This window comes from Parachryseolinea silvisoli (assembly GCF_021190955.1).
Classification (GTDB): Bacteria; Bacteroidota; Bacteroidia; order Cytophagales; family Cyclobacteriaceae; genus Ohtaekwangia; species Ohtaekwangia silvisoli.
Genome location: NZ_JAIOAO010000009.1, coordinates 1 through 57,479 on the forward strand (window position 1 = coordinate 1; position 57,479 = coordinate 57,479).

Here is a 57,479-nt window from a genome sequence, read left to right on the forward strand (position 1 = left end):
CCATCTCCCTAAATAAGACGAAAAGTAAGACTATGTGCTTGCTCAAATCTGCTACTATACTGAAAATATTACCTACTCTTTTGCCAATATTGTCAACGATATTAACCAACGACGATCAGAAGGATCGGAGTTGAAGACCTTAAGGTGACTATGGCGGTGGGGATCACCTCTTCCCATTCCGAACAGAGCAGTTAAGCCCACCAGCGCTGATGGTACTGGGATAACACCCGGGAGAGTAAGTCGTTGCCTTTCTTTTACAAGAGAAGCCTTGATAGAAATATCAGGGCTTTTTTGTTTTATGGGCGTTCGAAGATGGGCACCCTTCGACTTAGGCTTCGGCAGTCTAAGACTGCCTGCAGGCGTGGGCACAAGTTCCGCACCTACGCTAACGCTTGGTGCTAAAACTTGCGCCAGCAAAGCAAATGATTATATATCTACAAAGAGGTTAATAGGACCACGTAGAAACCAACGCGTGGAGATTGCTGGCGCAAAGATTAACGCGCAGCGCTTGTGATTGGAACAGCAGTCAGATGAAAAGCCAAGCTGTTAAAGAATGGTATAGATCAGCTCAGCGGAAACCGAATAACAAACTCACTGCCTTTTCCAGGTTCAGAGTTTAGTATAATCTCTCCCTTCAACCGGTCCACCAACGTCTTTACAATTGCCAATCCAAGCCCATTCGAAGTTTCTCCTGCTGTAGGCCGTGCCGTCAGCTTTCGGAACTTTTGAAACATCTGTTGCTTGTCTTCCCCCGAAAATCCCGGTCCCTCGTCCCGTACAGAAAACCAGAAATGATCCGCGGTCTTCCCCGCGGCTACTTCAACGGTCCCGTTAGGTGGTGAAAACTTCAGTGCATTGGACAATAAGTTATCCGCAATGCGACTAAGATAATCCGCATCCAATCGCACCTGCTCGCTCTCCACACGCGTGATGTGCAAGTGAATTTGCTTGGCAGACGCGATCGGTGTAAACGCATCGACCTTCTCCAGCATAAATGCACTGATGTCGAACGTTGTATAGTGTGGCGTAACGTTCTCTTCCAGCATATGCACATCCAAAAGATCCTTGATCAGATCAAGGCCTGCCTGTGTGGCATTTTTGGTCATGTCCATATACTCATGCTGATCGGTGGTGAGCCCACCCTCCAGTTCCATGATATCGGCAATGCCCTTGATGCGGTTGAGCGGTGCTTTCAAATCGTGCGCCACGATGCTCATGAGTGTGTCTTTCTCATGGTTGATGTCCGAGAGCTGTCGGTTGTGTTTGGATAATGTTTGATTCTGATCGACAATTTCCTCCCGTTGGCTCCGAATGAATTGATTCTGTCGCTCAAGCATATCGTTCACCTCGCGACGCTTTTTGCTGCTACGCCATTGTACCAGGCCGAGAATGCTGATAAAAGCAATAATGACAATGAGGATGATGTTCTGAAGACGCTGCTGAAGAATGACGGCTTCATTTTTTGCGTGGTTGACCTTGAGCAGCTCGTTCTCTTGTTCCTTGCGTTCGATGTCCATTTCAAACTGCAGGCGCTCTACCTGGCGCGCTACATTGAGATCATTCAGCGAGTCTTTCAGAATGAGATACTGGTTTTGGTTTTCCAGCGCGCCTACGCGGTTGTTCTCTTTTAGGGAGAGCTTCCATAGCCAGTAGAATACCTCCATCTTCGTGTTAAGCTCATTCGCGCGGGTAGCGACGTCCATAGAAAGCGTAAAATACTTGCGGGCCTGTGCCAGCTCGTTCTTCGCGAACTTGATCTGTCCCATGGTCATATATGCCTGCGGCATCATGCGGGTAGTATTCATACGCACGATCACCGCCAGCCCTGCCGTGCACATGCTGTCCGCGGCGTCGAGCATGCCTTTGTTGAGCAGGGTCTCGGACATGTAGGTCTTAATGTCGGCGAGGTTGATCTCGTCGTTAATGACATGTCCGATGGAATCGGCTCGGTGCAGGTAATGAAGGGCTTTGTCCAGCTGGCCGGTTTCCTGGTACAGGCGCCCGATCATGACGAGCGCCGACATGATGTCGCGCGAGCGTCCGCCGTGCATGCGGATGCGATAAGCCTTGAGGTAATTAGACTCGGCCTTGGCATTGTCCTGCTGCAGCTTATAGAGGTTGGCAAGGCTCTGGTAGGTATAGGCCAGGCCCGAAGAGTCGTTGATGTTTTCGAAGAGTGCCTGGGCGCGCAGGAAATAGTCGTACGAGCGTGACAGCAGGCCTTGTTCAAAGAAGAGCCGGCCCAGGTTGTTGTTGGAGTAAGCAATCTGGACCGAATCGTTTTGCTGTGTCGCTGTGTGCAACGCTTTATCGTAGGCGTCAAACGCTTCCAGGCGCTTGCCCTGGTAGTTGCGTGCTACGCCAATGAAATTCAGGGGTTTGGCCAGGCCGGTTGCCAGCTTAAGCTCCTGACCTAATGCGTAAGCCTTCTGTGCGTAAAAGATTGTGCTGTCGGGAGCTGCCCAGCGGTATTCCCACGCCAGGTCGTTGAGAATCTCAAAGCGTTCGGCTTCCGGCGTTGTCTTGAGCTTGTGACGCAGGGATCGGATCAAATCCAGGTTTTGCGCTTGCAGGGACAGGCCGTGAAGGACGAAGAAAAAACAGATAAAAAGAAAGAAGGGCTTCTTCACGGCGGAATGGTCTAAGCTGTAGTAAGTTAGGATAAAACAACAGATTCACCAACGGAGAAGCCCCTCTTCCAGGTTACGTTTCTTCTTCAAAATTCAAGTCACGCCCAAACGTTTCGTCGATGGGCAGCAGTGCGATGCAGGCAATCACAATCGTCATAGATCCCACGATCAATGCGCCGTAGATCATGCCCTTACTGTAAGCAGCGCTTTCGCCGAGTGCAGGCAGATAGTGCCCCTTAATGGAATCGCGCAAGAGCTTGAACAGCCAGATCAATGGTACTACTGTGCCGCGGATAAAGTTTGGTGTCGTGGTAGCGACAGTGGAGCGCAGGTTGGTGCCAAATTGTTCGGCGGCGATTGTCACAAACAAGGCCCAGTATCCGATACTAACACCCAGCGCAAAACAAGTGATATAAAAGAACGTTGCCGTGCGGATCGGCATAAACAAGTAGAGTATGAAAAGACACGCCGTCATGAGAATGAAGGTCAATGCAACTTTCTTTCGCGAGCGAACGAGCTGGCTGATAATGCCACTGCCGAGATCGCCCACGCACAGACCGATATAGCTATACATTACAGCATCGCCCGTAGTAATGGTGCCTGTTATCGACAGGGCTTTTGCAAACTCAGGGGAGAATGAGATCAGAATGCCGATGGTAAACCATATTGGCAAACCAATGAAGATGCATCCCAGAAACTTGACAAGTCGCTTGCGGCTGGTAAAGAGCTGAAAGAAGTTACCACGCGAAACCTCTTCTTTCTCGCGGACTTTCAGAAATACACCCGATTCCATTACGCTCACACGCGCGATCAAGAGCAACAGTCCCATGCCACCGCCAACAAAGTAGGATACCTGCCAGCTGTCGAAAGACTTTGACACAAAGTTACCCGCCACAGCACCCAGCACGCCCACACCCGCGACAATGGCAGTGCCATAACCGCGCAAGTGTTTGGGTAGGATCTCGGAGACCAGTGTGATACCGGCACCAAGCTCTCCTGCCAGCCCCACGCCGGCAATGAAACGCAGTACGGCGTATTGGTCTACAGTGGTGACAAAACCATTGGCTATGTTGGCAAGCGAGTATAGCAGGATCGATCCAAACAACACCGAAAGCCGGCCGCGCTTGTCTCCCATAATACCCCAGATGATGCCGCCCACGAGCATCCCGAACATTTGCGTCTGCAGCAGGTATTCACCCTTCTCGAACAGCTCAGCCTCGGGTACTCCCAGGGAGATGAGGCTGGACTTCCGTACGATGCTGAACAACAGCAGGTCATAGATGTCTACAAAGTAGCCCAGGGCCGCAACAATCACAGGCGGGCTGTACAGCAGTTTATAAGATGAGCGATCTTGCAGCATAGGTCAGCGCTTTTTCTCTAAGAGATAATACAAGATTGGGCCCACCAGCGGCAGGAATACCACCACAAGTACCCATAAGATCTTGCGTTCATTGGACATGTGGCTGCGTACGATATCGACGATAACAAGAACGTCGACAACGAGTATAAGGAGGGAGATTAATCTGTACATAAATATCGTGCGGTTAGTTATTCTCCAGGATTCTGAAAAGCTCGTCGAGGTTGGGTGTAATGATGATCTCTGTGCGCCGGTTCTTTTGTTTATTGGCAGGGGTATCGTTCACCGCCAGGGGTGAAAATTCACCACGGCCGGCAGCGGTGATCTGGCGTGGCTGTACGCCGCCCTTCATCAGGATGCGACTGATGGAAGTAGCGCGCATCACACTCAGGTCCCAGTTGTCATTCATATACTGCGACTTCTTCGAGATCGGTACATTGTCGGTATGGCCTTCTACCATGATGTTGATATCCTTCTGGTCTTTGATGGCTTTCGCCAGTTGTTGTAAGGCCGTAACGCCTTTGGCATCCACCTCGATGCTGCCGGAACCGAACAGCAGCTGCTCGGCCAGCGATACATATACCTGCCCGTTCTTTACTTTCACGGTGATGTCGTTTTCTTTAAAGTTCAGCAGGGCATTGCTGATCTTGGTGCGCAGTTGTTGCACCATGTTATCCTTGTTGGCAAGTACTTGCTCCAGCTCCTGTACCTTCTTTTCACGTTCCGCCAGGCCTCTGCTCAGGGAGTCGTTTTGTGCGCGGGTCTTCTCCAGGTTTTGTTGGATGGCCAGCAGTTGCTCTTGTTGTTGCGCCAGGTCGCGGGTCTGTTTGCCGCTGCTGTTCATCAGGTTTTTGTAATATGTGTTAAGCTGGGCGTGCTCTTTTTCGAGCTCGGCTAGTTTCCGGGCGGTGCTCCGCTTCTGGCCGCGGATCTGCAGCGTGTCATCTTTCAGTTTTTTAAGCTGGGCGGATAGACTGTCAAGGGTGCTGTTGGCTTTCTCCAACTGGCCCGACCGGTCGGCCAGATCGGCCTCGGTCAGGATCTTCTGGGCCAGCAGCGCGTCGTACTTCTTTTTAGAAACTACACAGGATGAAACGATCGTGATCAGTAAAAACGATAAAAAAATAGTCCTCATAGGTGTTTAAGTGTTCAAAAAATGCGGTCTAAGGTAATAAAAAAAGAACACCCGAGGAATTTTCTCAAACGCCTGGTTACCTGGAGGGTTACGCCATTTAACCGGCAAAATAGTGGGCTTGTCTGCCGGGATGTCTGCGTGACGGGGACCCGCAGCGCAGCGCCTGCATATTATACCACCTAAGAAGTATAGATGATCGTACGTCGTTGTTTAATGAGATAGAACAAATGTTATATGTCACTGCATGAATATGTAGGCAACCTCCGTTCCAACGTTCCGTTACATGTCTGTGTCTATAGCACAGAAGAAATTTAAAACCATTCACTTTCACCTCTTACAAAGAACACAATCCAAAACACATATGATCAACAAACAAAAACTCCTCTCCGTATTTGCATTAGTGGGTATACTTGGCCTCGCATCGTGTGGCAGCGATGACGATGGCGGCTCGGGTAGCCAGGTTTCAAAAGATGAAGCCAAGAACAAAATCGCATCGTTCAACTCCACGGCAACGGCTGACCTGCAAGACTTGCAGGATATTGAAGGCCTGAAGGCCACACAGGATTTCTTCGACCTGGCCAATGCCGACGATCCGTTTGGTCGTGTAGCGGCAGACCACAAAAAGCTGCGTTCTTTCTTCCGCGAAAAAGGTAAAGACTTTAGACGTGTATTTACGAAAGGTAGTGCCGCCGGCCGCACGGCTGCAGACGAGCCGTTCAACTACGGAGCCAACTTAGGTAAGTATGCGTGGAATAGCGACCTCCAGCAATTCGAAATGATCGAAGAGGCTTCTATTATCTCGATCGAGTTTCCCACGGAAGGTTCTACTACCAACAACGCCCGCCTCGAGCTGACGGCGTATAGCGAAGTGGCGCTGTATGACGAAGAATGGGATGAAACATATTATGAGCCGGAAGTACTTACGGCCGCACTGTACGTAGACAACACCAAGGCTCTGTCGATACACCTGGAAGTAGAGTGGGATGAACAAGGCTTCCCCCTGACGGCTGACATCGAGTTGACGGTAACGCCTTTCAAACTGTCGGTTGCATTCGACACCAAGGGCAATACCTCTAACTCGTTAAACGTATCCCTGCTGCGTAATCAAGAAACGGTTGTGGCAACCAGCATCACCGTAAACTATAAAGATGCTTCCAAGTCTGAAGAAAGCGTAAAAAGCATTGACGGATATGTGCAGTTGCGCAACTTGAAACTGCAGGGTACCATCAATGCCGAGGGTGCTAATAACAGCCAGGGTGAAGTTGACCTGAACGACTTTGTAAAACTTGCCCTCTATCACGGCGATCAAAAATTGGCGGATGTAGTATTTGAAGATGAAAACGGTGCTGCAGTGGCGTATCTCAAGTATGCTGACGGCTCGAAGGAGAAGGTTGAAACCGCCCTGCAACCCGTTATTGACGAGATCGATGCCATCACGAGGGACTTCGACGACGTAAACTAAGCCGAATAGAATCTTATCGTATAAAAAAGGGACGCACGCGCGGCCCTTTTTTATTATTCATAAACTTCCTTACTTTCAATCGTCTAAAAACAATGATCATATGCAAGGAATGTTAGCACCCGGCAGCCTGAAAGATAAAACCATCATTATCACCGGCGGCGGTACAGGTCTGGGCAAGGCCATGGGCAAATATTTTCTGACACTGGGTGCAAACCTCGTGATCACCAGCCGCAAAAAAGAAGTACTCGATAAAACAGCCGAGGAGCTCATGCAAGAGACCGGCGGCAAGGTACTGGCGGTAGGGTGCGACGTGCGCAAGTATGAAGAGATCGAGCAGATGCTCAAAACAACGGTCGATACCTTTGGTAAAGTAGATGGCGTATTAAACAATGCGGCCGGTAATTTTATCAGCCCCACGGAGCGCCTTTCACACCGTGCGTTTGACATTGTTGTCGATATTGTTTTAAAAGGCACCTATTATACTACCCTGGCCGCCGGCAAACATTGGATTGCCAATAAACAGCCGGGTGTATTTCTGAATATTGTTACCACCTATGCTTGGACCGGGTCGGGCTACGTCGTACCCTCTGCCTGTGGTAAAGCGGGTGTATTGGCACTGACGCGCTCGCTGGCAGTAGAGTGGGCGAAGTATAAAATCCGCAGCAACGCCATTGCGCCCGGGCCTTTCCCGACCGAGGGAGCCTGGAGCCGTCTGTTGCCCGGCGAGCTGGTCAAGAAATTCGACCCCGCCCAACGCGTGCCGTTGAAACGTGTAGGTGAGCATCAGGAGCTGGCCAACCTGGCAGCGTATCTCATGTCCGACTATTCGGCTTATGTCAACGGCGAAGTCATTACCATCGACGGCGGCGAATGGCTGCGCAACGGCGGTGAGTTCAGCCACCTGGAAATGATACCCGAAGAGATGTGGGACATGATGGAAAAGACGCGAGGCAAACAGTCTTAATTCACAATGAAGGATTTTGACGCCGTATTGCGTAACCGCCTGGCCGCACGCGAAGAAGCAGGATTACTGCGTGCCCTGCGACAGGCAGTTGCGCCCATCGATTTTACATCCAACGACTATATAGGCCTGGCACGATCGCCCGAGCTTTTTGCCGCGATCGAAGAGAAACTGGAACAGATCACCGCGCCGCTAAACGGCGCCACAGGCTCGCGGTTGCTGTCGGGGAATGCGATCTATACAGAACAGGTGGAAGGGACACTGGCCCGGATCTTTTTAGGTGATGCCGCACTGATCTTTCAATCCGGCTATGCAGCCAACCTGTCGGTACTATCGGCTATGCCGCAACGGGGTGACACCATCCTGTGTGACGAGCTGGTGCACGCCAGCATTAAAGACGGCATGCGCTTAAGCCTGGCAAAACATCACAACTTTCGTCACAACGACCTGCAAGATTTGGAGGACAGGTTGCAACGTGCGACCGGCAACGTGTTTATTGTTGTCGAGTCTATCTACTCGATGGATGGTGACGCCTGTCCCCTGGCGCCACTGGTTGCTTTGGCAGAACGTTATGGCGCTTTTATTATACTCGACGAAGCGCACAGTACCGGCGTGATGGGCGCGGGGGGAAGCGGCCTGGCCGTGGCCCTGGGCCTGCACGATAAGATTGCCGTACGCATCTATACCTTCGGCAAGGCGATGGGCATCCATGGCGCGTGTGTGGTGGGTACCCGCAGCGTTGTAGAATACCTGGTGAACTTTGCGCGACCGTTTATTTATACCACGGCGTTGCCGCCGCACAGCATCGCGGCCATCGACTGTGCCTTTGCGTATATACAAGAACATGGCGCCCTGCTTCAACAGGCGCTGCGCGATACGATTGGATACTTTGTGCAACAAGTGCAAGACCTACCGCATGTCAGCCGGAACGACAGTGCTATTCAAACGGCATTGTATCCTGGAAATGCACACGTGCGACAAGTGGCAGCGCAGTGGCAAGCGGCGGGACTTGATGTACGTCCTATTTTGTCGCCTACTGTGCCCGCGGGTGCAGAGCGCATGCGTATATGCCTGCATACATTTAACACGCACGAAGAGATCGACCTCCTGGCCAGCTGTTTACGTGCGCGCGCGATCGCGGCCTCTTGATCCTTTGCAATTATGGCGTAGTTTTGCGACATGAATTACTTCGTTACGGCGATTGATACCGACAGTGGCAAAACGTTGGTTTCGACCATCCTGTGTGAGGCCTTGCAGGCCGATTACTGGAAGCCCGTACAGGCAGGGCATCCTCGTGATACCGAGGTTGTCGCGAAGTTGCTGGATCCTCAGCATCACGTATTCTTTCCCGAAGGCTACCTGTTACAGACACCGGCCTCGCCCCATGCTGCGGCGCGCATCGACGGCATCACCATCGATCTGCAAACTTTAACACCTCCTGCTACGAAGCGTGACCTTGTCATCGAAGGTGCAGGTGGTTGCCTCGTGCCACTGAACGATCACGACTTTGTGATTGATCTCGTCGCGCAGTTTCATGCGCAAGTCGTGCTGGTGGCAGACCTCTACCTTGGCAGCATCAATCACACATTGCTGACCGTAGAAGCACTTCGTAAACGCAACCTGCCCATCAAAGGTATTATCTTCAACGGTCCTTCCAACGCCGAGAGTGAACGGATCATCGAGCTTCACACCGGGCTGCCGGTGTTGCTGCGCCTGCCGCGGCAAGAGCAGGTGACCCGTCAGACGATTATAGACTATGCAAAAGAACTACAACAACACTGGCACGCCTGACGAGCTGCTTGCCTGGGACAAAGAAGTTATCTGGCATCCCTATACACCACTTACCGGCGCCGCGGAGCCCATCCTGATCACCGGTGGCGAGGGGGTATATTTACACACCGCCGACGGTCGCAAGATTATCGATGCGGTGTCGTCGTGGTGGGTCAACCTTCACGGGCACAGTAACCCGTACATTGCCCGTGCGCTGGCCGAGCAAGCGACTACGCTCGAACACGTCATCTTCGCGGGCTTCACACATGCACCGGCCATTCGGCTGGCCAAGAACCTCCTCACGATATTGCCTCCCGGACAGTCGCGGATATTCTATTCCGACAACGGCAGCACGGCAGTCGAGGTGGGCATCAAAATGGCTATTCAATACTGGCATAACCGCGGCATCACACAGAAGAAGAAAGTGATTGCTATACACGGAGCATACCACGGCGACACCTTTGGCTCTATGTCGGTCAGTGACCGAAGCATTTTTACGGATCCTTTTAAACCCTATTTATTTGAGACGGTATTCATTGATTTCCCTACGGCCGCCAATGAAACCGAAGTGATCAACCAATTCCGGGAATACGTGGCTCAGGGAGACGTTGCTGCATTTATATACGAGCCCCTCGTACAAGGAGCTGCCGGCATGCGCATGTATACACCTGCCGTGTTGAATGCCTTACTCGGAGAAGCTCAGGCACACGACGTGTTGTGTATTGCTGACGAAGTCTTTACCGGCTTTGGCCGCACCGGCAAACTGTTTGCATCCGAGTATTGTGTGTTTCAACCCGACATTGTGATCGTCTCCAAAGGCATTACGGGTGGAACGATAGCACTTGGCGTTACCAGCTGTACGGACAAGATTGCACAAGCTTTCCAAACAGAAGATTTCCGAAAGACCTTATTTCACGGTCATTCCTATACCGCTAATCCCATCACATGCGCTGCCGCGAATGCCAGCTTTGATTTGTTGACGGATCCGGATTGCCAGCGACGCATAGACCGCATCAGCCGGCAGCAGGAAGCGTTTGCAGCACAGCTGGATAACCATCCGGTCGTGTTGGAGGCCCGATCGTTGGGTACCATTCTGCGGATAGAGCTACGGACCGAAGAGGGGACGGGATATGAGCATAGTTTGCGCAAGAAAATATTCCCCTATTTTATCGAGCGGAACATTTTGCTCCGTCCCTTGGGGAATATCTTGTATGTGCTTCCTCCGTACGTGATGACGGAAGAAGCACTACAAACAGTATATACTGCGATAGAAGAATTTATTCAGACGCTGCCTACAAAGGCATGAGCGTGAGGCCTTGTCCCAGTGAGTAGTAGGCCTTGGGTTTGTCTCCCGACGCCGGGCGCAACACCAGGGTGCTGCTTTCCAGGGGCAGGGAGGTAATCAGGTTGCCTTGCAGGTCGTACACAAACGACAGGTCTTGCGACAGGTCGGTCAGGGTAACGTAGCTCCGGCCACCGCCGAAATTATAGAAGCGTACCTCTGCCGGATTATTACCAACGAAGTCGCTGCCGACAATTTCTTTCAGGGTTTCGTCAAACACGGTCAGTTGACGAGCCTCCTGGCGCACCACGAGGTAAGACTTTTCACTCAGGTCGCGCACCAGGCTGAAGCGGGCGTCCACCGCCGTTTTGATCAACGACTCACGGCTCTGCACCTTACCGCTCATGTCAAACTTGATGCGGAAGCCGTCGCGTGATACAATAACAAAATAGGTTGTTGCCAAGCTATTGCCTACTTCCAGCGCGTAGTCGCCTACCGGGCGCGCATCGAGGTCGACTGGGAAGCCGGGTAGGTTTTCGCCCCGACGGTTCATCAGGTATGCGATACCATCCTTCCGGATTGCGACAATATAATCTTTACCGCGTATGCGATGGTGCTGCGGCGCGGTAGACAGGCTGCTCTCTACATTCTTGGGCTTCCATCCATCGAGGTTGCTGCCGTCTTTATCGTACATCCACAACTTGCCAGATTTGCCGGCCACCAGGAAACGGTATTTCTTACTGTGGTCATAGTCAATCACGGATGTGAACTCAATATCCTTTTCGCCGATGGCCACCGGGAAAGGCTTCACATAATTGCCCAGCCGGTCAACAACGTGCAGTTGCCCCGGCGTGGCAAAAAAGAATTGCAGCTTATTGTTCTTATAAAAATCCACCTGCGTTACATCGCCGGCAATGAACTGGTCTAGGTCGATCTTCCAAAGCGCCTTTCCGTCGGCTGACACGAGGCTCAGTGCACGCGAAGAATCCTGCACAAGTACTTCTTCCTCTTTGGTATTGTGATTCCGTACGACAAAGATTTTGTGAATGCCTTGCTGGAACGATGTGATGGTTTTGTCCGTGCGATCAGCTTTGGCGGCAGCCGAAGTTTTCGGTTTACCGTATGTCCACGTAATGTTGGTATAATAGCTGTTATTCAGGTGGCTCATTTGTACGGCACCCATACCGATGCTTTCCAGCGAGGCCTGGTTCTCTTGTACAAACTTTTGCCAGCGCGGGTGCAGTACATCGGACAGGATGTTCCACACCAGAGGAGTGTTGACATACAGGTTTACGTTGGACTCCAGCAGTGTCCCTTCCAGGAATTTGTTCTGTGCCACGGACTTGCCCCACGTTTCCTCCTTGTCGATGTCGTCCAGGAATTGTTTGAGGTCGTCTACGTTCTCGCTCAGGATAATGGTATTGCCCACAGCGGTATAGAAGCTGGTCTTCAATCCGGTCACGAGTGGCCAGAAAAGTTTCTCGGGAAAGGACGGCACAGGCATCTCGCGAATCTCGTAATCCGAGAAGCGCTCGAAGAAGATCGTATCCATGCTGGTCTTCTGGGCAATGGTGTTAAAGGCCGAGATCCAGGGCTTGGGGTCTTTGGTTTCGATCAGGACGATCTTCGACAGGCTGCGGTCTTTCGATTCGAGAAAACACACGCCTACCTCTTTGCCCAGGTGCTGGTATAGTTGGCCGAGCGAAAGCCCTGCCGCGGTATTCACCTGTTTGATGGAATCCTGCAGTCCCGGGTTCTTGCTCTGGGCGTACATCTTCAACGCTTCGCCCATGCGCACGCCGTCGCTGATGCCAAAGCTGGAGACCATCACCGAACGGTTAGAAACAAAGTTCTTGAGGTTGAACGGCACGGGCACCTGGTTGTTGAACACCGACAGAATATAGCCCTGGCTGGCGCTGTCGAGGCTGAAGCCGTTCAGGGTAAAGCTTTGCTCGTCGGTCTTGATGTCGAGCAGCGAGGCCTGGCCGATTTGATTGACGATCGAGGGACTGCCCGCAGCGAACGAGTTGAGCCATACGCCAAAGTTCCGGATGTTGATGAAGAGATTGCCCGCGTCGTTCTTCGAACGGGGCATCTGGTAAAGAGAGGCGATCTTGCTGCGAAGGGTGGTGTTGCCGGCGGTATAGGCGCGGATCACATCTTCCAGGAGGAATGGCGTAAAGCTGCCGATCCAGACGTCGTCAATTTGCGTCCACGAGAAGGTCTGCTGCCTGGAGGTGATCTCGTGTATCTGTATCCCGTTGAACTCGCGGTGCTCTTTGGTGAGCTTGTCCCATGCGTCGAGCATGGCATTCTTACTCTTCAGCTGATTGAGTGGTACATAAAAAACAAAGTCGAAGTCGTCCTTGCGGGTTTGGTGGGCGGAGATCAACTGGCCGCGGGGCTGGGTTTCGATAAAGTCAAACAGTGTGCGCAGCGAGTCTGTGGGCTTGCCATAGAAAGCCGCTTCGCGAAAGACCGACCACAACGATGTCTCCTGCATTTTGCGTACGCAGTCGGGACAGTCGTTGGTCTCATACACAAAGATGGTAGCCTCGGGCACGAGCGCCCACGGTGTTATTGTTCGTTTGACAAGAAACCTGTCGTATAGGTAGTACCCTCCGACAAGAACCACCACAAGGCCGATGGTGATAAGCAAAGGAAGTCTCTTCACGCGTAGCGGACTTAGTTTATAATATGGGCAAGATAGTAAAAAATACGGCCCTTATACTTGCGCCAGTGCCTGGTCGAGGTCGGCGATCAGGTCTTCGACATCTTCCACACCAATGCTCAGACGGATCAACGAGTCCACCAGGCCGCTCTTGAGGCGTTCGGCCGGGGGAATGCTGGCGTGTGTCATCGACGCCGGGTGGTTGATCAGCGACTCAACACCCCCAAGTGACTCGGCCAGTGAAAAGAGCTGGACGCTTTCCATCAGCTTGATGGCCTTGTCCAGGCTGTCGTCTTTCAGGGTAAACGAGAGCATGCCGCCAAAGTCACGCATTTGTTTTTTGGCAATGGCATGATTGGGGTGGTCGGTAAATCCCGGCCAGTATATCTTTCCAATCTTGGGGTGGGCCTTCAGGTATTCGGCAATCTTACGGCCATTCAGACAGTGGCGCTCCATGCGCAGGTGCAGGGTCTTGATACCGCGCAGCACGAGGAACGAGTCTTGCGGGCCGGGCACCGCGCCGCAGGAGTTCATGAGGAAGAATAGCTCCTGGTAAAGTTTTTCGTCGTTCATTACCAGGGCGCCCATGACCACGTCGGAGTGGCCGCTGAGGTATTTGGTCACCGAGTGCATGACGATGTCAGCGCCCAGGTCAAGCGGATTCTGCAGGTAAGGAGAAGCAAAGGTGTTGTCGACGGCAACGATCAGCTTATGCTCCCGCGCGATGGCGACACATGCTGCGATGTCGACGATGTTCATCAGCGGGTTGGTCGGGGTCTCTACCCAAAGCAGCCGCGTACGGTCGTTGATTACCGACCGGATGTTGTCGGCCTGGGTCAGGTCGATGAAATGGAACTTGATGCCGTACTTTTCAAAGACCCGTTTGAACATGCGGTACGAACCGCCATACAGGTCGTTGCTGGTAATCACTTCGTCACCGGGATTCAGCAATTTGATCACGGCGTCGGTAGCGCCCATGCCCGAAGAAAAGCAGATGCCATACTTACCGTTCTCCAACGCGGCGATGCTTTCCTGCAGCGCGTTGCGTGTAGGGTTGGTGCCACGCGCATAGGCAAAGCCTTTGTGTTTGGCAGGCGACTCCTGTACGTATGTGGATGTCTGGTAAATGGGGGTCATGATCGCCCCGGTAGATGGGTCCGGCGTCACACCGGCGTGTACAGCTTTCGTTCCGAATTTCATAGGGTAATATTCAGACTTTTAGCCGACAAATGAAATACCCCGCGCCCACATCCTGTGCAGGCGGGGTATGCTGATGCGGTAGGATTATTTATTGCGCCAGTAGGTGCGGATCGTTTCCTTCCACTGGTCACCGCCCTTGAGGTAGAGCACGGTGTTGATGAGCATCTTGTCTTCGGGCAGTGTCTCGCCGGCGGTTTCTGCCGCGCGCAGAATGATGTCGTAGAGCTTCCGGCGGAAGGCCGGGCCGCCTTCCCGACGGTAAAGTGTTTGCAACGCCTGGTCAATACCGTCCGTTGTGACCTCCTGAACCACAGACTGGGCCTGGGGGGCGGCGGCTACGGGGACTGGTGGAGCAATGGGAGCTTCGGCAACAACCGGTGCGGGGGGCACGGGCGCCGGCGCCTCGGCGGGGAGCTGACCACTCAGGGGGCTCGGAGTCACCAGAGTGGCGGCTTGTTGCTTCAGGAATTCGTCAAGATCTTTGAGTGTATTCTTCTTCTTGCTCATGCGAGATAATTAAGAATGGCTTGCGCCACAGGCTGATACTCTTTCTCCGCGTCGACCGTACTGAAATTTACGAAAAGATTTTTCTGCGGTACGACCACGGGCAGGATGATGGCATCCAGTTTTTTGAGGTTATCCCGTACGGTAAAAATATTGGTCGAGCTGTGAATACGGTTGGGCAGGATAATGATCTTCAGCCCGCTGTTCAACTCGCGGGCGGGGGCCAGGTCGGTGACGGTTTGATACGTTACCAGCAGGTCGTTTTGCGTCAGGCTGGTGGGCACGACCACGGCGTTGCTGACAAGACAAAGTTTCTTGATACCTTCATCGGTGGTTTTACCGGCGCTGTCTACAATGATATAGTCGAACTTCTTGCTGTCTTTCAGCTTTTCCAGCTCTTCGGCCACCTGGTGATCTTCCGACCCCAGGATCTCGAACATTGTTTTACCTTCCTTGGCCCGGAACATTTCCATTTTGCGCAGGGTGTTCAGGGTATAGTTGGTATCGGTTTCCACCAGCAGCACCTTTTTGCCAAGTTGGTGAAGGGTGGTGGCCAGGTGAATGGCATTGGTAGTCTTGCCCGTACCGCCCTTCCGGCTGATGAATGAGATAATTTTGGACATGCCTAAAAGTAAGAAACCCGGGTGATTTCAAAAACCTCCCGGGTCTAATTAAGCTATCCGTGTATTAAATACTGCGGTTTATGTCAAATTTCTCGAGGTAGTCGGCTACCCGGCGTACCATCATACCACCGAGGGCGCCATCGACTACACGGTGGTCGTATGAGTGGGAGAGGAACATCTTGTGACGAATCGCAATCACGTCACCTGATGGCAGCTCCAGCACGGCAGGTTTCTTTACGATTGCGCCCAGGGCAATGATACCGACCTGCGGTTGCACGAGGATGGGTGTGCCCATGACATTTCCAAAGGAGCCAACGTTGGAGATAGTAAAGGTACCACCCGACAGTTCATCGGGTTTGAGTTTACCGTCGCGTGCGCGGCGTGCCAGGTCGTTTACGATCTTGGTCAGGCCACCCAGGCTGAACTGGTCAGCGTTTTTGATAACGGGTACGATCAGGTTGCCGCTGGGCAGGGCCACGGCCATTCCGATGTTGATATCTTTCTTCTTGATGATGCGGTCGCCGTCTACCTGTATGTTGATCATGGGGTAGTCTTTGATTGCCAGCACTACCGCTTCAATAAAGATCGGCGTGAATGTCAATACGTCGCCTTCGCGCTTCTGGAAATCGCTCTTCACTTTGCCGCGCCATTGTACCACGTTGGTTACGTCGGCTTCGACGAAGGAGGTTACGTGCGGCGCAATGCGTTTGGAGTCCACCATACGCTCGGCAATCATCTTGCGCATGCGGTCCATCTCGATGATCTCGTCGCCGGCGCTGATAGAGGCCTGTACTTTCGGGGTGGGTGTGCTGCTGGTCGGCACGGCATGTTTTACTGGCTGTACTGCAGTACCACCTACTTTGCGGGTTTGTACATATTCCAGCACATCTTTTTTGGTCACGCGTCCTTCGTTGCCGCTGCCGGAGATTGTTTCGAGCTCGGCCACGGTGATGTTCTCTTCGCGGGCGATGTTTTTCACCAGCGGTGAGTAGAAGCGTGTGCTGTCTTTAAAGCTCAACGCTTGCGGTGCCCCGTTGCTATGTGCCACAGCGGCTTCCTGCAGGGAATGCTCGGTTGCACCGTTCGATTTAGCCGGTGCGCTGGTGGCCGGTTGCGGTGCAGCAGCACCCGCCGCTACGTCGGTGGTTATGATAGCAATGGGAACGCCGACCTTTACGATCTCGCCTTCCTTCGCCAGAATTTCCGTTAATATACCGGCGTGGGTAGAAGGTACTTCGGTGTCGACCTTGTCGGTCGCAACTTCGAGCACCGCTTCGTCTTGCTCGATCTTGTCGCCTGGCTTCTTGATCCAGTTCAGGATCGTCGCCTCGAATATACTTTCACCCATCTTGGGCATGATAAGTTGAACCTGCGCCATGTTTCAATCGATTTTGGAAGGGCAAGTTACTATTTTTTCGTCTGGATAAACCTGTTTTTATATTTCAAACGTTTCTTTGGCGACGGTATCTTTTTGACGAATAATACCTTGTGGCTCCCGCCCAAATAAAAAAAATGTACCTGTAGACCAGTCGCCCCATGGAAATTAGTAACATTGAAGTATGAAAAGAGGTCTTGTCTTTTTAGTCTGGGCGTATGCAGCCGCATGTTTGTTCGCCTGCTCGTCCGATGATGAAGAGCCCAATGACCCCGATGCACTCACACCACACGAACAAGAGGTTGTCCGCTATTTTACCGAGGTGGCCCTCGGCGGTGAGTTTGATAATGAGCCTCCTGTAACACGCAAGTGGTTGCGGGAAATGAAGGTCTACGTCGGCGGTACACCGGATCTGGTGTTGCGAAGCGAGCTCGACGATGTGATTAGCGAGATCAACGACCTGGTGCACGATGGCTTTCAGATTACCACCACGACCGACTCCGCAAGCTCCAATGCCTATATATTCTTTGGCGCGCCCGATGTCTTCGAGGCCTGGTATCCGCCCGCGGCACAGTATATCGATGACAACTGGGGATTGTTCTTTAGTTTTCCCGACAACAGCACAAACGAGCTATACCGTGCCGTGATGTTTGTAGACATGGTGCGCAACGCTGATAAGAAAGCACAGCGCCATATACTGCGCGAAGAGCTGACGCAATCACTGGGGTTGGCGCGCGACGCTGACCGATACGACGATAGTATCTTTCAACAGGCGTGGACGACCGTTACGGAATATGCCCCCATTGACCGCGAGCTGATCTGGTTGTTATACGATCCCGCCATCGCACCGGGTCTCGACTCGGCTACGGTCACTCCGTTGCTGCAGCAACTGCTCAAAGAAAAAGTGTAATACTGGTAGTGTTGCCGTTACTTCGGCAAGCTCTGACGAATCAGGTTCAATGATGCGATCGACGCCAGGCGGATGTTCAGGTCGCGTTCTGTTGAGAGCTGTAGCTTACGCGTTACAGTCTGGTATTTGTCGGAATAGGCGATCCACACCGTGCCGACCGGCTTCTCGGGCGTAGCCCCACCAGGACCCGCAATGCCACTGGTAGCCACACCGATGTCTGTATTAAATTTTGCCCGCACGAGGTTGGCCATCTCGCGTATCGTTTCTTCGCTTACGGCGCCATAGCGTTCCAATGTTTCGGGGCGCACGCCCAGCTGCCGCATTTTGATATCGTAGGCGTAAGGTATGATGCTGCCCAGGAAATAGGCAGAGCTGCCGGCCACGCTCGTGATGAGGTGCGACAGGTAGCCGCCCGTGCAGCTTTCGGCTACGGCCAGGGTAAGGTTACTGGCTTGTAATGTCCGGCCCAGTACCACTTCCAAGGGCGATTCGCCATAGCCATAAATAAACTGGCCGACGCGTGTTTTTAAGACTTCTACTAATTGATCTGTTTCGGCCTGGAGCGACTCCCGCGAGCTGCCGATGCCCGTGAGCCGCAGCTTCACCTCGCCCAGGCTGGGCAGGTAGGCCAGTTTGATATGTGGTGGCAGGGAGCGCTCCCAGTCGGCAATCTTTTCCGCCAGAAACGACTCGCCAATGCCTACTGTGCGGATCACATGGTGGTGAATGGTCGGAGTAGGGAAGGTGGCTTTTAATTTGGGGACGACCAGGTCGGTCATCATGCGTTTCATTTCGTGGGGCACACCCGGCATGGAGACAAATACTTTGCCCTGCCGGGAAAACCACATGCCGGGTGCGGTACCCACGGCGTTGGTGATCTTTTCGCAGCACACCGGTAGAGAAGCCTGTTGGCGGTTGACTTCGGTCAGCTCGCGGCCGCGGCTTTTAAAGAATTCCGTTACTTCAGCCAGTGCCTCGGGGTGGATCGCGAGCTCGCACCCGAAATATTTTGCCAGGCAGGGCTTGGTCATGTCATCGCTTGTGGGACCTAAGCCGCCGGTGATCAATACGATGTCGGCCCGTCTTTCGGCTTCTGCAAATGCCGTCAGGATTTCGTCTTCCTGGTCCCCTACCGTAGTCTTGCGGATTACTTTGATGCCGGCTTGCGATAGCGCGGTTGCCATCCACTGGGCGTTGGTATCAACGATCTGGCCATACAAGATTTCGTCACCGATCGTTAATAATTCCGCTAAAACAGTTTTCATATAAAGAATCTAAAATATTTTTAACCACGGTCCAACGTTCCACAAAGGAAGCCAGTCTTACCCATAAAACAAACTGCTGCTTATGAATAACCCCTTCAACGTGAAACGCCTGTGGCCACTTTCACTAACGCTTTTGCTCGCGGCATCGTTCAGTGCCTGCGACGTGCTGGAAGATGACGACCCGATCGGTGGTGGCAAGGGCGTTGTCATCGACGATTCCGATGTTAAGATGCTGTCCCAGGGCACTGCCTTCATCGACCTTTACGCTCGCGTAAAAACAGAACGCCCCATCCGCCTCGACATTACCGCCGACCCGGCACGTGGTACCCTGCGCGAGCTGCGCACCGGCCTCCTGCAATACCAGGCCAATGTCGATTTTACTCAAGGTCGCGACTTCTTCCGGGTTTCGGTATATGCCGAAGACAACACCCTGTTGTTGGAAGACACTGTGGGGATCGTGATTGAAGACGACACCACCAACCTGCCTTGCGGCGTTTATACGCGCAGCGACTCGGCACAGGTATGGGGCGATACTACAGTATACATCTATCCCCTGGATAATGATGTATTGTGTGGCGACACGGCGCGTTACCGCATCGAGATCTATCAGCCCAACGGCACCCTGCCGCCGCGCTACGGTACCGCCATGCTAAACACTCCCTATAATTCTATCTCTTACGCGCCCACCAGCAACCCGCCCAAGGATGATATGATCATCTACAAGGTGTACGACGTCACCGATACAACGCGGATGGGCTACGGTGTCATATTCATCAACGCAACGCCGGGCCCGGTACCGGAACAGCCATGCCAGTTCGAGTTGATAGACGATGCCTATACGCTATTAGTGGATTCGCTGAAGGGCGACTCCGTCGTCTTCAAACCCTTCGAAAATGACACCCTGTGCGGCGCCTCCTCGAAGTACACGCTGTATATCGCGCAGCAGCCGGCCCACGGCTGGGCAGCGACGTACATTTCCGGGATCGTATATAAGCCGACGGATCAACCGTACAGCGGCATGCGCGATAGCCTGATGTACCAGGGGTGTCACGGAGATACCTGTCGAACTGCCAAAATAAGAATATACTTTAATTAACGAACCTCCACGAGAGAGCCTCCTGCTGACCAGGAGGCTTTTCCTCGTTTTACTATGATCGGATCGGAACTATTTGAACAGTGTAAGCGAAAGGATGGCAGGGCGCAGCAGTCCCTGTACATGCTTTATAAGGCAAGGCTCATGGGGCTGTGCCGGCGTTACGCTGCGGATCGCGAGGAGGCACAGGACATCTTACAAGAAGCGTTCATCAAGATCTTCACGAACATACACCAGGTCTCGGCCGCCGGGAAGTTAGAAGGATGGATGAAGTCTGTGGCCGTACGAACGGCCATCGACCACTACCATAAACGCAAACGCTCAGTCATCTTCCCTGAAACCGGGAATACCCCGGAGGTTGCCAACGCCGATTATGAAACGATGTTGGATAATCTTACCGACGAATACCTCGTCTCGGTTATCAATGGACTGCCGGAAGGGTGCCGGCTGGTGTTTAACTTGTTTGTAGTGGAGGGATACAGTCACACGGAGATCGCGGGGTTGCTCGGTGTTACCGAAGGAACCTCACGCTCGCAACTGCATCACGCAAAATTTCTTTTGAAACAACGACTTACAACGCTAGGAGTAAAACGTTATGAAAAACTTGCCTGAAAATAATTTTTGGAACGAGATCAAAGACCGGCTCGACCACTATGCCGAAGAGCCGGACGATGACTCGTGGGACAAGATCGCAGGGGGGCTTAACAGCGCACCGCGGCCGCGTATTCTCGCGTGGTTAGAGCGGCGTGCGTCATCCACACAGGTTGGCCTCCCGGGGTTTGTCGTGCTGGTCGCCCTGGTCGCCGGTGATCAACCGGCCCCCCTATGGAGTGGCTTCGTGGCGAATGCTGAGCATGAGGAAGTATATAGTGCGAGAGAGGATGCAACTTCTTCCGACAAGACAATAGCATTGACAGTGCCGAAGGAAGCAGCGGTTTCACAACAAGAGCATAACACATCCCGTCAGGTGAAGAGCGCTCGTGAACGGACAGTGCCGCAGAAGGCAGGGGCGTATACCCGCTTCGATGAGACTGCTTCTGTGAAAGCACCTGCCGCCGTACAGGCGATAGCGCATGATACAACGGACTTCGGCAATGAAATCCTTGCAAAGAATCAAGTGGTATCACTGGTAGGAGTATCTGCGGTCGATACCGTTGCGCAAGAAGATATCGACAAGGATAAGAAAGAAAAGAAGGTTGTTGTTAACGCCAGTACGAAAAAAGAGGCGGAGAAGAAGATGGCGCAACTTCACATCCCGATGGTTTATTTCCAGGCTGGACCTTCCCTGGCGTATCACAAGATAACGCCGTCTACAAACGACGATGTCACGATCACCGAGCTGAAAGAGTCTGGTATTTTTGCATCTGACCGTGTGGGCTTCTCGCTGGAGGCAGGCTTTCAATACCGTGTTGCACCTCTGCTGGAAGTATATGGCGGGTTGTCATACTACCAGCAGCAGCAACATATACGGTACACGATGGCCCATGGAGCGTCAGGAGGCGTGGTCGGAAACCCTGACGACGGGTATGTGTTCACACCAGCAACCAGTCAGCATGAAGTGAAGTATACCATGCGCAATGCCGGTGTATCGGCTGGTATGTTCTATCGCGTGAAAACGCATTTGCTGGAGCATAAGCTGGGAGTCGGGTTGTTATACCAGCAAGGCTTCCAAAGCGCGGCGGGTGAGGGCAGCGCCTATACCAACAAAGGCTCGAAGTATCTACAGTACCAATTGCTGTACCGCATGGAGGCAGGATTAAACGACCATATGCGGCTGTACTTCCAGCCGGGCTATACGCACGCGTTCCATGTTGACGAAAAACTGAACGCGCCTTTTACCATCAAACCGTATCGTGCGGGAATAAGTGTGGGCATCGTGTATCTGTTCAAGAAATAAAGAACTGTTGTCACGAAATGCGCATCTGGCGGAAATCTTCAGATTTTCGGCAGATGCGCATTTTTTTCTTCGCGCTCACACTCACTCTCACGCTGTTTTTATACCTTTCCGGCGAAACACATCCTTATGAAATTTCTCCCGGTATTACTAATCACGCTTGTATTAACCGCTTGTACGTCGGCACAGCTCAACCAAACTATGGGGGAGGTCAACAAAGCGATCGGCAAAGACGCACCGCTGACGACAACAGAGGTCGCCAATGGTTTGAAAGAAGCATTGGTCAAAGGGATTTCCAATGGTTCGGACATGGCGTCGCAATTGGATGGGTATTTTAAGAATCCCAAGATCAAGATTCCCTTTCCACCCGAGGTAAAGAAGGTAGAAGACAAACTTCGCCAGATCGGATTGGGCGGCGAGGTAGATAAATTTGTCATGACCCTCAACCGTGGGGCGGAGGATGCCGCGAAGGAAGCCAAGCCTATTTTCATAGCCGCCATCAAACAAATGACCATCCAGGATGCCTGGGCTATCCTGCGCGGATCGGACAACGCCGCAACGGAATACCTGAAGCGCACGACATCGTCGCTGCTCTACGACAAGTTTAAGCCCGTCATCCAAAACTCACTGAATAAAGTAAACGCCACCAAATATTACGGCGACATTGTTACCCGCTATAACAAGATTCCGCTGGTGGAAAAGGTCAATCCCGACCTGACCGACTATGCCACCAACAAAGCCATGGACGGTTTATTTTTGTTAATTGCGGAGGAGGAAAAAAAGATCCGTCTGGATCCTGTGGCGCGCACGACGGAGCTGTTGAAAAAAGTCTTCGGCGCCCAGAAATAATCATCGGCCATACAGCCGGGGGAGGGGCCTGGAAACCGCGTTGGATATTCCAAACAATCGTTAACTTAGTCGTGCTAGAATAACCAAACCCCTTTGTTAACTGTATGGACTTTTTTGAAAAACATAAGGCCACACTCGACCGTGCGGTGACGGCCCTTCACAGTCGTGTATTCTTCGCTAACTTTCCCGAGCATCCTGCCCCCGCTGTCTATGGCGAGACCGCAGATGCCGACGGCCAGCAAAAGTTCAAGGACATGCTGGGGAAGAAGTTCGAATCGTTGCAACAACCGAATCCCGCTGGCTGGTCAGGCCAGGAAGAGTCGCCCTACCTGCAACAACCGTTGGGTATTTCGTACCCTACCTTTACGGTATCCGCCCTGATAGACGAGGCACAAAAAGCTTTTCACACCTGGCGCAAAGCTTCGATCGAAACACGCACCGGGATATTGTTAGAATCACTCGAACGCGTTAAAGCCCGTTTCTTTGAGATAGCCTACGCCACCATGCACACCACGGGGCAGGGGTATATGATGGCCTTCCAGGCATCGGGGCCGCACGCTGCTGATCGTGCGTTGGAAGCGATCGCGGCAGGATATGAAGAGCTGGACCGTTTTCCCGCCAGCGTTTTGTGGGATAAGCCGATGGGCAAGTTTAATGTGCAGCTCAATAAAGAGTGGCGTGCCGTGCCGAAGGGTATCTCCGTGGTGATCGGTTGCTCGACGTTCCCGACCTGGAACTCTGTTACGGGTATATATGGTAGTCTGGTCACAGGCAATGCCGTCATTGTGAAGCCGCACCCCGGCGCGATTCTGCCTATCGCTATCATCGTAGCCGAGATTCAGCGCGTGCTGCAAGAGCAGGGCTATGCTCCGGCCACGTGCCAGCTGGCGGTTGATACCGTGGAGGCTACGATCACCAAAGAGCTTGCCGAACACCCTGCGGTAAAACTGATCGACTTTACCGGCAACGGTATTTTTGGCAGCTACCTGGAGTCGTTGCCTGGCAAGACTGTGTTTACTGAAAAGACGGGTGTCAACTCGGTGATACTCGACTCGGTAGAAGATGCCGACAAAGTCGCGGCCAACCTGGCTTTCTCATTATGCCTCTATAGCGGACAAATGTGTACCGCGCCTCAAAACTTTTATATACCGGCGGGGGGTATCAAAACGCCTGCCGGCACACTCTCTGTTGAAGACTTTGGTAAGAAACTGGCCGAACAGATCAACGGCCTGGTGGATAATCCCAAGGCCGGCCCGTTTGTATTAGGTGCCATTCAGAATAAGAAGACCTGTGAGCGCGTGGCTGATGCGGCGAAAATACCAGGACAGGTGTTACTCGCGTCGCGTGTGTTTGAGAACCCGCAATTTAAACAAGCGCGTGTGGCTACGCCGGTATTGATTGCCGTCGATGCTGCACAGAAAGATGTCTTCGGCAAAGAGCTCTTCGGGCCGATTGCATTGTTGATCAAAACCAAAGACACCGATGCCAGCATTGCACTGGCGCAGGAAATGGCCCAGCACCACGGCGCTATCTCGTGCGGCGCGTATACCACAGATCCTGCTGTGAAAGAAAAGATTGCCGATGCCATGTCGCTGGCGGCTACACCGGTGTCGTTTAACCTGACGGGTGGCATTTATATGAATCAGAATGCAGCCTTCTCCGACTTTCATGTGACGGGGGGAAACCCGGCCGGCAACGCATCCTTTACCAATCCCGAATATGTGACGCGTCGCTTCACCTGGGTGGGGCACCGCGAACCGGTCAGCAAATAAGGATAGAATATTTTTTAAACAGGAACCGTGCACTGGCGTATCGCCTGAAGAAATCGTTCAGGTGTATACGCCCGGCATGCGTCTTGCAGAGCTTGGATCTTCCGCCGGTATTGCGCATCGGTCAACACGCGCTGTATATTGTGCGCAATGTCGGCTGCCGTGTCGTCAACCATGTTGCCGCGCAGGCCCAGCCCGTGGTACGCTACCCGCACTGCATTGCCCGGTGGGTCAAGAATTGAATCGACCGGATATACCAGCATCGGTACTCCCGCATCGATCGACTCTTTGATCGAATTAATGCCACCGTGGGTAATAAACAGGCCAGCGTAGGAAAGCACATCCAGTTGGGGGACGGTGTCGAAAATATAAACCTGTTCGTTTGCCGCATAGTCCGTAGCAAAATTTGTTGCCAATGAAGCAAGTGACAGCAGCAGCACGACAGGCTTGTCGTGTATAGAAGCGATCAGACGTTTGATAAATTCCTCGGTATGGCCGGCATGTTCGGGTTGCACGGTGCCGATTGAACAATAGATACAGACCTTTCCAGCGGCAATCTCTTGTTGCAGGTGCTTGCGAACCTGTATGTATCGCTCACTGGCTTCCGCCGGTGCCATGGCGGCGCGGTGTAGGGCGCCGACGTAATGCCGCATGGGCGAAGTCGGTATACCAGGGAAGTTGAGCTCTTCCGGCAGAAGAATCAATTCGTGTATGTTCTGCAAGGCGAGGCCATAGTAGATTGTCCTGCCGGAGAAGAAATGCCGGGGAATGTTGTTGCGGCGTATGCGACGGCGCAAGATGCTGCTGTCATCCATGCCCAGGTATAGCAGCTTTTGCTTCCAGAGGCGTTTCAGGCGTTGGAGCTTTACCTTTATATGGGCGCGGCGTATACCCGCCGAGTCGCCTGGGAAAGCCGTGGTGTTGATGGGTGGCACACCGGGTATCAATGCCGCCGGGGGCATGGCATGCACGATGCCGAATTTAATGTTCCGTTCTTGCAGGTGCGGGTATAACACCAGGAAGTCGCTGGACTGCCGGTCGTCCACTAGTATCAACGTTGGTTGCAGGTTATCCAGCAGTGCTGTGAGCTCGCGGGCGCGTTCCGTATACAACCGGTCGTTCCACCGGTCATGTAGCGTGTGGAGGTAGTGTGGTGTGCGCTGTTGTACGGTATTGACCCACGCCTCGAGGCCGAGGCCGAAGGGAACGGTTTGTAAAGGGTAGTATGAAAAGCCCGAAGTCCTGACGTATGATTCGAAGAATGCTACGCCGGCGAACACAACGTCGTAGTCGACCGCGAGTATTTCCGCTAATGGAAAGCATGGGTTCAGGTGGCCCTTACCATGATAGCATAAAAACACAATGCGCGGCCTGGACATTGTTAACGTACGCTAGCCGTGCGAATGTAGCGGGCAAACCAGTTTGGGAACCACCGCTTGAATGGAACACCCAGGGTTTCTTTGCCTCCAATATAGACTTCGTTTTTTTTCTTTTCGATAGCCCGCACAATACGTTGGGCGCACCACTCCGGTGGTTTGCCACGATACGTAGCATCGTCTTGTTTCCCCAGCGGGCTCCCATCACCCGTAACGGCGGACAGCGTAATAGGAGTATGGATGAAACCGGGGCAAATCATCGTGACGGTGATTTTGTCGCGTGTATCTTTCCACAGCTCGGCACGCAGGGAGTCAAAGAAGCCGTGCAGCGCATGCTTAGAGGCCGCATAGCCCGAGCGGTAGGGGGTACCGAACGTGCCGACCACGCTGGATACTGTTACAAAATGGCCAGTGCCCCGCTTCAGGAAATGAGGCAGGATATTTTTGGTAATCGCCAAAGCACCGAAGTAGTTTACTTCCATCAGCCGCCGGTCTACATCCAGTGTGGTTTCTTTTGCAAGCCCCCGCTGGCTGATGCCGCCATTGTTGATGAGGATGTCGACATGACCAAAGATTTGTATCGCAGCGTCAGTCGAAAGCCGCAGTGTTTCGGGCTTGGTCAGGTCCAGCGGCAGGATGTGTACCTGTGCCTGAGCGGCCGGTGGGCAGTTACCCTTTACACGTTCAAGCTCTTCTTTTCGCCGGGCAGAGAGAATGAGGCGCGCACCCTTTGCAGCGAGCGCGTAAACAAGAGCCTCGCCGATGCCGGAGGAGGCTCCGGTGATCCAAACGACTTTGCTATGCAGGTAACGGCTCATCTATATAAGGTTATTTCTTGAACACAAAATACACGGCCAGGATCAGGAATACAAAGCCGATGAGGTGGTTTACGCGAAAGGTCTCGTTTTTGAAAAAGACCAGGGAGAAGAGCATAAACACGGTCAGCGTGATTACTTCCTGGATCACCTTCAGCTCTATTAGCGAAAAAGGTCCGCCATACTCTTTAAAGCCCAGCCGGTTCGCCGGCACTTGCAGCAGGTATTCAAACAGGGCAATGCCCCAACTGATCAGGATGATCGTGACCAGGGGTAGATTCTGGCTCCATTTCATCTCCTTGAACTTGAGGTGCCCATACCAGGCAAAGGTCATGAAGGCGTTGGAAAGTGTCAGCAGCAGGATGGTGTATAATACCCTCATACGTGGCTATAATTTGAAAACTAAGGTACGTGCGGTAGTATAAAAAAAGCCGCATGTCGGCGGCCTTTTTTTAACAGGATATTATTTCACCAGTTTTTTATACTTGATGCGGTGCGGTTGTTCGTCACCGAGGCGTTTGCGTTTGTTTTCTTCGTATTCGCTAAAGCCACCTTCAAACCACACCACTTGCGAGTCGCCTTCAAAGGCCAGGATGTGCGTACAAACGCGATCCAGGAACCAGCGGTCGTGAGAGATGATTACGGCACAGCCGGCAAAGCTATCCAGGGCTTCTTCAAGTGCCCGCAGGGTGTTTACATCCAAATCGTTGGTTGGCTCATCGAGGAGCAGCAAGTTGCCACCCTGTCGCAGGGCAATGGCCAGGTGGACGCGGTTACGCATACCACCGGAAAGCTCTTTAATTTTCTTCTGCTGGTCCGTACCGTTGAAGTTGAACTTGCCAACATACGCGCGCGAGTTTTGGGTCTTACCCCCCAACTCGATCAGCTCGTTGCCGCCGGTGATGGCTTGCCATACGGTGTCTTCAGGTTTAAGGTCGTCGTGCTCCTGGTCTACGTAGGCGATCTTTACCGTTTCGCCCACGGTGAAGCTGCCCGCGTCGGGCTGCTCTTTGCCGATGATCATTTTGAAGAGCGTGGTTTTACCTGCACCGTTGGGACCGATGATCCCCACGATGCCGGCGGGCGGCAGGGAGAAGGTCAGATTCTCGTAGAGCAGCTTGTCACCGTAGCCTTTGGCCACGCCGTTGGCTTCAATCACCTTATTGCCCAGGCGGGGTCCCGGGGGAATGAAAAGCTCCAGTTTTTCTTCGCGCTCTTTGGTCTCCTGGGTCAGCAGTTTTTCGTAGGCGCTCAGACGGGCTTTGCCTTTGGCCTGGCGTCCTTTGGGGTTCATGCGTACCCACTCGAGCTCGCGCTCCAGGGCCTTCTGGCGTTTGGACTCGCTCTTCTCTTCTTGTACCAGGCGCTTCTGCTTCTGTTCCAGCCACGACGAGTAGTTGCCTTTCCAGGGAATGCCTTCGCCGCGATCCAGTTCCAGGATCCAGCCGGCCACGTTATCGAGGAAGTAACGATCGTGGGTCACGGCGATGACCGTACCCTTGTATTGTTTCAAGTGTTGTTCGAGCCAGTATACCGACTCGGCGTCAAGGTGGTTGGTGGGTTCGTCCAGCAGCAGTACATCGGGCTCTTGCAGCAGCAGGCGGCAGAGGGCTACCCGCCGTTTTTCACCACCCGACAGGTGTTCCACGTTCGCGTCGCCGGGCGGGCAGCGCAGGGCGTCCATGGCGCGCTCCAGCTTGTTGTCAAGCTCCCAGGCGTTGGCGGCGTCCAGTTTCTCCTGGATCTCACCCTGTTTGGTGATGAGCTTGTCCATGGCATCTGGATTTTCCATCACGGCGGGGTCGCCGAATTTTTCGTTGATGGCCTCAAACTCCTTCAGCAACGCGACCACCTCTTTTGCGCCTTCTTCGACGATCTCTTTTACGGTCTTGGTTTTGTCGAGCTGCGGATCCTGCTCCAGCATGCCAACGCTGAAGCTAAGGTCGGATACCACTTCTCCCTGAAACTCTTTGTCGATTCCGGCGATGATGCGCAGGAGCGAAGATTTTCCAGAGCCGTTCAAACCCAGTACGCCGATTTTGGCGCCATAAAAAAAGGATAGATAAATGTTTTTCAGGACTTGTTTGCTGGGCGGATAAATCTTATTTACGCCAGCCATCGAGAAAATAATCTTTTCGTCAGCCATGATTAAAATAAATTGTGGAGTTGCGTAGTTCAAGTAGTAACCTGTTGCCGGGAAGGACCCGGGCAGGGGGTATCGACCTAACTGCGTTGTATTGGCCGCAAATATGGTTTTTTTACTTTACAGTGCCCAGATTTTCTGCCGTTCTTTGAATCTTTCAGGGAATTAACGTTCCTTGGCTATCAAGGGGTTACCCTGGCGGTATACCACCTATGAAGTCAAAAAGCGATAGATCTGCGATCACTGTTGACTCTTTAGTAATTAATTTTATTTTTGCGAAAAATTAAAAGGAGGATTTAAGCATATGTACTGGACTCTGGAACTTGCCTCTTACCTGGAAGATGCGCCCTGGCCGGCGACAAAAGATGAGCTCATCGACTACTCCATCCGTTCCGGTGCGCCACTGGAGGTAGTAGAAAATCTCCAGGAACTCGAAGACGACGGACAGCCGTATGAGAGCATCGAAGAGATATGGCCCGACTATCCTACGAAGGAAGATTTCTTTTTTAACGAAGACGAATATTAGCAGACCCCGCTCGCCGGGTATTTTCTGTAACCAAAAAGAGGCTGCCCCTTGGGTAGCCTTTTTCTGTTTGCGTTAATCCATTCATCGGATTATATCGTTACCCGGCCGCATTATCAGGACGACTGTGTTTACTAACGTGTGTCTTCCACGATTAAAGCCATCTAAACTATTTACGAGTATATCTATGGTACATTTTTTCCAAGGCAGAAGCATCATTACTTTTCTGCTCACCGTTTGCATCCTGCTGGCCTCTTGCCAGAACACAAACAAAGCCACGAAGGGCGCCATCATCGGCACGGCGGGCGGCGCAGCCGCCGGTGCTGTGATCGGGAAAATTGCCGGTAATACCGCGGCAGGCGCCATTCTCGGCGCAGCGGTCGGGGGTACCGCCGGTTACTTCATTGGCCGCTACATGGACCGCCAGGCAGCTGAGCTGCAGAAAGACCTGGAAGGTGCCACGGTGGAGCGTGTAGGCGAGGGGATCAAGATCACCTTCCACCAGGGCATTCAGTTTGCCGTCAACTCTTCCGAACTGACAGCTTCGTCTAAAACAAACTTGCAGGATTTGGGAAAAGTGCTGAACAAGTACTCCGACACGAACATCCTCGTCGAAGGCCATACCGACTCCACCGGCAAGCGCGACTATAACCAAACACTTTCTGAGAAGCGTGCAGCATCGGTATCGAACTATCTGAAGACACAAGGTGTGACCGGTGTACGCATTACGAATGTGGGCTATGGTCCTGATCAGCCGGTTGGGGACAACGGCACCGAATACGGCCGTCAGCAGAACCGTCGTGTGGAGGTAGCAATCTTTGCGAATGACAAGCTGAAGAAGAAAGCCGAGAAGGGTGAGATTGGATAAATCAGTGTGCGTGCGGGAGCGACGCACTTGAAATATAAAAGAGGCGGGATCTGTATCCTGCCTCTTTTATTGTCGTGCATTCAAGAGAGCTTCGGCAACAATCAAGTCCTCTGGCGTGGTGATCTTCAGGTTATCATAGCTCCCTTCAAAAAGCGAAATGGTATGTCCCGCCCGCTCGGCAACACTGGCATCGTCCGTCAGCGTGGCATCTTCCGGCAACGCATAGGCCTGTTGAATAAGGTCTATCCGAAACGTCTGCGGCGTTTGGATCAGCCGGTAAAGCGCGCGATCCACTGCACGCGTATGGTGCTGATCTGTTACCCGAATAGAATCTTTCAAGCGTACCGCGGCCACCGCGCTACCATGTACTGCCGCTAACCGGAAAGACGCCGCAATAATGTCTTCACTGATCAAGGGGCGCACGCCGTCGTGTATCGCCACCAGACCGGCGCCCTGAATGTGGCGCAGGCCGTTCTGTACCGACTGAAACCGCGAAGCACCTCCCGCTACGATCTGCAACGGGCGGGTGAAGGCATGCTGTTGGCACAGTGCCTCCCACGTTGGCCGGTCTTCTTCGGGTAAGACCAGGATCACCTGCATCGTCTCGGAGTAGCGGTAAAACGCGTCGATGGTATGCATCAATACCGGGCGTCCTTTGATTTCCAGAAACTGTTTGGGCAGGCTGGCCTTCATGCGGGTGCCTTTGCCACCGGCTACGATCAGCGCATATTCAGGTTGAACAGACATGGTGCAAATGTGCATAAAAGAAGGCATTGATGGACGTCATTTATTTGAATAGCTTTAGGGGCACAGTAGTATATCGATCAGTAATGCAACGAATAGCCATTGACATGGATGAGGTGATCGCCGACGCGTATCACCGTTTTTTTGAGTGGTATGAGCGGGATTTTAATTGCAGGCTTGACCCGGACCTCTGCCGCGGAAAGTATTTGCGCGATGTCGTGCCGGCCGATCAGCGCACACACGTCATGAAGTATGCGCATACCGACGGGTTCTTTAAAGATCTGCCGGTGATGCCCGATAGCCAGGAGGTGATCCACGCGCTATCGAAGAAATACGAGATCTTCATTGCCAGCGCCGCGATGGAATTTAAGACATCGCTTGTACACAAGCTCGAATGGATGAACGAGCACTTCCCTTTTATACCGTGGAACAACATCGTGTTTTGCGGCAGCAAAAGCGTCATCAACGCGGATTACCTCATTGACGACCACATACGCAACTTCAAGGGCTTTGAAGGGCAGGGCATTTTGTTCACATCGCCGCACAACGTCCACGAGGCATGGTCGCCGCGTGTCAACAACTGGCGCGAAGTAGCCGCGTTGTTGTTGTAGTCATACCGTGATATAAAACAAAAACGGTCCCGACATTGTCGGGACCGCTTGTATATTCTTTAGAAGACGCTGCTTAGATGATCAGCATGGCGTCACCGTATGTCAGGAATTTATACTTCTCTTTTCTGGCCACTTTGTAGGCTTCCGTGATCACGTCATAGCCACCAAACGCAGAAGCCATCATCAGAAGGGTAGATTCCGGCATGTGGAAGTTGGTGATCATGGCGTTGCAGATCTTAAAGTCGTACGGCGGGAAGATGAACTTGTCCGTCCAGCCTTCGCGGGCCTTTAGGCGGTTCGTGGCCGATACAGCCGACTCCAGCGCACGCATGGTGGTGGTGCCGATGGCGCACACCCTGTTTTTATTGTCGAGGGCTTTGTTTACGATATCGACGGCTTCCTGGCTGACGATAAAGTTTTCAGAGTCCATCTTGTGTTTGGTCAGATCTTCTACGTCCACCGGGCGGAAGGTGCCGAGGCCGATGTGTAGTGTGATATAGGCCATGTCCACGCCTTTCAGTTGCAGACGCTTCAGCAGCTGACGTGTAAAGTGCATGCCGGCGGTAGGGGCGGAGACAGCACCTTTGTTTTTCGCAAAGATGGTCTGGAAGCGCTCTTTATCTTCGGGCTTGATCTTTCTTTTGATATACTTTGGCAGTGGGGTCTCGCCCAGGGTCTCTACTACTTTGTCGAAGGCAGCCGAGTCGCCGTCAAACAGGAAGCGGATGGTACGTCCACGGGAAGTGGTGTTGTCAATAACTTCGGCTACCAGGTCGCCGTTACCAAAGTAGAGCTTGTTGCCAACGCGGATTTTGCGGGCAGGATCTACCAGTACGTCCCACAGGTGCATGTCAGCGTTCAGCTCGCGGAGCAGGAACACTTCGATCTTGGCACCGGTCTTTTCTTTGCGACCGTACAGACGTGCCGGGAACACCATGGTATCATTGCCAACCATTACGTCGCCATCGCCAAAATATTCAACAACGTCCTTGAATACCTTGTGTTCGATCTTGCCAGAGTCTTTATGCACGACCATTAACCGGGACTCGTCACGGTTTTCGGCTGGGTCTAGGGCTATAAGGTTGTTGGGGAGTTCGAACTTAAATTCCGATAACTTCATATTCGTATAAGCAAAAGACGCCCAATAAAGGGTAAATTTTTAAGAGGTTGCAAAAATAAGGTAACAATTGGCTTTTGCGACAAAACGACCTGTTTTTTTCAGTACTGTAACAAAAATGCGTTTTTTTGGTCTATAGAGCGTAATTCCGGCACCATGCCGGCCGACAAACCATTCCAAAAGCGTTACGTTAGTAGTTTAAAATGAAGACTTTAGGCCAGATTTTCGAAAGTTTCAGGTTTGCCTGGAAGGCATTGCGCTCCAATATCCTGCGTACCGTCCTGTCCCTGCTGGGGGTAACGGTGGGCATCTTTGCCATTATCGCGGTGTTGACGTTGGTCGATTCCCTGGAGAATAACATTAAAGACAGCTTCAAATTTGTGGGTAGTAACGTGATTTACCTGGACAAATGGCCGTGGCTGCCCGAAAATGAAGGCGAAGAGTACCGCTGGTGGGATTTCCTCCGCCGGCCCACACCCTCTACCAACGAGTTTAAGTTCTTGCAGGAAAACCTGAAACATGCCAGTAGCCTGGCCATTTTTGCCGAGCACGGCAGCATGACCGTCAAACACAAAAGCAACAGCATCGGCGAGGTGCGGTTGGTCGGCGCCAGCGAAGGGTACGACAATATCTTTAATGTAAATATTGATAAAGGCCGCTACTTCACGGTCGACGAGCTGAATGCAGGCCGCAACGTGGTGATCATTGGCAACGAAGTGGCCCGCGTGTTGTTCCCCTTCCAGGAGGACCCTACCGGCGAAATCGTAAAGGTACGGAACCGGAAGTTTGTGGTCATTGGCGTGGTGAAGAAAGAGGGGCAAAGCTTCCTCGGTACGCCGAGCAATGACTACGTCAACATCATTCCGTATAATGCTTTCCGCAAGTTTTACCAGACCGGCACGGGCCGTTGGAATGAGCTTGAATCGGGCATTGGCCTGCGTGGCTACGATTCTGACTTTGGATTGGTGGAGTTGGAGAACGAGGTACGCGGCGTCATGCGCGTACGGCGCGGGTTGCGACCGGTAGAGAAAGACGACTTTGCGATTAACCGGCCGGAGGCCCTGGCAAATATTATCGGTAGCCTCTTTGACGTTGTAGGCTTTGCCGGTTGGATGATCGGTGGCTTCTCTATGCTGGTAGGAGGTTTTGGTATTGCCAACATCATGTTTGTGTCGGTGAAAGAACGTACGCCGATTATTGGATTGCAGAAGTCGCTCGGCGCGAAGAATTACTTTATTCTTTTCCAGTTTCTATTCGAGGCGGTCTTTCTGAGCTTGATTGGGGGTATGATGGGGTTGTTCCTGGTATTTTTGATCACGCTCATTCCGATGGGAAGTCTGCAGGTAGTGTTGTCGGTGGAGAATACGGTGTTGGGATTGGTCGTGTCGACGGTGATTGGGTTGGTATCGGGGATTGTGCCGGCGGCTATGGCGGCGAGGTTGGATCCTGTAGTGGCTATTCGAGCGGCGTAGGTCGTCGTTGCCACCACTGGGGTAGGCTCAAGTCATTTTTATTTTAGCGTAGGCAGTCGGGAGACTGCCGCCATACTGGCACAAGTGATGCACCCACGCCAGCGCTTGGTGCTTAACACTTGCGCCAGAATGCGAACGCAATACAGCAGGTAGAAATGTATTTAAATAAAAACAGCGCGGCTTTTGGCTGCGCTGTTTTGTTTTGGGTTGTATGGATAAAGCTTATTCGTCTTCTTCTTTAGAAGCAGTTGCCAAAACTTTCTTGCCGTCTTTGGCCTCTTTGTCTGCAGTTTCGCCAGCAATCTTTTCTTTGATTTTGGCTTCGAGCTCGTCCAGCAGCTCCGGATTGTCTTCGATGAGCTGTTTTACGGCGTCGCGGCCTTGACCGAGCTTATTGCCGCTGTAGGAGAACCAAGAGCCGGATTTCTGGATGACGTTGAGCTCTACGCCCAGGTCGATGATTTCACCGGACTTCGAAATGCCGCGGCCGTACATGATGTCGAACTCGACAACTTTAAACGGAGGCGCCACTTTGTTTTTCACCACTTTCACTTTTACGCGGTTACCGGTGATGTCGTCGGCGGCTTCTTTGATCTGGCCGATACGACGGATGTCGAGGCGCACCGATGCGTAGAACTTGAGGGCGTTACCACCGGTGGTGGTTTCGGGGTTACCGAACATCACACCGATCTTTTCACGCAGCTGGTTGATGAAGATACAGCAGCAACCAGTCTTGCTGATGGTACCTGTCAGCTTCCGCAGCGCTTGCGACATGAGGCGGGCTTGCAAGCCCATTTTGCTTTCGCCCATTTCGCCTTCCAATTCGCCTTTCGGCACGAGGGCGGCCACGGAGTCGATAACGATGATATCGATCGCTCCGGAGCGGATCAGGTGATCGGCAATTTCCAGCGCCTGTTCACCGTTGTCAGGCTGAGAGATCAACAGGTTTTCGGTATCGATGCCCAGTTTTTCGGCATAAGCTCTATCAAACGCGTGTTCCGCGTCGATAAAGGCCGCCAGACCACCCTTTTTTTGCGCTTCCGCAATGCAATGCAGTGTGAGCGTAGTTTTACCGGACGATTCAGGTCCGTAGATTTCAATGACCCGGCCGCGCGGAACACCGCCAATACCCAGGGCGATGTCGAGACCCAGCGAACCCGTGGAGATCGCCGCGATGTCCACCACCTTCTCATCGCTAAGTTTCATGACCGTACCTTTTCCGTAGGTCTTATCAAGTTTGTCGAGCGTTAACTGAAGAGCCTTCAGTTTCTCTTTTGCGTCACTTTTTGCATCACTCATATTTCAGTTATTTATTCCATTAGGGGTAAGTAGAGGGCTCAGCGTAGACGAAAGTACGACATTGTTATATGTCGGCTTCGCCTGACCGGCTTATTATTTAACCCGGCTTTCTGACTCCTCGTGTGAATTATCAACTATTAATATTAGTTAAAATTCGATTCAAAAATACTATTTAAAATAGAAAATAAAAATTTCTGGATCGGGTAAGACTGTGTTTTTTGGAAAACGGTTGTATATCTTGGACGTTTTAACCTTTTAATGGCACAGACGCGCAAAATCTTCAAACGCATCCTGGCAGGCCTCGGCCTGGTTATCGTCGTATTATTAGTGATCTATGGCGACCTGGTATTGTATGGACTGCGCCAGGGCTATGGCCAGCTTAACATTATCTGGAATGCCCGTCCGGTGGAGGAGTTCATGCAGGATCCCAACTTCCCCGATTCGCTCAAGGCGCGGCTGCGGCTCATCGACGAGGTGCGCCGGTATGCCGTCGACTCGCTGGGATTAAAAGACACCGAGAACTATAAGACATTATACGATCAGAAAGGCAAGGAGGTCATGTGGGTGGTATTGGCCAGCGAAGCATTTAAGCTGGCACCCAAGGAATGGAAGTTTCCGATCCTGGGTTCTGTGCCGTACAAAGGCTTCTTTAATGAGAAGCGCGCGTTTGCACTCAAGCGTGCGCTGGAAGAGGAGGGGTACGATGTGATTGTACGTAACCCCGGCGGCTGGTCTACGCTGGGTTGGTTCACCGATCCTATTCTCAGTAAAATGTTAAGCCGCAGTGAAGGTGATCTTGCCAATCTTATCATTCACGAGATGTCGCACGCCACCATCTTTGTCAAGGACAGCATCGACTTCAATGAGAACCTCGCGACGTTTATTGGCGACCGCGGTGCGGAGCAATTTCTGATTCATAAATATGGCGTCACGTCGCCGCAGTATACCGAGTATATCGACGAAGACCGCGACTACTTACAATACGTAGACCACATGCTGCGCGGCGCCGCCATGCTCGACAGTGTGTACAGCGCGCTGGATCCACAAGCGCCGAAAGCAGCGAAGCTACGCATCAAAGAAGCTGCTATCCGCCGCATCATTACCAACCTGGATACACTCTCCCTTCGGCTCAATAAAAATCCCGCGCAGCGCTTCAAAGACAAGCTGCCGAACAATGCGTACTTCATGAACTTCCGGCAGTACCAGTCGAAGCAAACGGACTTTATGCGGGAGTGGAAAGAAGACTTTGGCGGCAACCTGCGCGCCTACATTGCGCACCTTAGCGAGGTGTATCCCTTCCTGTAAATGCCGTCACGGAAAGATGGACGTGCACGGAAATGTTCGTTTCACACGATTGTTACGAAGGAGGGACCCGTTAGTATGTTACGTAATTGTTACCAGGGCTTAAGGAATCGTTAAGAAACCGGCCAACGTTTTTAATAGGTGTTTTTCTACCTACTTTTGATTCAAAATGTTGAACTATGGGAAACAAGCAGATGCACAAAGTGCTTGTCGTGGACGATGAAGAACCCATCCTGGAGCTTCTGAAATACAATTTGGAGAAAGGCGGGTACGATGTCAAAACGGCTTCTGACGGTTCAAAAGCAGTAGACATAGCCAAACGGTTTGTTCCCGACCTGGTCCTGTTGGACATCATGATGCCCAAAATGGATGGTGTGGAAACGTGCCGACTACTGCGCGACATTCCCGAACTTCAAAAAACCTTCGTGGTGTTCCTGACAGCGCGTTCTGAAGAATATTCTGAAGTGGCCGCCTTTGACGTGGGGGCCGATGATTATATCACCAAGCCCATCAAGCCCCGTGCGCTGATGAGCCGCATCAGCGCCCTCTTCCGCCGCGATTCGAAGAAAACCTCGCCGTCGAGCCTCATCACCATCGGTGACCTGACGATCGACCGCACCAGCTATACCATCAAGATCAACGACAAGGAAGTCAACCTTCCCAAGAAAGAGTTCGAGCTGTTGTATTTCCTGGCGCAGAACCCCAATAAAGTGTTCAGCCGTGAAGACTTGTTGCAGAATATCTGGGGCTCGGATGTATACGTATTGGCGCGTACGGTAGACGTGCACATCCGCAAGGTGCGTGAAAAGATCGGCGACGATTACATCACCACCGTGAAAGGTGTGGGGTATAAATTCAGCTTGAATTAATCCCGCAGTAACGGATAACGACTATCTTGGGGCATGGTTTACAGCTCGCGTGGTCTGGCCCTTTTGCTAGCGTTTTGTATTGCGTTCATCACTACTCTTTTCCTGTCGCTGTTCCGCAGCATTGACGTAAGCGCCCTGTTGGTGGCGTTTGTGATCAGCTTTTCCGTGTCGTACCTGCTGATCTTCGTGGTGCTGGAGTTCCTCATTTTCCGCGAGATCAACAAGGTATACAAGCTCGTCACCAAGCTCAAGAAAAAAGAGCTGTCCAAGCTCGACAAACAAAAGCCGTCGTCGCTCAATCCGCTTAAGACCATTAACGAAGATATCTTCTCGTTTGCCGAGCTGAAGCAAAAAGAGATTGACGAGCTGAAAAAGATCGAGGCCTTCCGCCGCGAGTTTATTGCCGATGTATCACACGAATTAAAAACGCCCATATTCGCCGCACAAGGCTTTGTGCACACACTGCTCGATGGCGCCGTGAACGATAAGACGGTACGCACCAAGTTCCTCAAGAAGGCCGCCAAAAGCCTGGACGGCCTGGATATATTGGTACAAGACCTGCTCACCCTGTCGCACATCGAGACGGGGCAGATCAAGATGCACTTCGAAAGCATCGATATGTATAAGCTCACCGCGGAGGTTTTCGAGCAGTTTGAAGAGAAGGGCGAAAAGCGCAGTATCCGCCTGCGCCTGGAGGGTGCCGAGAACAAGGCGATTGTCTACGCCGACTGGCAGCGCATCAGCCAGGTGATGACGAACCTGATCTCCAACGCCATCAAACATTCTTTCGACGACTCCGACGTGGTCGTGAGCTTCGATGTCAGCAAAAAAAATGTGGTCACCCACGTCCGCGACTTTGGCGAAGGCATTCCGACGGAGCACCAGGCGCGTATTTTCGAGCGTTTCTACCGCGTCGACAAGAGTCGCAGCCGCGAGAAAGGCGGGACGGGCCTGGGCCTGGCCATTGTGAAGCATATCCTGGACGGCCACAACACCAAGGCCGATGTCGTCAGCGTTCCTGCTAAAGGTTCTACTTTTAGTTTTAAATTGCCGCGTATTAAGCCGGACTCGGCTGATTCCGGCGACAAGAACGATCATCACAAGAACGACCATTAACACGCTTTTGAAGCACTCCAAGCAGACATTCGAAGACATGATCCTCTTTGAGGACCAGGATTATGTACTTGTCAATAAACCTCCCTTCCTGTCCACGCTCGAGGACCGTCGCGAGAAGGTAAACCTCCTGGCGCTGGCCCGTGACTACACCGACGACGCGCAGGTGTGCCACCGCCTGGACAAGGATACCTCCGGTGTGCTGGCCATCGCCAAGAACCCCGAAGCGTACCGCCACATGAGCCTGCAGTTTGAAAAACGGGAGGTCGTGAAACGATATCATGCCATCGTAGACGGCAACCACGGCTTCCAGGACACCCTGGTCGATCTGCCCATTCTGAAGCAGGACGACGGCATCGTGAAGATCAGCAAACGCGAGGGCAAGGCCGCGCAGACGTATTTCACCACGCTGGAGCCGTACCGCCTGCACACGCTGGTGGAATGCCGCCCCATCACGGGCCGGATGCACCAGATCCGCATTCACCTGTCCACGCTCAATGCCTCTATTACGGGTGATGAGCAATATGGTGGGAAGCCGTTTTTCCTGTCGACGCTAAAACGTGGTTTTAACCTGAAAAAGCAGACCGAGGAGCAGCCGATCATTAAACGCATGGCGCTGCACGCTTTTTCGTTGACGTTTAAGAATCTGGCAGGGGAGGAGAAAACTGTGGAGGCGCCGTATCCGAAGGATATGCGGGTGTTGATCAAGCAATTAGGAGAGAATAGATAGCGAATTTCAGGAGTGCGAGTATCCGTGTGAGAACGAAAAGAAGAAGAAAACAGAACACTCCATATTTTCGCTCCCGCGCTCACACTCACACCGCCTTAGGCAGGGTATTCTCCGAGTTGAGTCCGTGTATTCTCCGAGTTTAGTCCGACATAAGCCCGTTCTAAAAGCACGGAGACAACGCGCCGTCATGGCCGTTTTAGGATTCGCCTAAGCCGGATTGTTGCGGGCCCCCAATATCTCTGCGATCTCTTTGCCCGAAGCCTTCTAACTTTTACCTTTGTGTGTAAGTGTGCGAAATGAGGGGAAATTTGATGTTTCCTGATTGTCGCTACGGTGTCTGCCGGCTGTCTGGGCAGGTGCTTCCGGGTCTTTTCGAGCAATTCCAAGCTTCAAAAACCTTGAAATTAAGCTGTAAAAAGCATTTTCAGGCAATTTTGAATTCTTACTTGCATTTACGATAAGGGCGATTTACTTTTGTGTCCCTTTTTGAAAGGGGTAGTGTATTTACTTGAATTTTTAACAATACAATGGATCATAATAGCTATAAGACACTGAACGCCAACAAGGCTACAGTTGAAAAAAGCTGGGTAGTGGTTGATGCCAATGCGCAGGTGTTGGGTCGTGTGGCCAGTGAAGTGGCGCGCATTATCCGCGGCAAGCACAAGCCGAGCTACACACCAAACGTGGATTGCGGTGATAACGTTATTGTTATCAACGCTGAGAAAGTGCGCATGACGGGCAAGAAATGGACCGCTCGCGTGCTCTTTACACACTCCGGCTATCCGGGTGGTCAGCGTGAGCACACGCCTACCATGATCCGCGAAAAGCACCCTGAGCGCCTGATTGAGCACGCTGTACGCGGCATGCTTCCCAAAAACAGACTCGGTCGTGAACTGTACAGAAGCCTGCACGTTTATGCCGGCACTGAACATCCGCACGTAGCACAACAACCCAAAGAAATAAAGTTCTGATACAATGCAGATCATTAATACAATCGGCAGAAGAAAGACCTCCATCGCCCGGGTATATGTACAGCCCGGCAAAGGAGATATCAAGATAAATGCGCGTGAGCTGAAAGAATATTTCATTTCAGAAATTCACCAGACTACCGTAAAGCAACCCCTTGCTGCCGTAAAGGCCGAAGGCCAGTACGACGTAACGATCAACGTAGAAGGTGGTGGCATTAAAGGCCAGGCCGAAGCGGTTCGTTTGGGTATCGCCCGTGCATTGGTGGAATTCAACGCTGAGAACAAGCCTACCCTGAGAAAAGAAGGCCTCCTGACCCGTGACTCCAGAATGGTGGAACGTAAGAAGCCAGGTAGAAGAAAAGCGAGAAGAAAGTTCCAGTTTAGCAAGCGTTAATAATAAGAGAATGGCTGACAAATTAACATATCAGGAATTGCTGGATGCAGGTGTACACTTTGGTCACCTTACCCGCAAGTGGAACCCGAAGATGGCCGAGTACATCTTCATGGAGAACAACGGTATCCACATTATCGACCTGAACAAGACCCTGGCTCGCCTGGACGAAGCAACATTCGCCCTGAAGAATATCGTACGCTCTGGTCGTAAGATCATGTTCGTTGCGACTAAAAAGCAAGCTAAGGACATCGTAACCGAAGAAGCAAAGCGCCTCAACATGCCGTTCGTGACAGAACGCTGGTTGGGTGGCATGTTGACTAACTTCGCAACGATCCGCAAATCGCTGAAGAAACTTTCGCAAATCGAAAAGTTGATGAAGGATGAAGCCTTCGCCAACCTGGCGAAACGCGAACGCCTCATGGTTACCCGCGAAAAGGCGAAACTGGAAAAACTGTTGGGCGGTATTGCCGACCTGAACAGATTGCCGGCAGCTCTTTTTGTGATCGACGTAAAACGCGAGCACATCGCTGTAACCGAAGCACAAAAGCTCAACATCCCGGTATTTGCTCTGGTGGATACCAACTCTGATCCGGGTGGTGTTGATTTTCCGATCCCTGCAAACGACGACGCATTCAAGTCAATCTCGATCCTGACCAAGAACATTGGTAAGTCAATCGAAGAAGCTCTGCAAGAGCGTAAGAGAGACAAGGACGATGCAGCGCTTCGGAAAGAAGAAGAAGAGAAAAGAAAGGTTGACGAAACTGTAGAAGAACCGAAATAATCAATTTTCGATTCGATCTGTACGATCAGGTACACGTGTTCATCAACAATTCTTATACTGATAATGCACTGAACATCGGCCCTACGCCGATGTTTAGTTTTTTAGAGATCATTCAAATTCGTAAATAAAAACATATGTCAGCGATTTCAGCACAAGATGTAAACAAGCTCCGTCAAATGACGGGCGCCGGTATGATGGACTGCAAAAAGGCCCTTGCCGAAGCCGAAGGAGATTTTGACAAAGCGATCGAGATATTAAGAAAGAAAGGCCAGAAAGTTTCTGCTTCCCGTTCTGACCGGGATGCCAAAGAAGGCTCTGTATTTGTAAAAGTTAGCGACGACAACAAAGAGGCTGTTCTCATCGCCCTGAACTGCGAAACTGACTTCGTAGGCAAGAACGAAGAGTTCCTGAGCCTGGGTAAACTGATCGTAGAGACTGCTTTTGCCAACAAGCCTGCTGATAAGGAAGCCCTCCTTACACAGAAAGCCGGTGACCTGACCATCAACGACAAAATCGTAGAGCTGGTGGGTAAGATCGGTGAGAAGATCGAAGTGAGCGAGTATATCCGCATGACGGGTGAGGCTGTAGTTCCTTACATCCACGCAGGTTCGAAACTCGGCGTACTGGTATCACTGAAAGGTGTGAACGGTAAAGATGTAGTAGAAGCTGGTAAAGACGTAGGCATGCAAATCGCCGCGATGAATCCGGTAGCGGTTGACGAGAAGAGCGTTGATCCTACGCTTATCGCGAAAGAGCTAGAAATCGCAAAGGCTCAGATCCTGGCCGAAGGCAAACCAGAAAACATGGTAGAGAAGATCGCACAAGGCAAGCTGCAGAAGTTTTACAAAGATACTACACTGCTGCACCAGATCTTTGTAAAAGACAACTCGAAGACGGTTGCTCAATACCTGGACAGCATCACGAAAGGTCTGACAGTAGCAGAGTTCAAGCGCGTATCCATCGGCTAAGCTCGTTACAACGGTATATATAAAAGGGTCGCTCGTATGGAGCGACCCTTTTTTTGTGGCAGTCAGATTAATGTACTACCACGTGCCGAAGGGCTACGAAGGCAATGATCATGACCCAATAGAGTGTAATGGACAGGAGGTATACCGCGATCGCTTTCAGGAATGCAAAAATCCATTTGTTTTGAAAGAATTGGTGATAGGTCACCGCGATGTATAGTACGAAGAGCGCTTCGCGTACATATATATTCCAGTGAATGGTGGACGGGGCAATCAGAAAAGCCGGTATGGAGATCAATACAAGCACGACGTTAAGCTGCCCTACGACAAAGGCTTGCAGTACAAAGTTCTCTGCCAGGTTAAAACGTGAGCGGATCGAGAACAGCCACGACAAAAATGCGAATAGGGGCACGATGAGAATAAGCATGAGCAACTTACCGTTCTGGACGACGACCTCCATCACCTCCTGGTAATACGGGCTGCGGTTTGACGCTGGCGAGTCCGGGGCTACCATGGCACTGGAATAACCGGATTTATAACTGATAAATGCATAGAGCGCGGACGTGATAACCAGGAACGTAAACGGGTTGAAATACTTCTTGCGCTTGCCGTCTAGGTATTCTCGTGCGACTATGCCCGGGCGGGTAATAAGTTCTTTTATCAATAAGAGGAAGCCTTTATCGGCATGGGTAAGCGCATGCGTCACCTCGTGACCGAGGTGGCCTATGGTGACGCGGTGTATATGCGTTTGTTGGCCGCAGGCCGCACAGTATGCACCCGGTGCAGGTGCGTGACAATTCTTGCAGGTCGTAGATTCCATGAAGTTAGGTTTTGGTCAACAGGGTCTGTGCGCGGGCGATGTCTTCCGGAGTGTCGACGCCAATGGTCTCTTCGGTCGTCTCGGCTACGGCAATGCGGTAGCCATTTTCCAGCCAGCGCAGTTGTTCGAGTGACTCCACTTTCTCGAGTGTCGAAATGGGCAGTTGCGTGATCTGTTTTAGAATATCGGCACGGTAGGCATACATGCCGATGTGTTTATAGAACGTGTGGCGTTGGAGCCACTGCTCTTCAGGTGTCAGGCGAATGTGCGGCAGGGTGGCCCGGCTGAAGTATAGGGCTTCGCGGCGCGCGCTCACAACGGCTTTTACCACGTTGGGGTTAAACAAAGTCTCCTGCTCGTGAATGGCTTTTACCAGGGTGGCAATCTCGGTCTGTCCATCGAGACGTGAGGCGAGGAGGTCGATTTGTGTCGGTTGTATAAAGGGCTCGTCGCCCTGGATGTTGATGACGTAGTCAAATGTACCGGGTTGTTGCACGAGGGTTTCGTAGCAGCGGTCGGTGCCGCTGGCGTGGTCTTCGCGGGTCATGCTGACCCGTCCGCCAAAAGATTTTACGTGGTCGAAGATTTCTGCGTTGTCGGTCGCTACCACGACGGCTGACAGGCTCTTTGATTTGCTGGCCTGCTCGTATACGCGGCGGATCATCGATTTTCCTGCAATATCTACTAAGGGTTTGCCCGGAAATCTGGAGGAGGCGTACCGGGCAGGTATAATGCCGAGTATATTCATGGTTATCGTTTTCTGACTTTTAGCGAGGTGGTTTCGTTGTCGATCACTTCGATGGCTTCGCCTGGCTCGATGTATTCACCGCGTGTAAAGGCGTCGTATACCTGGCCGTCAATGGTTACTTTGCCGCTTGGGCGCAATACGGTGTGGGCGACGCCCTGTTTGCCCGTCATGGATGTTTGATTAAAGTTGGCGGTGTAACCTTGTGTACTGTCTTGCGTGTCGGTCAGGGCCACACGCCGGAAGGCGCGGCTGTTCATGATGCGCGCGCTGCCCGCAAACAGCAGCACCATACTGCCCACCATGCCGCCGAGGGCGGCGATAAGCGCCAGCAGCATGTCATTGGTAGGGACGAAGGAAAAATCAAACGCATCGTTGTTGATCATGATCAATACCAGGGAGCCGAGTGTCAGGGTGATGCCGGCAATGCCTGCTACGCCAAAGCCCGGTATCAAAAACAATTCGACGCCGATCAGGGCAATGCCCGCCAGCAAGGTGAGAATCTCCCAGTTTTCGGCCAGGCCGTTGAGGTAATAGGGGACCAGGTATAATACCAGTGCGATCAGGGCCAACAATCCGGCCAATCCCAGGCCCGGCGCTTGTAGCTCGAAATATATACCTCCGAGGATGAAAAGGATCAGTATCCCGCTGATGAACGGGTTCATGAAAAAGTTTACAGTACTGTCGACAACCGAGAGCTCAAAGCGGTGCAGGGTGTAGTGGGTAATATGATTCTGGCGCAGCAGAGAGTCGATGGAGGTTACTTTTCCTTCGCAGTAGCCGTGGCGGATGGCTTCGTCGGTGGAGAAGGTAATGACCTGGCCAGGCTTTTTGATGCTGTCGAGCTCGATATTCTCGTCTACCATGGCTTCGGCGATGGTGGGGTTACGCCCGTTCTCCTGGGCGGTCGAGCGCATGATCGAGCGCATATAGGATTGATATTTGTCGGGGGCACGCTCGCCGTTGCCGGTGACGACGGTGGCCGCGCCGATGCTGGCCCCGGGGGCCATGTAAATGCTATCGCAGGCAATGGAGATCAGGGCGCCAGCCGAGGCAGCATCTGTGTTGATAAATACCCATACCGGCTTTTTTACCTGCATAAGCTTGTCGACGATGTCTTTAGCGTCGGTTAGCATGCCGCCGTAGGTGTCCATGTCGATCAGCACGATGTCGGCTTTTGTGTTTTCCGCCTCCCGCAGGGCGAGCTCTACATAACGCGCCATGCGTGTGTCGATTTCGTCGCGGATGCTGAGCACCAGCACATGCTTTTCCTGGGCGCTGACGGCGCCCGGCACCAGCAGGGCGAGGCAAGCGACAAACCCGGCGATACGGGCTACCAATCTTTTAGGGTTAGAATTTTCCAATCTTTCAATCTTCAATACCTTGCATAAAAATAGCCAAATTAAGACAGAGTTGGGGAGCATGCTGCAGCGGAAGTTTTCTCATGTATTCGATGGTGTTGTTTGGAACACGGTGGTGTTGCCCGACGAAAACGTACTTCTACTGGAAGTGCGCGACCACGCGCGCAAGCAGGTGACATTTTCTGCGCTGCACTACGATGATGACCGCTTCCTGTGGCATAGTAAGGTCCTGGAAGAGCCGTGGTGGGTAGCGCTGGCCGATGCCTCCGGGGGCATTGTGCTGATTACGCTCTACATCGATACCAATAATCCCGACCGCAAAGGTATGCTGGCCTATACACTGGCCGACCTGCAGTTGCTGTGGTGGCACAATGATTTTACGCTCGCCAGGCGACAGGGCGATTGTCTCTATGGATTTTCATCGGGCGTGGGTTCTAAACCGCTTGTGCTGGCGTTGCATTCCGGCAAGGAGATACCGGCCCCGACTACGTCGGGACCACTTGCCGCGGCGCCAGAGGAGAAGGTACTGCGGCCGCAACAATATGGCGATGGCACGGAGTATTTTAGAACGGTGGCAAAATTTTTACGGGAAAAGTTAAATTTATCGGTCGTTCTGTCGTTGGAATACGTGGAGTATAGTGGCAAGATTTTTATAGCATATTATGCGCAGGAGCAAAGCCTTGTCAGTCACCTTACGGTGTGGACCGATGCGGGTGAATTGTTACTGCAGGAAAAAACAGGTGAGCATCTGAAAGGAATCGGCCAGGATACTTTTTTCATCCTCTCGGGATGCTTATTTTTCGTGAAGAATAAACATGAGCTTATAAGCTATTTTTTATGATAAATGTATTGATCTACGCGGGTGCTTTATTTTTTCAGCCGCAGGCTTATGATTCACTGGGTATCGAAACTGTGAACGGTAAAATCTTTGTCGTACACCGGGTGGAAGAAAAAGAAACGCTGTATGGCATTTCAAAACGGTACGGCACTACCGTCGATGCCATTGTACAATACAACCCTGATGCGGCCTCCGGGCTGGGCACGGGGCAGATATTAAAAGTACCCTACACCAAGCCGACCACGAATCGTGCGACGACGGTGACCACTACACCGGCTACAGGTCGTGGTGGCGTCATTCACGTGGTGGCGGCGCGCGAGACGATGTTTTCGATTTCGAAAGCCTACGGCGTGACGGTAGATGAGCTGAAGCAATGGAACAACCTGACCGATAACGCACTTTCGCCCGGGCAGGAGCTTGTTATCAAACGTCGCAATACGACGACGGGCACCACGCCGTCTGAAAATGTGACTACGGTAGCACCAACAGCATCGGGTAAAGGTGTGCATACGGTGGAGGCAAAAGAGACACTTTTTTCGATCGCAACGAAGCATGGAATCAGCGTACAACAGCTGAAGGATTGGAATCATCTTACCAACAACGAGATCAGCATTGGTCAAACGCTGGCAGTGAAACAACCGTCGGGACAAACTACGCCGGCCGAAGAGCCACGCACTCCGCCGTCGTATACCAGCACAACGCCTACTACAAACACAACTACGCCAACGCCTACACCGGTAAAACATGATCCACCGGCGGTAACAGAAACGCCGCGCGAGAAGACGGAGCCCGTGGCAGTAAAACAACAACCTGTTGAACCCAAGACCACGACGATTCGCGTGTATGACGGCGTGAAGAACAGTGACGAAGTAATGGAGTCGGGGTTGGCGGAGCTGATAGAGGGTACGGAAGGTAATCGTAAGTATCTGGCGTTGCACCGCACGGCGCCGGTGGGCACGATTCTCAAGATCAAAAACGAGATGAACAACCGCGAGGTGTTTGTACGCGTGATGGGCAAGCTGCCCGATACGGCGATGACTGACAAACTCATCATCAAAATATCCAAATCGGCATATGACCGGCTGGGCGCGATCGATGCGCGCTTCCGAGTCGAAGTAACGTACTATAAATAAAGAAAAAGCCCGGTGATGACACCGGGCTTTTTTTATGGTCGTTGTTGGGGTTGATTAGTGATGATGACCACCCTCGCCGTGTACGTGGCCATGCGCCAGCTCGTCGGAAGAAGCTTCGCGCACATCCATTACTTCTACGTCGAAGTTCAGCTCGACACCCGCCAGCTCGTGGTTGGCATCCACCGTAACGGAGTCCTGGCCCACTTCTGTTACCGTTACCACGCCGCCCTGGCCGGTAGAGAACTTCATGCCAGCACGTACGGGCTGATCGCCAAACGCCGACTTGGGTACTTGCTGTACCATCGACGGGTCTTTATGACCGTAACCTTTATCCGGAGAGATCTTCAGCTCGAGCTTATCACCCTTCTTTTTTCCTTCCAGGCCTTCTTCCATGCCCGGAATCAGGTTTCCGATGCCGTGGATATAATACAAAGGTTCACGGCCGTCGCTGGTGTCGATGACTGTACCTGCGTTGTCGCGAAGCGTATAGTGGATCGCGGCAACCTTGTTTTTTGTGATTTGCATGCATAAAGGTAAAAAAAAAATTGTACCGCAACTCCGGATGACCGGCACCGATGGGTTGCGATAAATGCGCTTAATTCTGTACCGGAAACGTTTGCCCCCTGTTTTTGGAACATTTGCCAACCCTCGTTTCTGCGCCAAAATCGAAACTTTCCTGCCTAAATCGATTGCGTAAAGAATGTTCTCCTGGTTCACCCGCTTCAAGCAAACGCGCCGCCTGGCCGCTCAAAAAGATTACCGCAGGGCAGCCTGGCTGTTTTTTCTGGAGGTGAGCGTCGGGGCATTCCTACTGATCTTCTTTCTGCTGATGGTGAAGATATTCCTGGACTAAGTAGCTCAATCAAATTAAACCCTAAACAGTATGACGTGTAAACCTCTACAAAATCCTTGCAGGCGCCTCATCGGACTGCTCGTGTGGCTGTTGCTCCTGGGGCCCCTGGCCCACGCGCAGCTCGCCACCGTCAGCGGCGTGGTGAAAGACCCTGCCGGCAATGCCATTCCGGGCGCCAACGTGTTGGTAAAAGATACCAACACCGGCACCATTACCAACGCCGACGGCGCCTACCGTATTGACGTAGCGCCCGACGCTATTCTACAAGTCCGGTTCATCGGCTACACCACGCAAGATGTAGCGGTCAACAATCAGACAACCGTGAATGTTACCCTGGTCGAAGATGTTTCGACGCTCAACGAAGTTGTGGTAATTGGTTACGGCGAAGTTCGCAAGAGTGACCTGACCGGTGCTGTGGGCGGTGTGACGGCGAAAGACCTCAACCTCACCGGCATCTCGAATATTACTCAGGCGCTGCAAGGCCGCATTGCCGGGGTACAGGTGAACCAGAGCGACGGCGCTCCCGGGGCGGGTATCAGCATTCAGGTGCGTGGAGGCAACTCGTTTTCCAGTAGTACGGAACCCCTGTATGTCATCGATGGTATACCTTTTACCACGGGTAACTCGCCGACCAGTAACACTGAGCGAGGCGAGCGACAGATGCTCAATCCGCTGGGTTTTATCAATCCGCAGGATATCGAGTCTATACAAGTGTTGAAAGATGCCTCGGCTACTGCCATCTATGGCTCCCGTGGCGCCAATGGCGTGGTGCTCATTACAACGAAGAAAGGACGTGCAGGCGAAGATAAGATCGAGTTCAATGTGAACTATGGTATTTCGCAAGTGGTCAAGCAGATTGACATGCTGAACGGGTATGATTATGCGAACTACCAACTGGAGGGCAATCGTAACTATAGTTCGTATGAAGGGGTGCAATATACCCCCGACTTTAACGGCCAATGGAATGTGAACTCCGCGGGCGACTCGACTTATCAGCCTACACCACAGGATTTTCTCGACGGCTACCTCGGTGGTGGGACGAACTGGCAGGATATGATCTTCCAGAACGGTTCTACGGCGGACTATACGTTGTCGGCGTCGGGTGGTAACGAGAAAGGTAATTATATGATCTCCGGTAATTACTTCAAGCAGGAGGGTACTATTCTGGGCTCGGGCTATGACCGTCTGGCGGTGCGGGCCAATGTAAACCGTAACCTGAAAGACTGGTTAACCATCGGCACCAGCTTGCAATTCGGTCTGGGTGATTATAATATGGCCAAGACCAATGCGGACGACCGTGGTCTGATCTGGTCGTCGCTGGTGTTTCCGCCTTCGCAGCCCATCTATTCTAATGGAGCTTCGGGGTATAGCACCATCAGCTGGCTTGCACCCAACCCGTGGCTGTCGATAAACTCGACAAAGAACGACTTCCGGAACATGACGTTCTTTAATGCTAACTATATCGAGCTGAAGTTGCTGCCGTTTCTGAAGTTCCGCCAGAATATTGGGTATAACTTTTCGTCGTGGGACCGCAAGGCGTTTTACGGCAAGTATACCTGGGAAGGCCAGGCGTTCGGTGGCGTAGCACAGACAAGCTCCAACACCTGGGCCAAGAATACGTATGAGTCGCTGTTGATGTTTGATAAGGCGTTTGGCACGGATCATACCATCAATGCCGTGGCAGGTCTGACGGCAGAGATCGAGAACTACGAAGACGAGTCGGTGGAGGTGCGCAATTTTAAGCTGGATGTAAATGGCTACAACGACCTGAACGCAGGCTCGGATCGTCAGCAGCCGCGCAACTTCAAAGGCCGCAATACATTGCTGTCGACGCTTGCGCGTGTGAACTATGCTTATAAGGACAAGTATCTGTTGACTGCTTCGTTCCGCCGTGACGGTTCGAGCAAGTTTACGGAGAACAACAAGTGGGCTACCTTTAAGTCATTTGCCCTGGCGTGGAAACTTTCGGAAGAGCAGTTTATTCAACAGCTGGGTATATTCAGCGACCTGAAACTGCGCGGGAGCTATGGCGAGACGGGCAACCAGTCCATCGGCGCTTATTCCACGATTACCAAGCTCACGCTTGGGCAGGCAGCTTTTAACGGCGCCATCGTCAGCGCGCTGGTAGACGGCACGCCGGGTAACGAAAACCTGGTATGGGAAACGACGAAGCAAGTAGACGCCGGGTTGGATATAGGCTTGCTGAACGGGCGTGTGAGCCTGACAGTGGACGTCTATCAAAAGAAGACCCGCGACCTGTTGCAGCAGTTACAAATACCCATGAGTACGGGCTTTGCCAACATTCAGGCCAACTTCGGGACCGTGGAGAACCGTGGATTGGAATTGTCGCTTACCGGCAAGGCCATTGCGCGTAACAATCTGCAATGGGATATAAGCGGTAACATCGCTTTTAATCGCAATGAGATTCAGGATCTGCTGGACGATCAGTTTGCCACGCGTCTGGGATATGCCATCGACAATATCTTCATCTTCCGCAATGGTCAGCCTGTCGGGGCGGTATATGGCAGTGTGACGGATGGTTTCTATGATAACGAAGCGGAAGTGATGGCTGATCCCTACTATGCCAGCCTGCCGGTGGAGAGCCGGGAGAAAACAGTACGCTCTAAAATCGGCGAGCAGAAGTATAAAGATCTGGATGGTGTTCAGGGAATCGGTGATGGTGACCGTACGATCATCGGCAATACTAACCCCGACTATACCTTCGGACTGACCAACACCTTCAACTACAAACGGTTTACACTCAACGTCTTTTTGCAGGGTGTGATGGGTAACGACATCGTAAACTACAACCTGGCCAACATGCGCATGGGTAAATATCAGAACATCCCCCAGTTTATGTATGACGGCCGCTGGACGGCGGAGAACCCCGAGCGGGCCACTCAGCCCAAGCCTAACTGGTCGGAGGCCCGCATCTGGCGCTTCTCCGATCGTGAGATTGAAGACGGCTCATATGTTCGTATGAAGAACATCTCGCTGGGGTATACCTGGGCGCCCCGGTTCAAGTATATTCAGTCGATCTACCTGTATGGTAACATTACCAACCTCTTTACCATTACCGATTACAGCTGGTACGATCCGGATGTAAACGGGTTTGGGTCTGACGCCCGTCGCGGTGTTGACCTGGCGTCGTATCCCAGCAGCCGCACGTACTCGCTGGGACTTAAGGTAACCTTATAACTTCTACGCACACAACGATGAAATCATTCAATAAAATATTTGTGCTCTGCCTGCTCTTACAGTTTGTAGCATGCAGTGATTTTTTGGAGGAGAAAGCATACTCCATCTTGCGTCCGGACAGCATCGAAGACAACGAATCGAGTGCTAAAATGATGATCGACGGTGCGCTGAGCACCATCGGAGGCGACCTATACTTTCAGTGGGGCATCTGGCACCGTGTTACGAACTTCGACGGTGACTATGAAACCGGTCCCGACTGGGGCATGAAGGAGCTCGGTACGGGCAACTGGCAGTCGTATGGTGATATGTTTCGTCTCTGGCAAGGCCCGTATTTGTTGGCCGAGCGCGCTACGTCGGCGATTAGCACCATCGACGGTATGAGCTTCGATCGTGCAAAGCAGAATCACTATATGGGGCAGGCATACTTCCTGCGCGCGTGGGCATATTTTAACCTGGTGCAAGGGTATGGTGGTGTGCCGATCTTCCGGCAGACGGTGGTGCAAGGCGCCGAGCCACAACAGCCGCGTGCGTCCGTACAAGAAACCTATGATTTTATTATCAGTGACTTAAAACGCGCCGAGTCCCTGATGTTCTCCAAGGCCGATGCGGAAGATAATACGTTGAGCCGCGGTGCCGCGCAAGCCCTGCTGGCCAAGGTATATTTAACGATGGCTTCGGGGGCGTTGACTGGAGCGGAGGTTACGGTCAAGGGTGGTCCGGCGGTAATATCCGTGGGTGGTCCCAATGATCCGGATGAAGTAATCGCGGAACCCGCTACGATTACGTTTGCCAAGAACGTCGTCGCGGGACACGAGTCTATGGATGCACAGGCATACTTCGACTCTGCGCGCGTAAAAGCCCGTGAGCTGATCGATAGTGAAGAGTATGATTTGTTTCCGACGTATGCCGACGTGTGGAAAAAAGAGAATCGCTTCCAGGTAGAACACATCTGGTCACTGCATTCCATTGCCAACGATGCTGTGTTTCGCAATGTCGTGTCGCACGAATTTGCGGGCTCTTATAAAACGACAACAGGCGATGAACTACAAGGTGCCGTGTATGGCATGCGCATACACTGGTACGAGCTTTTTGAAGACAACGATCAGCGTATTACGGAAGGTGTGAACCATCGCTGGTATCAATGGGGCGCGTGGCGCATGTATCCGCTGAAAGATACGGCCCGCCGGCATGAGCCCAACCCGCCTTACGGCTGGACGCCCAATGACGAGGCGCTGACCAATACGGGTGCCATGCGGGCCATCTTGCGCAAGTTCGAAGGTGTAAGCGACCGTAATACCGAGAATAGCGACTTCGCCTACCCCTTCCTGCGCTTTGCCGACGTACTGCTGGTATATGCCGAGGCAGAGAACGAAGTGAACGGCCCGACAACCGAGGCCTACGGTGCATTGGACCGCGTGCGTACGCGCAGCGGTGCCACGGCGGCGCTGTCCATGACAAAGCAGCAGTTCCGCTCGTTTGTACTGGAAGAACGTGCCCGCGAGCTGGCCATGGAAGGTGGCCGCCGCTGGGATCTGCTGCGGTGGGGTATATACTTACAGGTTATGAATGCTGTGGATGTTGACGAAAACAACGTCATCAAACGCCGGGAAGAAAAGCACCTATTGTTCCCCTTACCGCTGGGCGAGCTGAATGCCAATAAGAACCTGGGCGGACCCAACAACGGACAGAATCCCGGCTGGTAAGCGTGGGCATGTTTCCATCAAAAAAAGAAATACAGTATGAAAATCTTCTATTCATCGATAAGAATTTTCCTCGTCGTATTGCTGGGCGCAGTATTGTCTGTGTCGTGCAGCGACGACGAGAGCGGCTGCGGCACACCGGAAATTACACGGGTGTCGACGGCACAGAACCGCGCGGAGACCATCGCGGGCGGCAACATGGGCGACTTCATTATCATTCAGGGTCACGACCTTTGTGGTGTTCAAAGCCTGCTCATCAATGATGTGGAGGTTGATTTGCGGCAGGCATTTATTACGCCGGCCGAGATCACGCTCCAAATACCACGTGTGGTACCGCAGGAGGTAAGCAACCAGATTACGCTGACTACAGGCGGTGGCTCGGTAACAGCGCCCCTGGAGGTGTCGGTGCCCCCACTGGTTGTATACGGCCTGGCCGCGAATGAATACGCATTGGCCGGCGAGACGGTTGTTGTAAAGGGGGCGAACTTCGACTTATACGCCGTCACACCGGAAGCCGGGAAAGTTACGTTCGGCGGTATAGCGGCGGATGTACTATACGCCAGCTATGATTCCGTTGTTACCGTGGTGCCAACCGGTATACCCGACGGCCCGGCGGATATTGTCGTATCCGGCACCTATGGCGATGGTACGGCCATATTTCCTTACCGCGACAACCGTACACTGTTGATCAGCAGTGACCCCTGGTGGGGATGGTGGGGCGGAGACTATGTTACGTCAGGCGACACGCCGCCGGCCATCTCGGGCAACTATATTCACGTGAAGCGCGAGATCGGCTCGTGGGCGTGGACGGAAGTAGTCGGCGGCCCTAACAACGTCGATGGCAGCACCACCAAGAACATCCCGGCGGACGCCATGCAAAATCCTGCCAACTACCTGTTCAAGTTTGAAGTAAATACGTTAAAGCCCTATAGTAGCAACCAAATCAAAATAACCCTGGGCGAGGACAATGACGCAAGTACGTATCTATGGCCACACTATGATACCCATGGTGTGTGGCGCACAGTGTCTATCCCGTTGAACGAGATCGTAAAAGACCCGAAGGCAAATCCCGACGGCTATTTTATCCGCTTTCTCTTTCACGGCGACGGTGCCCTCGACGCCGACATAGCCTTCGATAACGTTCGCGTTGTTCCTAAACCTTAAAAACACCGTGCGTGTGAGATTGGGAGCGTGCATGTAGTACGCACCCAATCCATCATAAAATGAAGACACCATGATTCGATCACTATTATATATACTTGTCACAAGCATCGCCACTATACCGACGTTGGCCCAACACCCCCTCGACCCGCATGCCACCGCTGGCACGGTATCTCTATACCGCAACCTCCAGTCCCTCTCCACCAAAGGCATCCTCTTCGGCCACCACGAAACCGATGCCTACGGCGTCGGCTGGACCGGTACAGAGGGCCGTTCGGATATAAAGGACGTTTGTGGCGCTTATCCCGCCGTCCACGGTTGGGACCTTGGCAAAGAAGGCCAACGCAATAACATCGACGGTGTTCCCTTCGAATCCATGCACCGCTGGATACGCGATGTCTACGCGCGCGGCGGCATCAACACCATCTCCTGGCACGTGGACAATCCGGTAACGGGCGGCTGCTCGTGGGACACTACGCGTGCGGTACAATCCATTCTGCCGGGGGGTAAACAGCACGCAGACTTTGTTCAGCGCCTCGATCGTGTGGCTGCGTTCCTCGCAGCCTGTAAGCATGGCCATGAGCCGATCCCCATCATTTTCCGGCCGTATCACGAACATAACGGAAACTGGTTCTGGTGGGGCAAAGGCTTGTGTACCGAGGAAGAGTATATTCAATTGTGGCGCTTTACCGTTGACTATCTTAAAAATACCAAGGGGCTGCATCACATTCTCTATGCCTTTTCCCCCGATCGTAGCCGCATGAATTTAAAGGACGCACGCGCTTCCTATTTATATGGATATCCTGGCGATGCCTATGTAGATATTTTGGGCTATGACAATTATATGGATGTCGGCATCACCTGGAATAAAAAGCCACCGCAAGAGCAGGCGGATGATTTACGGACGGGATTGTCTGCCGTGTCGGCATTAGCGCGGGAAAAAAAGAAAGTTGCGGCGTTCACGGAAACGGGGTTAGAAGGCGTCACGAATCCATCGTGGTATACCGATGTAATCTTGAAACCATTAAAATCGGATCGGTCCATTCAAATGGCTTACATCATGGTGTGGCGCAATGGAAATGACAAACATCATTACGCGCCGTATCCGGGACATCCGGCGGCAGCCGACTTTCAGGTTTTTTACCAGGATCCGTATACTCTGTTTGAAAATGATTTGAAGGCGGTATATAGGTAGGAGGGAACGTCCGCCCTGTATGCGGTACGTTAGAATAAATGTTGGGGTGAAGGAAATATCTGTATGATTCACGATATTTCAGTTACCAAACCCATCGACATGCCCCTGACCTTTTACCCTACCGACTCAAAGCTTGCGATCTTTGAAAAAGTGCAACAATATCTGGAAGCCAATGGCCTTTTAGTAACCGCCCGCGACCTGGCCCGGCCCTGGGGCGGTTTTTTTGTCATCGATGAAACGCAAGCGCAACAATTTGCACAACGGTTTTTTCCGGGTATTTCCGTAGCGGATCTCCGCATCGGCGGGAGGCTGAGCCCGAAAATACTGATTGTACAAGGCACCCGGCGCCTGTCGTGGCAATACCACCACCGTCGTGCGGAGATTTGGAAGCTCGTCGCCGGCGAGGCCGGTGTGGCCATAAGTCCTACGGACGATGAGGGTATTGTACAGCCGATGATGCCCGGAGATGTTATCCGGTTGGATCGGGGCCAGCGTCACCGGCTGGTCGGCTTGGAGAACTGGGGTATGGTTGCCGAGATCTGGCAACATACGGATGCCTTGCACCCTTCTGACGAAGACGATATCGTGCGGGTGCAAGACGATTTTGGAAGGTCGGTCTTATAAACTTTAAAACATCTGTTCATGTTTGTGCGGAGGTTCCTGTGGGTGTATCTGCTGGTCGTAGCCGGGTTGGGCACGGTCAGGCTGGTGGCCCAGCCGGCGGAGCTTCCGCAGAAGAATATCATCTTTCATGCACTGCCTGAAAAGCTGGGACTTTCTCAGAGTTCCATCAACTGTATTTTGCAAGATCGTGCGGGATATTTATGGATCGGCACCTGGTCGGGACTGATTCGTTATGACGGGTATACCGCCACGGTCTTTCACTCCGATAACGCCCCGGATAAGATCAAAAGCAACAAGATCACCACGATCTATGAAGACCGGAAAGGATCGATCTGGATCGGCACGCATCGCGGCGGACTGTTTCGCTACGATCATCGCACGGGTAAGTTTGCGCACTTCCAGCATCAGCCCGGCAACCCAGCCAGTTTGAGCAATGACAACGTCTGGGCGTTGCAAGAAGATGACCAGGGACAATTGTGGGTAGGGACCGAATACGGGCTGAATCTATTGAACGAGGCTACCGGCTCCTTCCGTGCATTTGTATTGGATGTGAACGATACAACCACCCTCAGCCAGCCGTTCGTTACGGATATATTTCTTTCGTCCACCGGCGACCTGTGGGTAGGCACCGAATATGGTCTCAACAAAATGATACCACCCCGTGCCCATGGCGGGAAGGATTATACTTTTGTACGATACCTCTACAATGATGCCGACCCGGCCGACGCAAGCCTCCATCATCATATATACCACATTGAAGAAACCCGGCACCGGGGCCGGCCACCCGTGATTTGGTATAGTACCAAAAAAGGTATCAAACGTGTCGACGAGACTGGGACGATGAACTACATCGTAGAGGGTAAATCGTCGGGTTATAATCTCTTTCGTGCCTTTATGGTGGTGGACGGCGAGCATCCCTATATACTGGCCGGATCGGAAATGGGGTTAAACTTCTTTGATCCCGAAGCCGGCAGGTTCATGCGTTTTCTGGGGGGTGACGATCGTACGGTG

General features: G+C 52.4%; 53 protein-coding genes and 1 rRNA gene (1 of these 54 running past the window's edge). 33 read left to right on the forward strand and 21 right to left on the reverse strand.

What is annotated here, in order from left to right; translation table 11 throughout:
- Nucleotides 1–140: 140 nt before the first annotated feature.
- A 5S ribosomal RNA gene (rrf, locus tag K7P01_RS30780) occupies nt 141–252 on the forward strand.
- 311 nt (nt 253–563) lie between these two features.
- On the opposite strand, the gene K7P01_RS30785 is transcribed toward rrf, so the two are convergent.
- From K7P01_RS30785 to K7P01_RS30800, 4 genes are all read right to left on the reverse strand, one after another.
- Nucleotides 564–2,630 (reverse strand): tetratricopeptide repeat-containing sensor histidine kinase, encoded by a 2,067-nt coding sequence (locus K7P01_RS30785; RefSeq protein WP_267298447.1) that lies wholly within the window; start codon nt 2,628–2,630, stop codon nt 564–566.
- A gap of 73 nt (nt 2,631–2,703) precedes the next feature.
- A complete protein-coding gene (locus K7P01_RS30790) occupies nt 2,704–3,990 on the reverse strand; it encodes an MFS transporter (protein WP_267298448.1) in 1,287 nt (428 codons plus the stop codon).
- A 3-nt stretch (nt 3,991–3,993) separates the two neighbouring features.
- Complete coding sequence (locus K7P01_RS30795; RefSeq protein ID WP_267298449.1) at nt 3,994–4,161, reverse strand: PLDc N-terminal domain-containing protein; 168 nt, start codon at nt 4,159–4,161, stop codon at nt 3,994–3,996.
- 13 nt (nt 4,162–4,174) lie between these two features.
- Nucleotides 4,175–5,122 carry an OmpA family protein gene (locus K7P01_RS30800; RefSeq protein WP_267298450.1) on the reverse strand — a complete coding sequence of 316 codons (948 nt, stop codon included), beginning with the start codon at nt 5,120–5,122 and terminating at the stop codon, nt 4,175–4,177.
- Nucleotides 5,123–5,483: 361 nt separating this feature from the next.
- On the opposite strand from K7P01_RS30800, the gene K7P01_RS30805 reads away from it, so the two are divergent.
- The 5 genes from K7P01_RS30805 to bioA all read left to right on the forward strand — a co-directional run bounded on the left by K7P01_RS30805 (nt 5,484) and on the right by bioA (nt 10,621).
- Nucleotides 5,484–6,584, forward strand: coding sequence for a hypothetical protein (locus K7P01_RS30805; RefSeq protein WP_267298451.1), 1,101 nt, complete (start codon nt 5,484–5,486; stop codon nt 6,582–6,584).
- A gap of 100 nt (nt 6,585–6,684) precedes the next feature.
- A complete protein-coding gene (locus K7P01_RS30810; RefSeq protein ID WP_267298452.1) occupies nt 6,685–7,548 on the forward strand; it encodes an SDR family oxidoreductase in 864 nt (287 codons plus the stop codon).
- A 6-nt stretch (nt 7,549–7,554) separates the two neighbouring features.
- Nucleotides 7,555–8,694: an aminotransferase class I/II-fold pyridoxal phosphate-dependent enzyme gene (locus K7P01_RS30815; RefSeq protein WP_267298453.1), complete on the forward strand. Its 1,140-nt coding sequence runs from the start codon at nt 7,555–7,557 to the stop codon at nt 8,692–8,694.
- A gap of 30 nt (nt 8,695–8,724) precedes the next feature.
- Nucleotides 8,725–9,336 (forward strand): dethiobiotin synthase, encoded by a 612-nt coding sequence (gene bioD / locus K7P01_RS30820; protein WP_267298454.1) that lies wholly within the window; start codon nt 8,725–8,727, stop codon nt 9,334–9,336.
- Nucleotides 9,302–10,621 (forward strand): adenosylmethionine--8-amino-7-oxononanoate transaminase, encoded by a 1,320-nt coding sequence (bioA, locus tag K7P01_RS30825; RefSeq protein ID WP_267298455.1) that lies wholly within the window; start codon nt 9,302–9,304, stop codon nt 10,619–10,621. The genes bioD and bioA overlap by 35 nt, the downstream gene beginning before the upstream one ends.
- On the opposite strand, the gene K7P01_RS30830 is transcribed toward bioA, so the two are convergent.
- The 5 genes from K7P01_RS30830 to K7P01_RS30850 all read right to left on the reverse strand — a co-directional run bounded on the left by K7P01_RS30830 (nt 10,608) and on the right by K7P01_RS30850 (nt 16,973).
- Nucleotides 10,608–13,271, reverse strand: a complete 2,664-nt coding sequence (locus tag K7P01_RS30830; RefSeq protein WP_267298456.1) for a hypothetical protein — start codon at nt 13,269–13,271, stop codon at nt 10,608–10,610. The genes bioA and K7P01_RS30830 overlap by 14 nt on opposite strands.
- Before the next feature lie 51 nt (nt 13,272–13,322).
- Complete coding sequence (locus K7P01_RS30835; protein ID WP_267298457.1) at nt 13,323–14,468, reverse strand: cystathionine gamma-synthase; 1,146 nt, start codon at nt 14,466–14,468, stop codon at nt 13,323–13,325.
- Nucleotides 14,469–14,552: 84 nt separating this feature from the next.
- Nucleotides 14,553–14,975: a hypothetical protein gene (locus K7P01_RS30840; RefSeq protein WP_267298458.1), complete on the reverse strand. Its 423-nt coding sequence runs from the start codon at nt 14,973–14,975 to the stop codon at nt 14,553–14,555.
- Nucleotides 14,972–15,595, reverse strand: coding sequence for a ParA family protein (locus K7P01_RS30845; RefSeq protein ID WP_267298459.1), 624 nt, complete (start codon nt 15,593–15,595; stop codon nt 14,972–14,974). The genes K7P01_RS30840 and K7P01_RS30845 overlap by 4 nt, the downstream gene beginning before the upstream one ends.
- 64 nt (nt 15,596–15,659) lie before the next feature.
- Nucleotides 15,660–16,973 (reverse strand): dihydrolipoamide acetyltransferase family protein, encoded by a 1,314-nt coding sequence (locus tag K7P01_RS30850; protein WP_267298460.1) that lies wholly within the window; start codon nt 16,971–16,973, stop codon nt 15,660–15,662.
- A 181-nt stretch (nt 16,974–17,154) separates the two neighbouring features.
- On the opposite strand from K7P01_RS30850, the gene K7P01_RS30855 reads away from it, so the two are divergent.
- Nucleotides 17,155–17,880, forward strand: a complete 726-nt coding sequence (locus K7P01_RS30855) for a DUF2927 domain-containing protein (protein ID WP_267298461.1) — start codon at nt 17,155–17,157, stop codon at nt 17,878–17,880.
- 17 nt (nt 17,881–17,897) lie between these two features.
- Here K7P01_RS30855 and K7P01_RS30860 read toward each other — a convergent pair whose 3' ends face one another.
- Nucleotides 17,898–19,145, reverse strand: coding sequence for a competence/damage-inducible protein A (locus tag K7P01_RS30860; RefSeq protein WP_267298462.1), 1,248 nt, complete (start codon nt 19,143–19,145; stop codon nt 17,898–17,900).
- 82 nt (nt 19,146–19,227) lie between these two features.
- Between K7P01_RS30860 and K7P01_RS30865 the strand changes: the two genes are divergently transcribed.
- The 5 genes from K7P01_RS30865 to paaN all read left to right on the forward strand — a co-directional run bounded on the left by K7P01_RS30865 (nt 19,228) and on the right by paaN (nt 24,753).
- A complete protein-coding gene (locus tag K7P01_RS30865; protein WP_267298463.1) occupies nt 19,228–20,241 on the forward strand; it encodes a hypothetical protein in 1,014 nt (337 codons plus the stop codon).
- A 54-nt stretch (nt 20,242–20,295) separates the two neighbouring features.
- Nucleotides 20,296–20,850 (forward strand): RNA polymerase sigma factor, encoded by a 555-nt coding sequence (locus K7P01_RS30870; RefSeq protein ID WP_267298464.1) that lies wholly within the window; start codon nt 20,296–20,298, stop codon nt 20,848–20,850.
- The gene (locus tag K7P01_RS30875) at nt 20,834–22,135 is read left to right on the forward strand and encodes a hypothetical protein (RefSeq protein ID WP_267298465.1); all 1,302 of its coding nucleotides are present in this window, start codon (nt 20,834–20,836) and stop codon (nt 22,133–22,135) included. Before K7P01_RS30870 ends, K7P01_RS30875 begins: the two co-directional genes overlap by 17 nt.
- Nucleotides 22,136–22,261: 126 nt before the next feature.
- Nucleotides 22,262–22,981, forward strand: coding sequence for a DUF4197 domain-containing protein (locus tag K7P01_RS30880; protein ID WP_267298466.1), 720 nt, complete (start codon nt 22,262–22,264; stop codon nt 22,979–22,981).
- Nucleotides 22,982–23,085: 104 nt separating this feature from the next.
- Nucleotides 23,086–24,753 (forward strand): phenylacetic acid degradation protein PaaN, encoded by a 1,668-nt coding sequence (gene paaN, locus K7P01_RS30885; protein WP_267298467.1) that lies wholly within the window; start codon nt 23,086–23,088, stop codon nt 24,751–24,753.
- Between the two features lie 14 nt (nt 24,754–24,767).
- Here the strand turns inward: paaN and K7P01_RS32025 are convergent, their stop codons facing one another.
- The 4 genes from K7P01_RS32025 to ettA all read right to left on the reverse strand — a co-directional run bounded on the left by K7P01_RS32025 (nt 24,768) and on the right by ettA (nt 29,087).
- Entirely contained in the window at nt 24,768–26,129 is a 1,362-nt protein-coding gene (locus K7P01_RS32025) for a glycosyltransferase (protein WP_317987641.1), read from the reverse strand.
- Between the two features lie 2 nt (nt 26,130–26,131).
- Complete coding sequence (locus K7P01_RS30895; RefSeq protein WP_267298468.1) at nt 26,132–26,944, reverse strand: SDR family oxidoreductase; 813 nt, start codon at nt 26,942–26,944, stop codon at nt 26,132–26,134.
- 10 nt (nt 26,945–26,954) lie between these two features.
- Nucleotides 26,955–27,323, reverse strand: coding sequence for a DMT family protein (locus K7P01_RS30900; protein ID WP_267298469.1), 369 nt, complete (start codon nt 27,321–27,323; stop codon nt 26,955–26,957).
- Between the two features lie 81 nt (nt 27,324–27,404).
- Nucleotides 27,405–29,087, reverse strand: coding sequence for an energy-dependent translational throttle protein EttA (gene ettA / locus K7P01_RS30905; protein WP_267298470.1), 1,683 nt, complete (start codon nt 29,085–29,087; stop codon nt 27,405–27,407).
- Nucleotides 29,088–29,388: 301 nt separating this feature from the next.
- On the opposite strand from ettA, the gene K7P01_RS30910 reads away from it, so the two are divergent.
- A complete protein-coding gene (locus K7P01_RS30910) occupies nt 29,389–29,610 on the forward strand; it encodes a DUF2795 domain-containing protein (protein ID WP_039751840.1) in 222 nt (73 codons plus the stop codon).
- Nucleotides 29,611–29,794: 184 nt separating this feature from the next.
- The gene (locus tag K7P01_RS30915; protein WP_267298471.1) at nt 29,795–30,475 is read left to right on the forward strand and encodes an OmpA family protein; all 681 of its coding nucleotides are present in this window, start codon (nt 29,795–29,797) and stop codon (nt 30,473–30,475) included.
- 66 nt (nt 30,476–30,541) lie between these two features.
- Here K7P01_RS30915 and K7P01_RS30920 read toward each other — a convergent pair whose 3' ends face one another.
- A complete protein-coding gene (locus K7P01_RS30920; RefSeq protein ID WP_267298472.1) occupies nt 30,542–31,222 on the reverse strand; it encodes a 2-C-methyl-D-erythritol 4-phosphate cytidylyltransferase in 681 nt (226 codons plus the stop codon).
- A gap of 83 nt (nt 31,223–31,305) precedes the next feature.
- Between K7P01_RS30920 and K7P01_RS30925 the strand changes: the two genes are divergently transcribed.
- Nucleotides 31,306–31,830: a 5' nucleotidase, NT5C type gene (locus K7P01_RS30925; protein WP_267298473.1), complete on the forward strand. Its 525-nt coding sequence runs from the start codon at nt 31,306–31,308 to the stop codon at nt 31,828–31,830.
- Nucleotides 31,831–31,903: 73 nt separating this feature from the next.
- Here K7P01_RS30925 and queA read toward each other — a convergent pair whose 3' ends face one another.
- Entirely contained in the window at nt 31,904–32,950 is a 1,047-nt protein-coding gene (gene queA, locus K7P01_RS30930; protein ID WP_267298474.1) for a tRNA preQ1(34) S-adenosylmethionine ribosyltransferase-isomerase QueA, read from the reverse strand.
- 200 nt (nt 32,951–33,150) lie between these two features.
- On the opposite strand from queA, the gene K7P01_RS30935 reads away from it, so the two are divergent.
- Nucleotides 33,151–34,419, forward strand: coding sequence for an ABC transporter permease (locus tag K7P01_RS30935; protein ID WP_267298475.1), 1,269 nt, complete (start codon nt 33,151–33,153; stop codon nt 34,417–34,419).
- A gap of 222 nt (nt 34,420–34,641) precedes the next feature.
- Here K7P01_RS30935 and recA read toward each other — a convergent pair whose 3' ends face one another.
- On the reverse strand, nt 34,642–35,718 hold the full coding sequence (recA, locus tag K7P01_RS30940; protein WP_267298476.1) for a recombinase RecA: 1,077 nt from the start codon (nt 35,716–35,718) through the stop codon (nt 34,642–34,644).
- Between the two features lie 258 nt (nt 35,719–35,976).
- Between recA and K7P01_RS30945 the strand changes: the two genes are divergently transcribed.
- The 8 genes from K7P01_RS30945 (at nt 35,977) to tsf (ending at nt 42,843) form a co-directional block, all read left to right on the forward strand.
- Nucleotides 35,977–37,023, forward strand: coding sequence for an aminopeptidase (locus K7P01_RS30945; protein ID WP_267298477.1), 1,047 nt, complete (start codon nt 35,977–35,979; stop codon nt 37,021–37,023).
- Between the two features lie 176 nt (nt 37,024–37,199).
- Entirely contained in the window at nt 37,200–37,889 is a 690-nt protein-coding gene (locus K7P01_RS30950; protein WP_254084651.1) for a response regulator, read from the forward strand.
- 33 nt (nt 37,890–37,922) lie between these two features.
- On the forward strand, nt 37,923–39,005 hold the full coding sequence (locus tag K7P01_RS30955; RefSeq protein ID WP_267298478.1) for a sensor histidine kinase: 1,083 nt from the start codon (nt 37,923–37,925) through the stop codon (nt 39,003–39,005).
- A gap of 37 nt (nt 39,006–39,042) precedes the next feature.
- Nucleotides 39,043–39,732 (forward strand): RluA family pseudouridine synthase, encoded by a 690-nt coding sequence (locus K7P01_RS30960; protein ID WP_267298588.1) that lies wholly within the window; start codon nt 39,043–39,045, stop codon nt 39,730–39,732.
- Between the two features lie 527 nt (nt 39,733–40,259).
- The gene (gene rplM, locus K7P01_RS30965; protein ID WP_254084649.1) at nt 40,260–40,703 is read left to right on the forward strand and encodes a 50S ribosomal protein L13; all 444 of its coding nucleotides are present in this window, start codon (nt 40,260–40,262) and stop codon (nt 40,701–40,703) included.
- 4 nt (nt 40,704–40,707) lie between these two features.
- Nucleotides 40,708–41,094 (forward strand): 30S ribosomal protein S9, encoded by a 387-nt coding sequence (gene rpsI, locus K7P01_RS30970; RefSeq protein WP_254084648.1) that lies wholly within the window; start codon nt 40,708–40,710, stop codon nt 41,092–41,094.
- 10 nt (nt 41,095–41,104) lie between these two features.
- Nucleotides 41,105–41,875 (forward strand): 30S ribosomal protein S2, encoded by a 771-nt coding sequence (gene rpsB, locus K7P01_RS30975; protein ID WP_267298479.1) that lies wholly within the window; start codon nt 41,105–41,107, stop codon nt 41,873–41,875.
- A gap of 134 nt (nt 41,876–42,009) precedes the next feature.
- A complete protein-coding gene (tsf, locus tag K7P01_RS30980; protein ID WP_267298480.1) occupies nt 42,010–42,843 on the forward strand; it encodes a translation elongation factor Ts in 834 nt (277 codons plus the stop codon).
- Nucleotides 42,844–42,910: 67 nt separating this feature from the next.
- Here tsf and K7P01_RS30985 read toward each other — a convergent pair whose 3' ends face one another.
- Genes K7P01_RS30985 through K7P01_RS30995 form a run of 3 tightly spaced genes read right to left on the reverse strand, consistent with a single transcriptional unit; the run spans nt 42,911 to nt 45,745 of the window.
- Nucleotides 42,911–43,660: a DUF3667 domain-containing protein gene (locus K7P01_RS30985; RefSeq protein WP_267298481.1), complete on the reverse strand. Its 750-nt coding sequence runs from the start codon at nt 43,658–43,660 to the stop codon at nt 42,911–42,913.
- Between the two features lie 4 nt (nt 43,661–43,664).
- Nucleotides 43,665–44,408, reverse strand: a complete 744-nt coding sequence (kdsB, locus tag K7P01_RS30990; RefSeq protein ID WP_267298482.1) for a 3-deoxy-manno-octulosonate cytidylyltransferase — start codon at nt 44,406–44,408, stop codon at nt 43,665–43,667.
- Between the two features lie 2 nt (nt 44,409–44,410).
- A complete protein-coding gene (locus K7P01_RS30995) occupies nt 44,411–45,745 on the reverse strand; it encodes an NfeD family protein (RefSeq protein ID WP_267298483.1) in 1,335 nt (444 codons plus the stop codon).
- Nucleotides 45,746–45,827: 82 nt separating this feature from the next.
- Here K7P01_RS30995 and K7P01_RS31000 point away from each other — a divergent pair, with 82 nt between their 5' ends.
- Both K7P01_RS31000 and K7P01_RS31005 read left to right on the forward strand, forming a co-directional pair.
- Nucleotides 45,828–46,607: a DUF4905 domain-containing protein gene (locus K7P01_RS31000; RefSeq protein WP_267298484.1), complete on the forward strand. Its 780-nt coding sequence runs from the start codon at nt 45,828–45,830 to the stop codon at nt 46,605–46,607.
- Nucleotides 46,604–47,737, forward strand: a complete 1,134-nt coding sequence (locus K7P01_RS31005) for a LysM peptidoglycan-binding domain-containing protein (protein ID WP_267298485.1) — start codon at nt 46,604–46,606, stop codon at nt 47,735–47,737. The genes K7P01_RS31000 and K7P01_RS31005 overlap by 4 nt, the downstream gene beginning before the upstream one ends.
- A gap of 54 nt (nt 47,738–47,791) precedes the next feature.
- Here K7P01_RS31005 and K7P01_RS31010 read toward each other — a convergent pair whose 3' ends face one another.
- On the reverse strand, nt 47,792–48,262 hold the full coding sequence (locus K7P01_RS31010) for an FKBP-type peptidyl-prolyl cis-trans isomerase (protein ID WP_267298486.1): 471 nt from the start codon (nt 48,260–48,262) through the stop codon (nt 47,792–47,794).
- Between the two features lie 175 nt (nt 48,263–48,437).
- On the opposite strand from K7P01_RS31010, the gene K7P01_RS31015 reads away from it, so the two are divergent.
- The 7 genes from K7P01_RS31015 to K7P01_RS31045 all read left to right on the forward strand — a co-directional run.
- Complete coding sequence (locus K7P01_RS31015; RefSeq protein ID WP_267298487.1) at nt 48,438–48,590, forward strand: hypothetical protein; 153 nt, start codon at nt 48,438–48,440, stop codon at nt 48,588–48,590.
- 30 nt (nt 48,591–48,620) lie between these two features.
- The gene (locus K7P01_RS31020; RefSeq protein WP_267298488.1) at nt 48,621–51,788 is read left to right on the forward strand and encodes a SusC/RagA family TonB-linked outer membrane protein; all 3,168 of its coding nucleotides are present in this window, start codon (nt 48,621–48,623) and stop codon (nt 51,786–51,788) included.
- A gap of 17 nt (nt 51,789–51,805) precedes the next feature.
- Complete coding sequence (locus K7P01_RS31025) at nt 51,806–53,491, forward strand: RagB/SusD family nutrient uptake outer membrane protein (RefSeq protein ID WP_267298489.1); 1,686 nt, start codon at nt 51,806–51,808, stop codon at nt 53,489–53,491.
- Nucleotides 53,492–53,527: 36 nt separating this feature from the next.
- Complete coding sequence (locus tag K7P01_RS31030; RefSeq protein ID WP_267298490.1) at nt 53,528–54,652, forward strand: glycan-binding surface protein; 1,125 nt, start codon at nt 53,528–53,530, stop codon at nt 54,650–54,652.
- Nucleotides 54,653–54,722: 70 nt separating this feature from the next.
- Nucleotides 54,723–55,844 (forward strand): glycoside hydrolase family 26 protein, encoded by a 1,122-nt coding sequence (locus K7P01_RS31035; RefSeq protein WP_267298491.1) that lies wholly within the window; start codon nt 54,723–54,725, stop codon nt 55,842–55,844.
- Nucleotides 55,845–55,943: 99 nt separating this feature from the next.
- Entirely contained in the window at nt 55,944–56,468 is a 525-nt protein-coding gene (locus K7P01_RS31040) for a cupin domain-containing protein (protein ID WP_267298589.1), read from the forward strand.
- A gap of 18 nt (nt 56,469–56,486) precedes the next feature.
- A protein-coding gene (locus tag K7P01_RS31045) for a hybrid sensor histidine kinase/response regulator transcription factor (protein ID WP_267298492.1) crosses the window boundary here: on the forward strand, nt 56,487–57,479 show its 5' portion. The gene runs 3,204 nt beyond the window's last position; only the first 993 of its 4,197 coding nucleotides appear in the window; its start codon is at nt 56,487–56,489; its stop codon lies off the right edge, out of view.

Excerpts from the sequence above, each read along its gene's own strand:
- K7P01_RS31020 (WP_267298488.1), top strand. The coding sequence starts at position 48,621 with ATGACGTGTAAACCTCTACAAAATCCTTGCAGGCGCCTCATCGGACTG.
- K7P01_RS30855 (WP_267298461.1), top strand. The coding sequence starts at position 17,155 with ATGAAAAGAGGTCTTGTCTTTTTAGTCTGGGCGTATGCAGCCGCATGT.
- rpsB (WP_267298479.1), top strand. The coding sequence starts at position 41,105 with ATGGCTGACAAATTAACATATCAGGAATTGCTGGATGCAGGTGTACAC.
- K7P01_RS30805 (WP_267298451.1), top strand. The coding sequence starts at position 5,484 with ATGATCAACAAACAAAAACTCCTCTCCGTATTTGCATTAGTGGGTATA.
- tsf (WP_267298480.1), top strand. The coding sequence starts at position 42,010 with ATGTCAGCGATTTCAGCACAAGATGTAAACAAGCTCCGTCAAATGACG.
- paaN (WP_267298467.1), top strand. The coding sequence starts at position 23,086 with ATGGACTTTTTTGAAAAACATAAGGCCACACTCGACCGTGCGGTGACG.
- K7P01_RS30865 (WP_267298463.1), top strand. The coding sequence starts at position 19,228 with ATGAATAACCCCTTCAACGTGAAACGCCTGTGGCCACTTTCACTAACG.
- K7P01_RS30910 (WP_039751840.1), top strand. The coding sequence starts at position 29,389 with ATGTACTGGACTCTGGAACTTGCCTCTTACCTGGAAGATGCGCCCTGG.
- queA (WP_267298474.1), bottom strand. The coding sequence starts at position 32,950 with ATGAAGTTATCGGAATTTAAGTTCGAACTCCCCAACAACCTTATAGCC.
- K7P01_RS30925 (WP_267298473.1), top strand. The coding sequence starts at position 31,306 with ATGCAACGAATAGCCATTGACATGGATGAGGTGATCGCCGACGCGTAT.
- bioA (WP_267298455.1), top strand. The coding sequence starts at position 9,302 with ATGCAAAAGAACTACAACAACACTGGCACGCCTGACGAGCTGCTTGCC.
- kdsB (WP_267298482.1), bottom strand. The coding sequence starts at position 44,408 with ATGAATATACTCGGCATTATACCTGCCCGGTACGCCTCCTCCAGATTT.
- K7P01_RS30815 (WP_267298453.1), top strand. The coding sequence starts at position 7,555 with ATGAAGGATTTTGACGCCGTATTGCGTAACCGCCTGGCCGCACGCGAA.
- K7P01_RS30895 (WP_267298468.1), bottom strand. The coding sequence starts at position 26,944 with ATGAGCCGTTACCTGCATAGCAAAGTCGTTTGGATCACCGGAGCCTCC.
- K7P01_RS30835 (WP_267298457.1), bottom strand. The coding sequence starts at position 14,468 with ATGAAATTCGGAACGAAAGCTGTACACGCCGGTGTGACGCCGGACCCA.
- K7P01_RS32025 (WP_317987641.1), bottom strand. The coding sequence starts at position 26,129 with ATGTCCAGGCCGCGCATTGTGTTTTTATGCTATCATGGTAAGGGCCAC.
- K7P01_RS30800 (WP_267298450.1), bottom strand. The coding sequence starts at position 5,122 with ATGAGGACTATTTTTTTATCGTTTTTACTGATCACGATCGTTTCATCC.
- bioD (WP_267298454.1), top strand. The coding sequence starts at position 8,725 with ATGAATTACTTCGTTACGGCGATTGATACCGACAGTGGCAAAACGTTG.
- rpsI (WP_254084648.1), top strand. The coding sequence starts at position 40,708 with ATGCAGATCATTAATACAATCGGCAGAAGAAAGACCTCCATCGCCCGG.
- K7P01_RS30860 (WP_267298462.1), bottom strand. The coding sequence starts at position 19,145 with ATGAAAACTGTTTTAGCGGAATTATTAACGATCGGTGACGAAATCTTG.
- K7P01_RS31015 (WP_267298487.1), top strand. The coding sequence starts at position 48,438 with ATGTTCTCCTGGTTCACCCGCTTCAAGCAAACGCGCCGCCTGGCCGCT.
- K7P01_RS31040 (WP_267298589.1), top strand. The coding sequence starts at position 55,944 with ATGCCCCTGACCTTTTACCCTACCGACTCAAAGCTTGCGATCTTTGAA.
- rplM (WP_254084649.1), top strand. The coding sequence starts at position 40,260 with ATGGATCATAATAGCTATAAGACACTGAACGCCAACAAGGCTACAGTT.
- K7P01_RS30840 (WP_267298458.1), bottom strand. The coding sequence starts at position 14,975 with ATGAGCAAGAAGAAGAATACACTCAAAGATCTTGACGAATTCCTGAAG.
- K7P01_RS30870 (WP_267298464.1), top strand. The coding sequence starts at position 20,296 with ATGATCGGATCGGAACTATTTGAACAGTGTAAGCGAAAGGATGGCAGG.
- K7P01_RS30880 (WP_267298466.1), top strand. The coding sequence starts at position 22,262 with ATGAAATTTCTCCCGGTATTACTAATCACGCTTGTATTAACCGCTTGT.
- K7P01_RS30985 (WP_267298481.1), bottom strand. The coding sequence starts at position 43,660 with ATGGAATCTACGACCTGCAAGAATTGTCACGCACCTGCACCGGGTGCA.
- K7P01_RS31030 (WP_267298490.1), top strand. The coding sequence starts at position 53,528 with ATGAAAATCTTCTATTCATCGATAAGAATTTTCCTCGTCGTATTGCTG.
- K7P01_RS30950 (WP_254084651.1), top strand. The coding sequence starts at position 37,200 with ATGGGAAACAAGCAGATGCACAAAGTGCTTGTCGTGGACGATGAAGAA.
- K7P01_RS30795 (WP_267298449.1), bottom strand. The coding sequence starts at position 4,161 with ATGTACAGATTAATCTCCCTCCTTATACTCGTTGTCGACGTTCTTGTT.
- K7P01_RS30875 (WP_267298465.1), top strand. The coding sequence starts at position 20,834 with ATGAAAAACTTGCCTGAAAATAATTTTTGGAACGAGATCAAAGACCGG.
- recA (WP_267298476.1), bottom strand. The coding sequence starts at position 35,718 with ATGAGTGATGCAAAAAGTGACGCAAAAGAGAAACTGAAGGCTCTTCAG.
- K7P01_RS31010 (WP_267298486.1), bottom strand. The coding sequence starts at position 48,262 with ATGCAAATCACAAAAAACAAGGTTGCCGCGATCCACTATACGCTTCGC.
- K7P01_RS30920 (WP_267298472.1), bottom strand. The coding sequence starts at position 31,222 with ATGTCTGTTCAACCTGAATATGCGCTGATCGTAGCCGGTGGCAAAGGC.
- K7P01_RS30790 (WP_267298448.1), bottom strand. The coding sequence starts at position 3,990 with ATGCTGCAAGATCGCTCATCTTATAAACTGCTGTACAGCCCGCCTGTG.
- K7P01_RS30810 (WP_267298452.1), top strand. The coding sequence starts at position 6,685 with ATGCAAGGAATGTTAGCACCCGGCAGCCTGAAAGATAAAACCATCATT.
- K7P01_RS31025 (WP_267298489.1), top strand. The coding sequence starts at position 51,806 with ATGAAATCATTCAATAAAATATTTGTGCTCTGCCTGCTCTTACAGTTT.
- ettA (WP_267298470.1), bottom strand. The coding sequence starts at position 29,087 with ATGGCTGACGAAAAGATTATTTTCTCGATGGCTGGCGTAAATAAGATT.
- K7P01_RS31000 (WP_267298484.1), top strand. The coding sequence starts at position 45,828 with ATGCTGCAGCGGAAGTTTTCTCATGTATTCGATGGTGTTGTTTGGAAC.
- K7P01_RS30960 (WP_267298588.1), top strand. The coding sequence starts at position 39,043 with ATGATCCTCTTTGAGGACCAGGATTATGTACTTGTCAATAAACCTCCC.
- K7P01_RS31005 (WP_267298485.1), top strand. The coding sequence starts at position 46,604 with ATGATAAATGTATTGATCTACGCGGGTGCTTTATTTTTTCAGCCGCAG.
- K7P01_RS30915 (WP_267298471.1), top strand. The coding sequence starts at position 29,795 with ATGGTACATTTTTTCCAAGGCAGAAGCATCATTACTTTTCTGCTCACC.
- K7P01_RS30945 (WP_267298477.1), top strand. The coding sequence starts at position 35,977 with ATGGCACAGACGCGCAAAATCTTCAAACGCATCCTGGCAGGCCTCGGC.
- K7P01_RS30935 (WP_267298475.1), top strand. The coding sequence starts at position 33,151 with ATGAAGACTTTAGGCCAGATTTTCGAAAGTTTCAGGTTTGCCTGGAAG.
- K7P01_RS30955 (WP_267298478.1), top strand. The coding sequence starts at position 37,923 with ATGGTTTACAGCTCGCGTGGTCTGGCCCTTTTGCTAGCGTTTTGTATT.
- K7P01_RS31035 (WP_267298491.1), top strand. The coding sequence starts at position 54,723 with ATGATTCGATCACTATTATATATACTTGTCACAAGCATCGCCACTATA.
- K7P01_RS30900 (WP_267298469.1), bottom strand. The coding sequence starts at position 27,323 with ATGAGGGTATTATACACCATCCTGCTGCTGACACTTTCCAACGCCTTC.
- K7P01_RS30850 (WP_267298460.1), bottom strand. The coding sequence starts at position 16,973 with ATGGCGCAGGTTCAACTTATCATGCCCAAGATGGGTGAAAGTATATTC.
- K7P01_RS30845 (WP_267298459.1), bottom strand. The coding sequence starts at position 15,595 with ATGTCCAAAATTATCTCATTCATCAGCCGGAAGGGCGGTACGGGCAAG.